The 52,488-nt window shown below is 51.2% G+C and carries 73 protein-coding genes (1 of these 73 only partly in view); 49 read left to right on the forward strand and 24 right to left on the reverse strand.

Going from position 1 to position 52,488, the window contains the following annotated elements:
* Positions 1-360 (reverse strand): hypothetical protein (locus tag ACYVH9_RS29715; protein ID WP_460640090.1); only part of this gene is annotated, 360 nt, incomplete at its 3' end.
* Between the two features lie 117 nt (positions 361-477).
* Between ACYVH9_RS29715 and ACYVH9_RS29720 the strand changes: the two genes are divergently transcribed.
* From ACYVH9_RS29720 to ACYVH9_RS29915, 40 genes are all read left to right on the forward strand, one after another.
* The gene (locus tag ACYVH9_RS29720) at positions 478-636 is read left to right on the forward strand and encodes a superinfection immunity protein (protein WP_460640091.1); all 159 of its coding nucleotides are present in this window, start codon (positions 478-480) and stop codon (positions 634-636) included.
* Between the two features lie 379 nt (positions 637-1,015).
* Positions 1,016-1,288 (forward strand): hypothetical protein, encoded by a 273-nt coding sequence (locus ACYVH9_RS29725; protein ID WP_460640092.1) that lies wholly within the window; start codon positions 1,016-1,018, stop codon positions 1,286-1,288.
* Positions 1,288-1,587, forward strand: coding sequence for an HNH endonuclease (locus tag ACYVH9_RS29730; protein WP_460640093.1), 300 nt, complete (start codon positions 1,288-1,290; stop codon positions 1,585-1,587). Before ACYVH9_RS29725 ends, ACYVH9_RS29730 begins: the two co-directional genes overlap by 1 nt.
* 151 nt (positions 1,588-1,738) lie before the next feature.
* Positions 1,739-2,116, forward strand: coding sequence for a hypothetical protein (locus ACYVH9_RS29735; RefSeq protein WP_460640094.1), 378 nt, complete (start codon positions 1,739-1,741; stop codon positions 2,114-2,116).
* Positions 2,116-3,792, forward strand: coding sequence for a terminase large subunit (locus ACYVH9_RS29740; RefSeq protein ID WP_460640095.1), 1,677 nt, complete (start codon positions 2,116-2,118; stop codon positions 3,790-3,792). The genes ACYVH9_RS29735 and ACYVH9_RS29740 overlap by 1 nt, the downstream gene beginning before the upstream one ends.
* A 73-nt stretch (positions 3,793-3,865) precedes the next feature.
* The gene (locus tag ACYVH9_RS29745; protein WP_460640096.1) at positions 3,866-5,848 is read left to right on the forward strand and encodes a phage major capsid protein; all 1,983 of its coding nucleotides are present in this window, start codon (positions 3,866-3,868) and stop codon (positions 5,846-5,848) included.
* Positions 5,849-5,926: 78 nt separating this feature from the next.
* Entirely contained in the window at positions 5,927-6,337 is a 411-nt protein-coding gene (locus ACYVH9_RS29750; RefSeq protein ID WP_460640097.1) for a hypothetical protein, read from the forward strand.
* Complete coding sequence (locus ACYVH9_RS29755) at positions 6,334-6,495, forward strand: hypothetical protein (RefSeq protein ID WP_460640098.1); 162 nt, start codon at positions 6,334-6,336, stop codon at positions 6,493-6,495. Before ACYVH9_RS29750 ends, ACYVH9_RS29755 begins: the two co-directional genes overlap by 4 nt.
* Positions 6,488-7,852, forward strand: coding sequence for a phage portal protein (locus tag ACYVH9_RS29760; RefSeq protein ID WP_460640099.1), 1,365 nt, complete (start codon positions 6,488-6,490; stop codon positions 7,850-7,852). Before ACYVH9_RS29755 ends, ACYVH9_RS29760 begins: the two co-directional genes overlap by 8 nt.
* A complete protein-coding gene (locus ACYVH9_RS29765) occupies positions 7,839-9,098 on the forward strand; it encodes a collagen-like domain-containing protein (protein ID WP_460640100.1) in 1,260 nt (419 codons plus the stop codon). Before ACYVH9_RS29760 ends, ACYVH9_RS29765 begins: the two co-directional genes overlap by 14 nt.
* 5 nt (positions 9,099-9,103) lie before the next feature.
* Complete coding sequence (locus tag ACYVH9_RS29770) at positions 9,104-9,439, forward strand: head-tail connector protein (protein ID WP_460640101.1); 336 nt, start codon at positions 9,104-9,106, stop codon at positions 9,437-9,439.
* 4 nt (positions 9,440-9,443) lie between these two features.
* Positions 9,444-9,782, forward strand: coding sequence for a phage head closure protein (locus ACYVH9_RS29775; RefSeq protein WP_460640102.1), 339 nt, complete (start codon positions 9,444-9,446; stop codon positions 9,780-9,782).
* Complete coding sequence (locus ACYVH9_RS29780; RefSeq protein WP_460640103.1) at positions 9,775-12,645, forward strand: SGNH/GDSL hydrolase family protein; 2,871 nt, start codon at positions 9,775-9,777, stop codon at positions 12,643-12,645. Before ACYVH9_RS29775 ends, ACYVH9_RS29780 begins: the two co-directional genes overlap by 8 nt.
* Positions 12,642-12,848 (forward strand): hypothetical protein, encoded by a 207-nt coding sequence (locus ACYVH9_RS29785; RefSeq protein ID WP_460640104.1) that lies wholly within the window; start codon positions 12,642-12,644, stop codon positions 12,846-12,848. The genes ACYVH9_RS29780 and ACYVH9_RS29785 overlap by 4 nt, the downstream gene beginning before the upstream one ends.
* Positions 12,849-13,355, forward strand: coding sequence for a hypothetical protein (locus tag ACYVH9_RS29790; RefSeq protein WP_460640105.1), 507 nt, complete (start codon positions 12,849-12,851; stop codon positions 13,353-13,355).
* Entirely contained in the window at positions 13,352-13,942 is a 591-nt protein-coding gene (locus tag ACYVH9_RS29795; RefSeq protein WP_460640106.1) for a class I SAM-dependent methyltransferase, read from the forward strand. The genes ACYVH9_RS29790 and ACYVH9_RS29795 overlap by 4 nt, the downstream gene beginning before the upstream one ends.
* A gap of 44 nt (positions 13,943-13,986) precedes the next feature.
* Positions 13,987-14,730, forward strand: coding sequence for a hypothetical protein (locus tag ACYVH9_RS29800; RefSeq protein ID WP_460640107.1), 744 nt, complete (start codon positions 13,987-13,989; stop codon positions 14,728-14,730).
* Positions 14,731-14,736: 6 nt separating this feature from the next.
* On the forward strand, positions 14,737-15,180 hold the full coding sequence (locus ACYVH9_RS29805; protein ID WP_460640108.1) for an HK97-gp10 family putative phage morphogenesis protein: 444 nt from the start codon (positions 14,737-14,739) through the stop codon (positions 15,178-15,180).
* Positions 15,180-15,545: a DUF3168 domain-containing protein gene (locus ACYVH9_RS29810; RefSeq protein WP_460640109.1), complete on the forward strand. Its 366-nt coding sequence runs from the start codon at positions 15,180-15,182 to the stop codon at positions 15,543-15,545. The genes ACYVH9_RS29805 and ACYVH9_RS29810 overlap by 1 nt, the downstream gene beginning before the upstream one ends.
* Positions 15,546-15,607: 62 nt before the next feature.
* Positions 15,608-16,084 (forward strand): phage tail tube protein, encoded by a 477-nt coding sequence (locus tag ACYVH9_RS29815; RefSeq protein WP_460640110.1) that lies wholly within the window; start codon positions 15,608-15,610, stop codon positions 16,082-16,084.
* A 2-nt stretch (positions 16,085-16,086) separates the two neighbouring features.
* Entirely contained in the window at positions 16,087-16,395 is a 309-nt protein-coding gene (locus ACYVH9_RS29820) for a hypothetical protein (RefSeq protein WP_460640111.1), read from the forward strand.
* 77 nt (positions 16,396-16,472) lie between these two features.
* Positions 16,473-16,703 (forward strand): phage tail assembly protein T, encoded by a 231-nt coding sequence (locus ACYVH9_RS29825; RefSeq protein WP_460640112.1) that lies wholly within the window; start codon positions 16,473-16,475, stop codon positions 16,701-16,703.
* 154 nt (positions 16,704-16,857) lie between these two features.
* Complete coding sequence (locus tag ACYVH9_RS29830; RefSeq protein WP_460640113.1) at positions 16,858-18,558, forward strand: tape measure protein; 1,701 nt, start codon at positions 16,858-16,860, stop codon at positions 18,556-18,558.
* Positions 18,559-18,614: 56 nt separating this feature from the next.
* The gene (locus ACYVH9_RS29835; RefSeq protein WP_460640114.1) at positions 18,615-19,187 is read left to right on the forward strand and encodes a hypothetical protein; all 573 of its coding nucleotides are present in this window, start codon (positions 18,615-18,617) and stop codon (positions 19,185-19,187) included.
* The gene (locus ACYVH9_RS29840; RefSeq protein ID WP_460640115.1) at positions 19,180-19,797 is read left to right on the forward strand and encodes a hypothetical protein; all 618 of its coding nucleotides are present in this window, start codon (positions 19,180-19,182) and stop codon (positions 19,795-19,797) included. Before ACYVH9_RS29835 ends, ACYVH9_RS29840 begins: the two co-directional genes overlap by 8 nt.
* Entirely contained in the window at positions 19,791-20,195 is a 405-nt protein-coding gene (locus tag ACYVH9_RS29845; RefSeq protein WP_460640116.1) for a DUF6950 family protein, read from the forward strand. The genes ACYVH9_RS29840 and ACYVH9_RS29845 overlap by 7 nt, the downstream gene beginning before the upstream one ends.
* Positions 20,196-20,283: 88 nt before the next feature.
* Positions 20,284-22,368 (forward strand): phage tail protein, encoded by a 2,085-nt coding sequence (locus ACYVH9_RS29850; RefSeq protein ID WP_460640117.1) that lies wholly within the window; start codon positions 20,284-20,286, stop codon positions 22,366-22,368.
* 9 nt (positions 22,369-22,377) lie between these two features.
* Positions 22,378-23,283 (forward strand): hyaluronate lyase N-terminal domain-containing protein, encoded by a 906-nt coding sequence (locus tag ACYVH9_RS29855; RefSeq protein WP_460640118.1) that lies wholly within the window; start codon positions 22,378-22,380, stop codon positions 23,281-23,283.
* 2 nt (positions 23,284-23,285) lie between these two features.
* On the forward strand, positions 23,286-24,518 hold the full coding sequence (locus ACYVH9_RS29860) for a hypothetical protein (protein WP_460640119.1): 1,233 nt from the start codon (positions 23,286-23,288) through the stop codon (positions 24,516-24,518).
* 23 nt (positions 24,519-24,541) lie between these two features.
* Positions 24,542-25,132 carry a hypothetical protein gene (locus ACYVH9_RS29865; protein WP_460640120.1) on the forward strand — a complete coding sequence of 197 codons (591 nt, stop codon included), beginning with the start codon at positions 24,542-24,544 and terminating at the stop codon, positions 25,130-25,132.
* Between the two features lie 11 nt (positions 25,133-25,143).
* Positions 25,144-25,683 carry a hypothetical protein gene (locus ACYVH9_RS29870; protein WP_460640121.1) on the forward strand — a complete coding sequence of 180 codons (540 nt, stop codon included), beginning with the start codon at positions 25,144-25,146 and terminating at the stop codon, positions 25,681-25,683.
* Entirely contained in the window at positions 25,680-25,883 is a 204-nt protein-coding gene (locus ACYVH9_RS29875) for a hypothetical protein (RefSeq protein WP_460640122.1), read from the forward strand. Before ACYVH9_RS29870 ends, ACYVH9_RS29875 begins: the two co-directional genes overlap by 4 nt.
* Positions 25,884-25,943: 60 nt before the next feature.
* Entirely contained in the window at positions 25,944-26,315 is a 372-nt protein-coding gene (locus ACYVH9_RS29880; protein ID WP_460640123.1) for a hypothetical protein, read from the forward strand.
* Positions 26,284-26,793, forward strand: coding sequence for a lysozyme (locus tag ACYVH9_RS29885; RefSeq protein ID WP_460640124.1), 510 nt, complete (start codon positions 26,284-26,286; stop codon positions 26,791-26,793). The genes ACYVH9_RS29880 and ACYVH9_RS29885 overlap by 32 nt, the downstream gene beginning before the upstream one ends.
* Entirely contained in the window at positions 26,772-27,164 is a 393-nt protein-coding gene (locus ACYVH9_RS29890) for a hypothetical protein (protein WP_460640125.1), read from the forward strand. Before ACYVH9_RS29885 ends, ACYVH9_RS29890 begins: the two co-directional genes overlap by 22 nt.
* Positions 27,154-27,300, forward strand: a complete 147-nt coding sequence (locus tag ACYVH9_RS29895) for a hypothetical protein (protein WP_460640126.1) — start codon at positions 27,154-27,156, stop codon at positions 27,298-27,300. The genes ACYVH9_RS29890 and ACYVH9_RS29895 overlap by 11 nt, the downstream gene beginning before the upstream one ends.
* A 652-nt stretch (positions 27,301-27,952) precedes the next feature.
* Entirely contained in the window at positions 27,953-28,099 is a 147-nt protein-coding gene (locus ACYVH9_RS29900; RefSeq protein ID WP_460640127.1) for a hypothetical protein, read from the forward strand.
* Positions 28,100-28,753: 654 nt separating this feature from the next.
* Entirely contained in the window at positions 28,754-28,930 is a 177-nt protein-coding gene (locus tag ACYVH9_RS29905) for a hypothetical protein (protein ID WP_460640128.1), read from the forward strand.
* 93 nt (positions 28,931-29,023) lie between these two features.
* Entirely contained in the window at positions 29,024-29,557 is a 534-nt protein-coding gene (locus ACYVH9_RS29910; protein ID WP_460640129.1) for a hypothetical protein, read from the forward strand.
* Between the two features lie 79 nt (positions 29,558-29,636).
* Entirely contained in the window at positions 29,637-31,379 is a 1,743-nt protein-coding gene (locus ACYVH9_RS29915) for a type IV secretory system conjugative DNA transfer family protein (RefSeq protein WP_460640130.1), read from the forward strand.
* Here ACYVH9_RS29915 and ACYVH9_RS29920 read toward each other — a convergent pair.
* From ACYVH9_RS29920 to ACYVH9_RS29975, 12 genes are all read right to left on the reverse strand, one after another.
* A complete protein-coding gene (locus tag ACYVH9_RS29920; RefSeq protein ID WP_460640131.1) occupies positions 31,367-32,392 on the reverse strand; it encodes a hypothetical protein in 1,026 nt (341 codons plus the stop codon). The genes ACYVH9_RS29915 and ACYVH9_RS29920 overlap by 13 nt on opposite strands.
* Positions 32,393-32,404: 12 nt before the next feature.
* Positions 32,405-33,094, reverse strand: coding sequence for a relaxase/mobilization nuclease domain-containing protein (locus ACYVH9_RS29925; protein ID WP_460640132.1), 690 nt, complete (start codon positions 33,092-33,094; stop codon positions 32,405-32,407).
* Positions 33,084-33,446: a plasmid mobilization protein gene (locus ACYVH9_RS29930; RefSeq protein WP_460640133.1), complete on the reverse strand. Its 363-nt coding sequence runs from the start codon at positions 33,444-33,446 to the stop codon at positions 33,084-33,086. The genes ACYVH9_RS29925 and ACYVH9_RS29930 overlap by 11 nt, the downstream gene beginning before the upstream one ends.
* 81 nt (positions 33,447-33,527) lie before the next feature.
* Positions 33,528-34,184: a hypothetical protein gene (locus ACYVH9_RS29935; protein ID WP_460640134.1), complete on the reverse strand. Its 657-nt coding sequence runs from the start codon at positions 34,182-34,184 to the stop codon at positions 33,528-33,530.
* 127 nt (positions 34,185-34,311) lie between these two features.
* Positions 34,312-34,494, reverse strand: a complete 183-nt coding sequence (locus ACYVH9_RS29940; protein ID WP_460640135.1) for a helix-turn-helix domain-containing protein — start codon at positions 34,492-34,494, stop codon at positions 34,312-34,314.
* The gene (locus ACYVH9_RS29945) at positions 34,491-34,742 is read right to left on the reverse strand and encodes a hypothetical protein (protein ID WP_460640136.1); all 252 of its coding nucleotides are present in this window, start codon (positions 34,740-34,742) and stop codon (positions 34,491-34,493) included. The genes ACYVH9_RS29940 and ACYVH9_RS29945 overlap by 4 nt, the downstream gene beginning before the upstream one ends.
* A gap of 498 nt (positions 34,743-35,240) precedes the next feature.
* A complete protein-coding gene (locus ACYVH9_RS29950) occupies positions 35,241-36,170 on the reverse strand; it encodes a replication protein RepA (protein WP_460640137.1) in 930 nt (309 codons plus the stop codon).
* 64 nt (positions 36,171-36,234) lie between these two features.
* Positions 36,235-36,498 (reverse strand): hypothetical protein, encoded by a 264-nt coding sequence (locus tag ACYVH9_RS29955; protein WP_460640138.1) that lies wholly within the window; start codon positions 36,496-36,498, stop codon positions 36,235-36,237.
* 116 nt (positions 36,499-36,614) lie between these two features.
* Complete coding sequence (locus ACYVH9_RS29960) at positions 36,615-36,905, reverse strand: hypothetical protein (RefSeq protein ID WP_460640196.1); 291 nt, start codon at positions 36,903-36,905, stop codon at positions 36,615-36,617.
* A complete protein-coding gene (locus ACYVH9_RS29965; protein ID WP_460640139.1) occupies positions 36,850-37,542 on the reverse strand; it encodes an AAA family ATPase in 693 nt (230 codons plus the stop codon). Before ACYVH9_RS29965 ends, ACYVH9_RS29960 begins: the two co-directional genes overlap by 56 nt.
* Before the next feature lie 152 nt (positions 37,543-37,694).
* Positions 37,695-38,159 carry a DUF2958 domain-containing protein gene (locus tag ACYVH9_RS29970; RefSeq protein WP_460640140.1) on the reverse strand — a complete coding sequence of 155 codons (465 nt, stop codon included), beginning with the start codon at positions 38,157-38,159 and terminating at the stop codon, positions 37,695-37,697.
* Positions 38,156-38,545: a DUF2958 domain-containing protein gene (locus ACYVH9_RS29975; RefSeq protein ID WP_460640141.1), complete on the reverse strand. Its 390-nt coding sequence runs from the start codon at positions 38,543-38,545 to the stop codon at positions 38,156-38,158. The genes ACYVH9_RS29970 and ACYVH9_RS29975 overlap by 4 nt, the downstream gene beginning before the upstream one ends.
* A gap of 62 nt (positions 38,546-38,607) precedes the next feature.
* Here ACYVH9_RS29975 and ACYVH9_RS29980 point away from each other — a divergent pair, with 62 nt between their 5' ends.
* The 4 genes from ACYVH9_RS29980 (at position 38,608) to ACYVH9_RS29995 (ending at position 40,676) form a co-directional block, all read left to right on the forward strand.
* The gene (locus ACYVH9_RS29980) at positions 38,608-38,874 is read left to right on the forward strand and encodes a DUF6378 domain-containing protein (RefSeq protein ID WP_460640142.1); all 267 of its coding nucleotides are present in this window, start codon (positions 38,608-38,610) and stop codon (positions 38,872-38,874) included.
* Positions 38,871-39,338 carry a hypothetical protein gene (locus ACYVH9_RS29985; RefSeq protein WP_460640143.1) on the forward strand — a complete coding sequence of 156 codons (468 nt, stop codon included), beginning with the start codon at positions 38,871-38,873 and terminating at the stop codon, positions 39,336-39,338. The genes ACYVH9_RS29980 and ACYVH9_RS29985 overlap by 4 nt, the downstream gene beginning before the upstream one ends.
* 192 nt (positions 39,339-39,530) lie before the next feature.
* Positions 39,531-40,163 (forward strand): hypothetical protein, encoded by a 633-nt coding sequence (locus ACYVH9_RS29990; protein ID WP_460640144.1) that lies wholly within the window; start codon positions 39,531-39,533, stop codon positions 40,161-40,163.
* 57 nt (positions 40,164-40,220) lie between these two features.
* On the forward strand, positions 40,221-40,676 hold the full coding sequence (locus ACYVH9_RS29995) for a hypothetical protein (RefSeq protein ID WP_460640145.1): 456 nt from the start codon (positions 40,221-40,223) through the stop codon (positions 40,674-40,676).
* Between the two features lie 34 nt (positions 40,677-40,710).
* Here ACYVH9_RS29995 and ACYVH9_RS30000 read toward each other — a convergent pair whose 3' ends face one another.
* The 5 genes from ACYVH9_RS30000 to ACYVH9_RS30020 all read right to left on the reverse strand — a co-directional run bounded on the left by ACYVH9_RS30000 (position 40,711) and on the right by ACYVH9_RS30020 (position 45,390).
* Positions 40,711-41,592, reverse strand: a complete 882-nt coding sequence (locus ACYVH9_RS30000) for a DNA adenine methylase (protein ID WP_460640146.1) — start codon at positions 41,590-41,592, stop codon at positions 40,711-40,713.
* A 1-nt stretch (position 41,593) separates the two neighbouring features.
* A complete protein-coding gene (locus tag ACYVH9_RS30005) occupies positions 41,594-42,508 on the reverse strand; it encodes a NotI family restriction endonuclease (RefSeq protein WP_460640147.1) in 915 nt (304 codons plus the stop codon).
* A 215-nt stretch (positions 42,509-42,723) separates the two neighbouring features.
* Positions 42,724-44,013 (reverse strand): TROVE domain-containing protein, encoded by a 1,290-nt coding sequence (locus ACYVH9_RS30010; protein WP_460640148.1) that lies wholly within the window; start codon positions 44,011-44,013, stop codon positions 42,724-42,726.
* 436 nt (positions 44,014-44,449) lie between these two features.
* Entirely contained in the window at positions 44,450-45,091 is a 642-nt protein-coding gene (locus tag ACYVH9_RS30015) for a recombinase family protein (protein ID WP_460640149.1), read from the reverse strand.
* Positions 45,088-45,390, reverse strand: coding sequence for a hypothetical protein (locus ACYVH9_RS30020; RefSeq protein WP_460640150.1), 303 nt, complete (start codon positions 45,388-45,390; stop codon positions 45,088-45,090). The genes ACYVH9_RS30015 and ACYVH9_RS30020 overlap by 4 nt, the downstream gene beginning before the upstream one ends.
* A 220-nt stretch (positions 45,391-45,610) precedes the next feature.
* Between ACYVH9_RS30020 and ACYVH9_RS30025 the strand changes: the two genes are divergently transcribed.
* The gene (locus tag ACYVH9_RS30025) at positions 45,611-46,570 is read left to right on the forward strand and encodes a hypothetical protein (protein WP_460640151.1); all 960 of its coding nucleotides are present in this window, start codon (positions 45,611-45,613) and stop codon (positions 46,568-46,570) included.
* Between the two features lie 21 nt (positions 46,571-46,591).
* Here the strand turns inward: ACYVH9_RS30025 and ACYVH9_RS30030 are convergent, their stop codons facing one another.
* The 4 genes from ACYVH9_RS30030 to ACYVH9_RS30045 all read right to left on the reverse strand — a co-directional run bounded on the left by ACYVH9_RS30030 (position 46,592) and on the right by ACYVH9_RS30045 (position 48,998).
* Entirely contained in the window at positions 46,592-47,116 is a 525-nt protein-coding gene (locus tag ACYVH9_RS30030) for a metallophosphoesterase family protein (RefSeq protein WP_460640152.1), read from the reverse strand.
* A complete protein-coding gene (locus tag ACYVH9_RS30035; RefSeq protein ID WP_460640153.1) occupies positions 47,116-47,778 on the reverse strand; it encodes a nucleotidyltransferase domain-containing protein in 663 nt (220 codons plus the stop codon). Before ACYVH9_RS30035 ends, ACYVH9_RS30030 begins: the two co-directional genes overlap by 1 nt.
* Before the next feature lie 86 nt (positions 47,779-47,864).
* Positions 47,865-48,818 (reverse strand): hypothetical protein, encoded by a 954-nt coding sequence (locus ACYVH9_RS30040; protein ID WP_460640154.1) that lies wholly within the window; start codon positions 48,816-48,818, stop codon positions 47,865-47,867.
* Between the two features lie 33 nt (positions 48,819-48,851).
* Positions 48,852-48,998 carry a hypothetical protein gene (locus tag ACYVH9_RS30045; protein WP_460640155.1) on the reverse strand — a complete coding sequence of 49 codons (147 nt, stop codon included), beginning with the start codon at positions 48,996-48,998 and terminating at the stop codon, positions 48,852-48,854.
* 118 nt (positions 48,999-49,116) lie between these two features.
* On the opposite strand from ACYVH9_RS30045, the gene ACYVH9_RS30050 reads away from it, so the two are divergent.
* Positions 49,117-49,323 carry a hypothetical protein gene (locus tag ACYVH9_RS30050; RefSeq protein WP_460640156.1) on the forward strand — a complete coding sequence of 69 codons (207 nt, stop codon included), beginning with the start codon at positions 49,117-49,119 and terminating at the stop codon, positions 49,321-49,323.
* An 8-nt stretch (positions 49,324-49,331) separates the two neighbouring features.
* Positions 49,332-49,868 (forward strand): hypothetical protein, encoded by a 537-nt coding sequence (locus ACYVH9_RS30055; protein ID WP_460640157.1) that lies wholly within the window; start codon positions 49,332-49,334, stop codon positions 49,866-49,868.
* Between the two features lie 11 nt (positions 49,869-49,879).
* On the opposite strand, the gene ACYVH9_RS30060 is transcribed toward ACYVH9_RS30055, so the two are convergent.
* A complete protein-coding gene (locus ACYVH9_RS30060) occupies positions 49,880-50,212 on the reverse strand; it encodes a hypothetical protein (protein WP_460640158.1) in 333 nt (110 codons plus the stop codon).
* Positions 50,213-50,445: 233 nt separating this feature from the next.
* Between ACYVH9_RS30060 and ACYVH9_RS30065 the strand changes: the two genes are divergently transcribed.
* The gene (locus ACYVH9_RS30065; protein ID WP_460640159.1) at positions 50,446-50,790 is read left to right on the forward strand and encodes a hypothetical protein; all 345 of its coding nucleotides are present in this window, start codon (positions 50,446-50,448) and stop codon (positions 50,788-50,790) included.
* Positions 50,791-51,418: 628 nt separating this feature from the next.
* Complete coding sequence (locus ACYVH9_RS30070) at positions 51,419-51,613, forward strand: hypothetical protein (protein WP_460640160.1); 195 nt, start codon at positions 51,419-51,421, stop codon at positions 51,611-51,613.
* A 14-nt stretch (positions 51,614-51,627) separates the two neighbouring features.
* On the opposite strand, the gene ACYVH9_RS30075 is transcribed toward ACYVH9_RS30070, so the two are convergent.
* A protein-coding gene (locus ACYVH9_RS30075; protein WP_460640161.1) for a hypothetical protein crosses the window boundary here: on the reverse strand, positions 51,628-52,488 show its 3' portion. The gene runs 123 nt beyond the window's last position; only the last 861 of its 984 coding nucleotides appear in the window; its start codon lies beyond the right edge, outside the window; its stop codon occupies positions 51,628-51,630.

Here is a 52,488-nt window from a genome sequence, read left to right on the forward strand (position 1 = left end):
GCTTTTCTTACACGAATAAAACTCAAATTCTAACTGGTACACTACAACCGACATAACCGCTTGCCATGGTGGCGTCGTTTGTTGTAAGATGATTCGGCTTGCATGGTCATCACGCCAAGTTCCTACAGCGGCCGCGCCATCCGACCGGGCAAACCAAGTCTCCCTGCGCTCCGCTTTGGCGTGGCTCATGAAGTTCGGAAAGGGAGGCGAGATGGCATTGTTGAATGAACCTAACGGCTTACTATGTAAATGATTGGGGCTGAAAAGGTTAAAGAGTAATATTATTACAAGATATGGGGGGGTATGGGTAATAAAATTACTGTACCCCTTTCTAGAACGCGCCCCTAGCCTTTCTTTCATTTCCACAGAATTCCGTTGTTATAAAATTTCATGGCACCCTTGAAATAAGGCTTGAAATCAAGGTGAATTTGGGTCATTATTCACCACATGGAATCGTTTATCATCCTCGTCCTGGTTATGTTTTTTTACTTTTTGCCCGCGCTGAACGCCTGGCAACGTAAACACCGTAACCAAAACGCCATTTTATTGTCCAATATCCTGTTTGGGTGGACGATATTGGGGTGGCTGATCTGCCTGATCTGGTCCGTGACCGACAATGTCAGATCAATTAATTGATAAAAAAATGGGTGGCCCCAGGAAAGGGGCCGGCCGTAAGAAATCGTTTGACGAGCCCTGTAGACGGGTTCGTCTGCCGGAAAGACTGCTGGAGCGATTTAACGCCTGGCTGAAAATGGAGATTGAAAACCAATGCCCTGTAGTGGATGCCAGCAACGAAGAGAGAAAATCAGACAATGGATCGAAAAAATCAAACAAAAACGGCTCCAGAAAGCCCAATTGGAGACGATTGCGGAATCAGCGCCGACGCAGCCTATATCGGGAGCTGCATCCTCGACCTCGCCGGCGCCATCCGAGAGTTAGCATTGACCCAACAGGGTGATTCCCTGGATGGCCCAGCGGAAAATCCGCAGTACGATATGGCGGGGAACAGGATCTCATGAAAAGCGCGCGCGTTAAAATCGTTAATGTCAAATACAAGCAGGTCGTCCGCCCCCGCAAGTTTGATCATAACCAGGTTTTTTCCGACGCGAAAAAGGACTTGGATGCGTTGCTCAATGAGACGGATAAAAAGCCTGTGGCTTATTTCCTGTGCGTTTTTGGCGAGCAGCGGGGCGAAATTTACCGGGCCTGGCACATTCCACCGAAAAACAATGTCATTTCCTACGCGGAACTGCCTGACATCCTCTACAACATTGCGTTGAGGGGCTGATGCCTGACTTACCCAAGACCCACGGGAAATTAGCCCATTCGGCCCGGCGCCATGTCGATCCCAAACAAGTCCGCAACAGTAATGAAATGGGATACACCTACCGCTGGCAGAAATTCCGGCTGGCTTTCCTGCGCAAACATCCGCTTTGCATAGCGTGCCAAAAAAAGGGTATAGTAACCGCAGCCACCGATGTGGACCATGTGGTACCGCACCGGGGCGATCCGATTAAATTCTGGGCCGGGCCGTTTCAGGCCCTTTGCAAGCCCTGTCACAGTGCCAAAACAGCAAGAGGTGGGTAATGAACGGCGCAATATTGTACTTGATGGTTGGCCTGGTCTTGGCCCTCTATACCAGTTGGCTGGATAACGAGAAGAAAATTCGCTTTATGGAATTCGGTGTAATTATATTCCTGTGGCCGTACTTGATGTATCTGTGTGTTAAGGATAAATAATGGCCCGCCATCCGCAGACCAGAGAACTGGCCAAATTCAAAGGCGCCGATCGGAAGAATCCGCAGCGGTATAAAAAGGATGTGCCCGTCAACCCTGAGCCGATTGGCGTTCCCGCTCATTTGTCAGAAAAAGCCCGCGCCGTTTTTGCGGAACTCAAGTCCATGGCGCTGCCGGGCGTGCTGACGGCCTCGGATGGCCCTATCTTCGAGATCACCGCCAATCTACTGGCCGAATACCGGGCCGATCCCGAAGCATTTCCGGTCGGAAAATACACGCATTTGATCGGATGTCTGGCCCGTTTGGGTATGTCGCCGGCCGACCGTCAGAAGTTGGGAACGGAAAAACCCAAAAAAGATAATGACTTTGATGACTTTTAATGACCCCATCCGAACGAGCCCTCCAGTACGCTAAGGATGTTGTGTCCGGGAAGATCCCGAACTGCAAGTGGGTCAAGCTTGCCTGTCAACGGTTTCTGGATGACCTTAAAAAGCAGAAAAAGAAAGACTGGCCGTATCACTATGATGCGGTGCTGGCCGACCGTGCGGTCAATTTCATGGAGAGAATGCCCCATACCAAGGGCAAATGGAGCGCGGCGCGGCAAAACCTGGTCTTGGAACCCTGGCAATGCTTCATTGAATGCAACATTTTCGGCTGGGTCAGCAAGAAAACGGGCAAGCGACGGTTCCGGGTTGTTTATGAAAAAATCCCACGAAAGAACGGGAAATCCGCCAAAATCGCCGCACGGGGTATTTACCTGTTCTGCGCCGATGGGGAGGCTGGGTCCGAGGTGTTTTCCGGGGCGACCAGCGAGAAACAGGCCCATGAAGTGTTTCGTCCTGCATGGATGATGGTCAATAAGCTCGAAAAGCTGCAACAGCGGTTTGGAATCAGCCAGGCCGGCAACAGCAAAAACCCCGGCACCATGTTCGTCATGGACGACATGTCCAAGTTTGAAACCCTGATCGGTAAGCCCGGTGACGGTTCTAGTCCCCATGCCGCCCTGATCGACGAATACCATGAACACGACACCGATCACATGGTCGATACGATGCAGACTGGTATGGGCGCCCGCGAACAGCCCCTGCTTTGCATCGTTACCACGGCCGGCAGCAACCTGGGCGGCCCCTGCTACGAAATGGAGCAGGACATGCAGCGTATACTACAGGGCGTTAGCGAGGATGAGACGGTGTTTGCCATCATGTATGGTATTGATGAGACCGACTCCTGGGACGATCCAGCCAGCCTAATCAAGGCCAATCCGAACTACAACATCTCGGTATTTGGCGACTTCCTGCTGGCGCAGCTCGAACAGGCCCGCCGCTCCGCCAGCAAACAGAACGCGTTCCGGACTAAGCACCTCAACGAATGGGTGGGTGCCAAGACGGCCTGGATGAACATGGTGGCCTGGCAGAACCAGCGCAAAGACATGGTCATGGAGGATTTTAAGGACTGTTTTTGCCATGTTTCGGTCGATTTGGCCTCCAAGAAGGACGTGGCGGCCGTCGATGTGACCTTTGAGAAGAGCGGCCACTATTATTCGTTTAAAAAGTTCTTCGCTCCGGAGCAGGCGGCGGAAGAAAACGAGAAATATATGGAATTTGTCTCCGATGGCTGCCTGGAGCTGACCGATGGCGCCATGATCGACCAGGAAGCGATCGAAGACTATCTGGAATACTTACGTAAAAATTTCAAGGTCAAGGATTTTGCCTTTGACGAGTGGCAGGCGGATTACATGATGACCCGTTTGATGAGCAAGAAATTCGAGGTGGTCAAATACCCGTTCAATACCCGGCATGTTTCGGAGCCGATGAAAAATCTGGAAGCCCTGGTGATCGACGGTAAATACTGGCACGACGGCAATAAGATGATGAACTGGATGATGAGCAACGTGGCCGCCAAGCTGGATGTGCGGGGCAACATTTTCCCTAATAAAGCGCGTCCCAATGACCCGCGATGCAAAATTGATGGGGTGGCCGTGGCCATCATGTCGATCGGTCGCTGGATCACCGAGGACGAACCGGAAAAGCAATTCAGTATGTTTTTTGTCGGTTGATTTATTTTCCAATTGTTGCTAGAATCCGGTCGTCAGGGATGTAGGACCCCCAGGTATCACCACGGAGCATTGGATGCAAAACCGGGCCTACAGTCTATTGACGGTCAAAAAAGTTGACGAAGAACTGCGGATTATTCGCGGTATAGCTACGACACCCCAGACCGATCGCGTTGGTGATGTTGTCGATCCGTTGGGCGCTGAATTTAAAAATCCCTCCCCGCTGTTGTGGATGCACCGGCATGATCTGCCGGTGGGAACGGTCAATTTCGGCCAGCCCACCAAAGACGGCATTCCCTTTGAAGCCCGTATTCCGAAGGTAGAAGAGCCCAGCGGGTTGAAAGCCCGCATTGATGAGGCCTGGGCCTCGGTCAAATCAGGTCTGGTGCGCGCGGTTTCTATCGGCTTTCGCGCATTAACCGATCCCCAGTATATTCAGGAAACTGGGGGATTTTTGTTCTCCAGCACTGAAATTTTAGAGCTTTCTCTGGTAACCGTGCCCGCCAATAGCGAAGCGACTATCCAGATGATCAAGAGCATAGATACCAAAGCCAGGACCGCGTCCGGTCAGACGGCTTTGGATCACATCGTTGCACCCTCGTCCGGCGCCCCGGAGAAAAAAACCGTCAAAATTACCCTAACGCCCAAGGAGGGCCGAATGAATATTAAAGATCAGATCAAGTCCTACCAGAACGAGCGTGCCGCCAAAGCCGCCCGCATGGAAGAGATCATGAAAAAATCCGCCGAAAGCGGTGAGACGCTGGATGTTGCCCAGGAAGAAGAATACGATGGCCTGGAAAAAGAAATCGAAGCCATTGACAAGCACCTGAATCGCCTGGCCACCCTCGAAAAAACGCAAATGGCGAAAGCGGTGCCCGTCAATGCCGATGAAATCGACAGCACGGACAAAGCCAACCTGGCTCGTCTGCCCCACGCTCAGGTCACGCTGAAATCGAAGCTGGAACCCGGTGTGGCCATGGCCCGCGTCGTCAAATCCATCGGTATTGCCAAAGGCAACCTGATGGCCGCCGCCGAGATCGCCGCTGCCAATTACAAGGAAGACAACCGCATTCAAAACGTCCTGAAAGCGGCTGTTGCGGCCGGTAGCACGACCAATGCGACCTGGGCCGGCAACCTGGTGAGTGAGGAAGGCGGCGTTTACGCTGATTTCGTCGAATTCCTGCGTCCACAAACCATTCTGGGCAAATTCGGTGCGGGTAGTATTCCGCCACTGCGCCGTGTCCCGTTCCGCGTGCCGCTGCTGGGCCAAACGTCCGGTGGTCAGGGCTACTGGGTGGGTGAAGGCAAAGGCAAGCCGGTCACCAGCTTTGACTTTGCCCGCACCACGCTTGAGCCGACCAAAGTCGCTAATATCGCGGTGGTAACCGAAGAATTGCTGCGTGACAGCAGCCCTTCGGCCGACATCCTGATCCGTGACTCGCTGGTTGCCGCCCTGCGTGAACGCCTGGACATCGATTTTATCAATCCGGCGAAAGCGGCTGTCGCGGGTGTTTCCCCAGCTTCGATCACCAACGGTGTCACCGCCATTCCATCGACTGGCACGACTGCCGACGACATCCGTTGCGATATCGCCGCGCTGATGGCCAGTTACATCGCGGCTAACAACACACCGACCACCGGCGTGTTGATCATGAACTCCACCACGGCCCTGGCGTTGTCGCTGCTGCGCAATCCGCTGGGTCAGAAAGAATTTGGCGGTATCACCATGATGGGTGGCGATCTGGACGGTATTCCGGTGATTGTCTCCGAATACGTGCCTTCCGACACGACCGGCTCCATTGTGGTCATGGTCAATGCTCAGGATATTTACCTGGGTGATGAGGGTGGATTCCAGGTCGATATGAGCCGCGAAGCGTCCCTGCAAATGGATAACGCCCCAACGCAAAGCTCGGTGGCGACCGTGACGCCTACGACCGTTGTCAGCCTGTGGCAGACCAATAGCGTTGGTTTCCGCGCGGAACGCACCATCAGCTGGGCCAAACGCCGTCAATCGGCCGTTGCCGTTCTGGAAGGCGTCAACTGGGGCGCTTGCGCTTAATCGTTCGATCATGTAAAGTGTTTCAGGGCTGGCTTACCCCTTTGGCCAGCCCTGATTTTTATTAGATGGGAGTTTTCTATGAGTAAAAAGATCACCTTTACCCGAAATTTCCGCTCTTATCGCAAAGATTCCACCGCCGTCGTCGATGACAACACCGCCAAAGTGATTATCGCTCTGGGCGCAGCAAAACTGACCTCGGTGAAAGGCGATAGTGCATTTACTAAACCGGAACCGATCACCGTTGAAAAGATGCCACCGGCTATTGAGACGGCCCCAGTGCTGGCGGAAACCCCACCGGAGGCCCCCGCTGAATTGGATCAAAAGGAAGAAAGCGCAGCGGATTCCCCTGTTGAAGATACGGCACCAGTGACTGAGCAGACGCCTAAAAAACGCGGCCGGCCGCCGGCAGAGAAAGCTGAAAAGACGGAATCGGGCAAAAAATACAAAAATCGTATGCTGACCAGTGAATCCGCTAAAGGCAATGAATGAAACCGTTGTTGATCTGCATTGCGTTGGCGCTGACGGGTGTTATTAGCATTACGTTGGCCGCCTATCTCTTGCTGGGTCTGCCGGCCGCTTTGGGGTCACTCGGTCTTTTCTGTTTGAAGGGTAGCCAATTGCTTTCTCGGGGATTAATCAATGGCTGAAAAAGGGTTGCTGAGTGTCATTGAGCGTTCTCTGGCATCCCCGCACGGGAAATCCCCTGCTTACGTCGATAATCGCGGGTGGTCTTCGCTTATTCGGGAATCCTTTCCCGGCGCCTGGCAACATAACATCGAGGTGCGCCGGGACAGTGTGCTGGCCTTTCATTCCGTTTTTGCGTGTATAACCCTGATTTCGTCCGACATCGCCAAAATGCGGCTTAAGTTGGTCCAGGAAGCCAACGGTATCTGGCAGGAAATTCCCAAAACGAATTATCAGGTCCTGGACCGGCCTAATGGCTATCAGAACCGCATGCAGTTTTTTGAAAGTTGGTTAATTTCCAAACTGTCGCGCGGCAACACGTATGCGCTCAAAGGCCGTGACCGAACCGGGAAAGTTACCTCTCTTTACATTCTTTCGCCAGACCGGGTTATGCCGTTGGTTACGCCCAGTGGCGATGTTTATTATCAGGTGTCGGCCGATAACCTTACCGGGATCGAAGATCAGGTGACGGTCCCCGCCAGCGAAATTATTCATGATCGTTGGAATTGTCTTTTTCACCCGCTGGTTGGCCTGAGTGCCATTTTTGCCTGTGGTTTGGCAGCTGTGCATGGCCTGAAAATTCAGGCAAACAGCACCAAGTTCTTCCAGAATATGAGCCGCCCCAGCGGCGTCTTGACCGCACCAGGCGCTATTGGAGATGACACGGCGCGCCGGCTCAAAGAACACTGGGAGGAAAATTTTAGCGGTGATAATATTGGCCGGGTTGCGGTTCTTGGGGATAACCTGAAATACGAGCACATGTCCGTGTCGGCGGCTGAGGCGCAACTGGTTGAACAGTTGAAAATAACCTCTGAAATCGTCTGCTCCACCTTTCACGTGCCCAAGCACAAAGTTATTGGCGATCCACCCTCCTACAACAACATCGAAGCGTTGGACCAGCAATACTACAGCCAGTGCCTGCAAGTGCTTATCGAAGCGGTGGAGTTGTGTCTGGACGAGGGTCTGGACATGCCAGCTCATATCGGTATTGAATTTGATCTGGACGGGCTGATCCGAATGGACACCAAAACGCAGATTGAAGCGCTTTCAACGGCGGTTAAAAGCGGTATTTATACGCCCAATGCGGCCATGCGCAAGCTTAACCAGAAGCCGGTTACAGGCGGGGATACCGTTTACCTGCAACAGCAGATGTATAGCCTGGAAGCCTTATCCAAGCGCGATGCCAAAGACGATCCTTTTTCCAAGTCGAACAGCCGGGCGCCTGCATCCGATCCAGATACGATCCAGGAGCGCGATTTGACCCGGCTTGCCGATTTAATCAATAAAGAATTTGAAGGGGTTCGGTATGGATCTTCCTAGTGTTGCCAAGGCGATCGTGACGTCGGTAAAAACCTATGTCGATGAGCGAATCGCAGACATTGTGACCCGTTTGGATAATTTTCCGCACCCCGAAAAAGGGGAAAAGGGCGATCCAGGCCAATCCGTAGACATGGATACCGTGGTTAAAATGGTTTCCGATGCTGTTGAACAAATTCCGAAGCCCGAAAATGGCAAGGATGGCCGGGATGGTATAGATGGAAAAGATGCCGATCCCGAGCTGCTTAAACAGATGGTCCACGAAGCGGTAACAGCTTTGCCCGTGGCTCAAGATGGCCGTGATGGGGTGGATGGCAAGGATGGTCAAGATGGCCGCGACGGCGTGGATGGCAAGGATGCTGACCCCGAGTTGATTAAGCAATTGGTTAGTGAAGCTGTTGCTGACATTCCGCCGGCCCAGAGCGGTCGGGATGGCCGCGATGGGGTAGATGGCAAGGACGCCGATCCGGAACTAATCAAAACGATGGTTAGCGAAGCGGTAGCGGCGATGCCTCCCGCCAAAGACGGCCGCGATGGGGTGGACGGCAAGGATGGTCAGGATGGCCGCGACGGTGTGGATGGGAAAGATGCCAACCCCGAGCTGATTAAGCAATTGGTTAGTGAAGCTGTTGCCAATATTCCCTTACCGAAAGACGGACAGGATGGGAAAGACGGTCAAGATGGGCGCGATGGCCGGGATGGCAAAGACGCCGATCTAGATCATATCAAAAAACTCGTTTCTGATGTGGTTGGAGCGCTGCCGCCCCCCCGTGACGGGAAAGATGGTCGGGATGGTGTTCCGGGGCAACCGGGTCGGGATGGGTTGCCGGGCGAAAAAGGCGCTGATGGCAAGGACGGTCAAAATGGCCGCGACGGCGTGGACGGAAAAGATGGGCTGGGATTTGATGATCTATCCCTGGATTTCGACGGCGAGCGGACCATCACCTTTAAATTCTCCCGCGGAGAACAGACCAAATCGTTTGCCGTGTCGCTGCCTGTTGTCATTGACCGGGGCATCTATAAAGAAAGCCAATCCTATGTTCGTGGCGACGGGGTGACCTTTGGGGGCTCCTTCTGGATTGCCCAAAAAGAAACGGCCGGAAAACCCCAAATGGGCAGCGATGACTGGCGCCTGGTCGTTAAAAAGGGCCGGGATGGGCGCCATGGTGAGAAAGGCGATCGAGGTGAAAAGGGTGAAAAAGGCGAAAGCTACCGTGATCAAAGCAAAATGGCCTTGGGGATTGTCTAATGGTCATGCTGGTTTCCCTTCAACAGGCTTCGGATCATTTACGGCGTGATACGACCGATGATGACAGCGATTTGGAATTGAAAATCCATGCCGCATCGGCGGCGGTGATCAATTACCTGAAAGCGGGAGCCACCTTTCTGGACACCAGCGGCGGCGTTCCGTTGGATACGAGCGGGAACCCTGTGGGCGTGCCCTATGAAGTCCAGGCGGCGGTGTTGTTGATGCTGGGGGTGCTGTACCGTGACCGGGATGGCCAGGAGATGAGCCAGTGGGAACTGGGCTATTTGCCGCGCCCGGTGATGGCGCTTTTATATCCGTTACGCGATCCCGCCATGAGTTAAGCCCATGTTAGCAGCCGGCCGACTCAGACACCGCATCACCATTCAAAGACCTGTTTATGAACAGGATTTGAACACCGGCGCCATGAACCCGGTGATCTGGCAGGAGGTGGCCAAAGTGTATGCGGCGATTGAGCCCTTATCGACGCGTGATTTTATCGCGGCCCAGGCCGAACAGTCGAAAATTATTGCCCGGATCATCATTCGATACCGGGAAGGCATTACCGCCGATATGCGCGCGCTGCATAACGGAAAAATCTACGTTTTTTCGGCTCCCCTGGCCGATAAAGACAGTGGTCTGGAGTATTTGACCATACCAGTGAGCGAAGGAGTTCGGGATGTCTAATGTGTTGTTGCCAGCTCCGCGCAAAAAGAAAAAGAAGCTCCAGGACATGGGTGACAGCACCCATGCCCCCGTTTTTTACATTGAAACCGTATCGACCGCCAACGCTTCCGGCGATGTGATTCTGCCGGGTCCCCATGGCACGTATAAACGGCTGCGTGATATGGGGGATGGCACGCACGCCGAAGTCGTTTTCCTGTCCACCGGGCGCGACGAGGGCGCCGATATTCTGTTGCCATCCGAGCGGGGCACCTATCGCCGTCTTGAGAGCATGGCTGGCGGAACCCATGCCCGTGTTTTGAGCGACATCGATGCCAACCCGCCTGGCGGCGATACGGTGTTACTGCCGACGGCACGGAAAACGTTCAAGAAGCTGAAAGATACGGGCACCGGTTTTAGCGCCGAGGTCCTGTTTGGTGTGTCCAATTCCTCGGCCAGCCCAGCCGGGGATGTGCTCATTCCCTCGGAGCGGGGTTCGTTTCGACGCCTGCGCGATATGGGCGATGGGACCCATGCCGAGGTGGTGTATTCGCCCGCTTCGCTGCCTTCGCTTTCCTTTGATTGGTCAACGACTACCTCGCTGACCAGTCCACAGGGAATTACCCTATTGTTCAGCCGCGCCAGCGGGGCGACGATATTCGATGCGAACAGCAAGATCATTTTCGGTCCGGAGAACCTGATTGCCAACTCGGGTTTTACAGAAGGCGTAACCGGTGCCACTCCAACGGGATGGATCGACCGGGGTTCAACGTCGAGCGTTAAGACGCCGGATGGTTCCGGTGGATTCGTTGATCGCATTACGGTGGCGGCACCGGGCAGCGTCGGCTCGACAAACGATACGCGGTATGGTTTCACGAACCTGCTGGCTGGCATAAGGCATACGATTTCGTTTGACATCAGCCTGGCACCAGGCAGCGTCTCGGGTTCGATTATCTTGCTGATGGCTGGTCTTTCGCAAAGCATCAACCTGACTTCGACGACCAAACAGCGCGTATCTTTTCAGATCACGCCGACGCTGGCCACGCATTCGCTGTTCTTCGGGTCGAACACCACACCCGGCATCGTATTTGAGATTGCCCGCATTCAGTTCGAGAGAGGCACTGTTGCGCGCGCGTACAATCCGACGACCTCCGGGCCGTACTTTGGTCCCCGCTGGGACACCCATCCGCTTACAAAAACGCCTCGTGGCGTTCTGATCGAGCCGCAATCGACGAACATCCTGCTGTGGTCGCAGGACCTGACAAACCAGTCCGTCTGGGGTCGCATCAATATCACGCCGTCACAGGTTGCCATCGCCAATCCGCTCGACTTGCCGACTGTGACGAAACAGGTGGAGACCACGGCCAGCGCGCAACATCAGTTCAGTTATGGCGTTGCAGCAATCACCGCCAATACGACATACACAGGGTGGGTTATTGCTAAGGCCGCCGAACGCAGCCGGATGTTTCTGCAATTTTCGAGTGTGGGCGCATCCTGGGGCGGTGATTCTAAATCCGCCATCTTCGATCTGAGCACAGGAGCCATCGTCAATACGGTGGGCGCGTCGGTTATTGCACGCATGGAGCCGATCGGTGATGACTGGTATCTGTGTGCGATCACGGCCACCACGCCCGGATCGGTCACCGTATCGGGCGTGAACGTCGGGAACGTTCAAGATGGCACCACTATTTCCTATACCGGCGATGGCGTGTCCGGCCTGTATGTGCTTTGCGCGCAGATGGAAGCGCACCAGTGGCCCACCTCCTACATCCCAACGGCGGGATCGACGGTCACGCGCGCCATTGATCGTCTTTACACAGCGATCAATCCACTGTGGTACAATCAGGGAGAGGGAACGGCTTACGTATCGTTTGTCCCGCGCTCCAGACTGTTCAACCGTGGCATTTTTTCTTTCAGTGACGGCACAGCCAACAACCGGGTCGATGTCCGGTCGATCGACGCACAAACGTTCATCACGGTTGGTGGCGCGGGTCAGTCGGCCCCGGCAACCACTACCCTGACCGAAGGTATGCTGGCAAAGGTGGCCCTTGCATTCAAGGCTGGCGATACGGCGCGTGCGGCCAATGGCGTAGTGGCCAAGGCGGCGCCCGCGCAGATACCCACCAATATCTCCCTGTTTCAGCTGGGCAACGTTGATAATCTCAGCACAACGCAGGCGCTGTTCGGCTGGATCAGAGAATTCGCATACTACCCCACGCGTCTTTCCGACGCACAGATCGCTGAGATGACCAACATCCCTGTGGCGACGTTTTTCGGGGATTCTATCGTGGCCGGTACGGGCGCCGCACCCGCCACGGTCTGCCGCTGGACGCGCCTGCTTTGCGATGCGATGGGCTGGGTGGAAAACAACAAGGGCTTGGGCGGCTCAACGCTATCGAAACGCACTCCCGTTAACCCGCTGGGCACAACCAACATGGTGGACCGGATTTCGGAAATCCCGGCTTTCACAAACAAGGGCGACAAGCTGGTTATGGCGTTTGGCATGAATGATTGGGGTGTGGCCGCAGCGGCTTACACGCCCACCGCGTTTGTCCAGGATTATCGCACCGTCCTCAACCATGCCATCACCGTCAAAGGCTGGCCACGGTCCAGCATCTACCTGGTTACGCCATCCTATCCGGCCGACGCGGCATTTGCGTTCTATGCCGGCATCAACGGGGGCAACACGCCGACGCGCGCCAATATCCAGCTGTTCACCCAGGCGACGCTGAATGTGGCATCCGAGTACAGCGTAAAGAGCATCAATATGTATAACCCAATGGCCGTGACACCGAGCATTGCGACGTATCTGCGCACGGACGGCGTTCATCCGATTAATAAGGGCCACGCATTGATGTATTCCATCGCAAAGGCGGCTATGCAATGAGAGACTTTTACCTGAAATTCAGCGATCAAAGCGAGTTTATGGCAGTTTATGGCAGTTTAGAGCTGCCCAACATCGTCCTGATCGGCAAAATTCCGGGCAAAACGGGTTTTCACGTCAATGTCCGTTCGCCGGAATTGCCCCCGCAGCTGGTCCCCTTTGTGCTGGAACCGGCTCCCGAGACTCCTTTCAGCGTGTGGCTGTAAATGACCACGTATGTGATTTTGGCTACCGGCCAATCGCTGACGGAGGCGGATGTCGAGCATGTGCGAGGAAAGTCCACCGTGATTGCCGTATCGGATGCGTACCGGTTAGCCCCCTGGGCCGACATGCTGGTGTCCAGGGATACGGCCTGGTGGACGCAACATCCCGAGGCAAAGGCTTTCAAGGGTCGTAAAATCAGCTACCACGACGATCATCGGGACATTGAACAGATCCGGCCCATCGGCGCGCCGGTAAGCTGCAACAGCGGTCTGTATGCCATGTTCATTGCCCGCGACCTGGGCGCATCGAAGATCATTCTGTTGGGCTTTGACCTGCACGGCACGCATTTCTTTGGGCCGCACCCAGCCCCGCTGAATAACACGTCGAAAGAGCGGTTTGCTCATTTCATTCGGCAATTCCGGTACTGGCGCGGGCCGGAGGTAATCAACTGCACCCCCAACAGTGCACTGACGCAATTCCCTTACCAACCCTTACGAGAGGTCCTATGAAAACGTTTTCCGGCCGGCGCGCTTCCCAGAACGAAGCGGAGCTAAACAGCTTTATCGGCTATTTGCAGCGCGCCAACGTGAAATCCTACCTGGAAATCGGCGCCAGACACGGTGATACGTTCCACGAGGTCATGAGCCGGTTGCCGGTGGGCAGTTATGGCCTGGCGGTGGATATGCCCGGCTATCTGTGGGGTAATTTCAAGTCCCGCGAATCGCTGCGCGCCGCCGTCAAAGACTTGCGGGACAAAGGGTATGATTGCCATTACCTGTTTGCCGACAGCCAGCAGCTGGATACCGTCGAAAAAATCCGCGAGATCGCCGCTTCGTTACCGGGTGGAACGGGGTTTGACGCCCTGTTGATTGACGGTGACCACACCCTGGCGGGCGTTACCGCCGACTGGAAGAATTACGGCGGCCTGGCGCCGATTGTGGCTTTCCATGACATCGTCGGCACGGGCCAGTATGAGAAAGTGCACCACAATCCGGTCGAGGTGCCCATTCTCTGGGAGACGATCAAGCGGAATCACAAAACCCTCGAATTTGTGGATAAGGACAGCAAAATGGGGATTGGCGTATGTTCACGGTAATTTCCTCGCCCCGTGCAACACACCAGCTGATCCATCAGCAAGCGATGCTGGACGGCTTGAAAACGCTCGGAATTGCGGCTGTGGGATCGTACAGCGAAACCCACGTCAAGACCGAGCATGTGGCGTGCTGGGGCTGGCGCACCGGGAAGATCCTGCGGGAAAAGGGCCATCATGTGCTGGTCATGGAACGCGGCTACCTGGGCGACCGGTTTCGGTACACCTCCCTGGGCTGGAATGGGCTAAACGGCCGTGCGGTGTTCCCTCTGTATGCAGACGATGGCGGCGAACGTTTTCGGTCCATGGCAGAGATGAAGGAATGGGCGCCACCGGGGCATGGCAAATACATCCTGTTGATGGGACAGGTTCCCCATGACCAAAGCCTGGCTGGCCGCGATCTGATGCCGTGGTACGTGGAAACAGCCCAGCGAGCCGCCGAATTTTATCAGTTACCTGTTGTTTTTCGGCAACACCCGGATCTAACGAAAAAGGGCCTGAACCAACAACCGTTGCATGTTCAGACCTCGCACCGAAGCATGGAAGAGGATTTGGCCGGTGCCGCCCTGGTGATTGCTTACAACAGCAATTCGGCGGTCGATGCGGTGCTGCACGGCATTCCGACGCTGACGTTTGACGAGGGCGCCATGGCCTGGCCGGTAACCGGTCACGCGATTGGGGAGGAGTTTTGTCCGGATCGCCGGCCATGGGCGCACGCGCTGGCTTGGAAACAATGGGACATCGACGAAATTCGCAGCGGAAAGGCTTTGTCGGGCCTGCTGAGTATGGTATGATCGGGTATGGAATTTAAAGCATCCGATGCCAATAACAAAGCCCTTTTAAAGGCGATGCAAAAGCTGCCCCGCACGATCCGAAACCGGGCCTTGCGCAAGGGCTTACGCGCCGGTGCCGAAGTGGTCAAAAAACGGGCGTCGGACAATGTCCGGTCGGTGACCTCGGACGAAGCCACCGGTTTGCTGGCCTCGAAACTGGTCATTCGCGCCCGAAAACAAACCCGAACCGCTTTGGGCGTGCGCGTGGCCATTGGCCGGGGGACGGCTAAAAACGGTGCCCGGATCGGCTTATATGGATCGGTGCTGGAATTTGGAAAAGAAAACCAGCCACCCCGGCCCTGGCTGCGCCCGGCGGCCGATCAAAGCGCCTCGCAGGTCTTGTCGGTTTTGGTCCAGGAATCGTCGCGTTACCTGGATGATGCGGTGGAAGATGCCAAGAGAGGTACATGATGATCCCTAAATTATTTCCCGTTCTGCTGGCCAGCCCGCCGGTCACGGCCTTGTTGGGGTTAAATCCGCTGCGCGTTTTTCCCTGGGGCGAAGCGCCGCAAAACGTCGCCTATCCCTACGCTACCTATGGCGTTTTCAATGGCGTTCCTGAAAATTACATGGACCAGGTGCCGGACCTGGATCGCCTGGGCACGCAGGTCGATGTGTGGGCTAAAACCTCGGAAAGCTGCCAGCAATCGGCCGTTGCGATCCGCAATGCCCTCGAACCGATCGGTCACATGACATCCATTTCCAATATGGAAAGAGACCCGCAAACCAAGTCGTACCGGCTTCGTTTGGAGTTCGATTTTTACACAACGCGTTGACAGTGATTTCGGTTGGCGGTATGCTGTAGCCGCATTTGACCTTGAAAGGAAAGGGCGGCTACATGGCACTGAAAACACAGGGAACCCATCTCTATCTTATTGACCCGGATGCCGTTGGCGGCCCCGACGTGCTGACCATCGGTTGTGTAACGGCCGTCAATGGAATTGAAGCCACCCGCGAACAGTTGGAAACGACCTGTCTGGATAGCCCCGCCCGCACGTATGAAGCCGGTCTGGCAACGCCGGGTCAGATGACCTTCACGATCAATTTTGACCCCGCTGACGAAAGCCACGTCCGGATTTATGAACTGTGGAAAGCCGGCACGAAATTCGAGATGGCCCTGGGGTACAGCGACGGTACGGCGGTTCCAACCGTTGATACCAACGGGATGTTCGATCTACCACCGACGCGCAGCTACCTGGTGTTTCACGATACCTACATTGCCAACGTGCCGCAGGATCTGGCGCTGAATGCCCTGGTGACGGCGAACGTAGCGGTTCAGCTGTCTGGTTTCCCTGATTTGTTTAAGAAAGCCTAAACATGTCGATCAAAGAACTGGCAAAAGATTCTTACGTATCCGGCCAAAAACAGGTGGTGGTAAAATCCGGCGAAAAAGAGTTGACGTTATATGTCAACGAGCTTGGCTTTATGCAGGTTCACAGCATCTATGCCGCTGCGAGGGCTAAAAACGAAGAACCCCTGGTTCATATGGTCGTGCAGTCTGTTACCGACAAAGATGGCAATCGCTTTACCTACCCGGAAGTGCTGCGGCTGAAAAAAGAAGTTGCTGAGCCGATTTTTGAAGCGGTGATTGAGGTCCAATCGCTGGGCGGTGAGCGAAAAAACTAACGGCCGCCGACGAATTCTGGTGCGAACTGGCGCTATCGCTCGGCGGAACAATTTCGGAACTCCAGGCGCGTATGCCGATGACTGAATATGCGGTATGGTGTGCCTATCGTGACAAATACGGCCCCATGCACGATGTTCGGAAATTTGACCGTCCGGCTGCTTTGATCGCGATGATCCTTAACCGGGTGCATGGCGGAAAGGCAACCATGAAGGATTATATGCCCTGGGGCCAAGAGGAAAAAGAAGCGACGATCGAAGACCTGATCGCGGAATTTGGTGGAGTGAACATTGGCAAGCAGTCTGGGTAGCATTTTTGTTGATCTGCTTGTCGGCACCAGCAAATTTGATGCGGGTTTGCGCGGCGCCTCGCGTTCCGTTCAGAATGCCACTGGAAGCTGGAACAGGTCACTAAATAGTGTCGCCACCAACTCCTTAAACCAAAGCTTTCAGCGTCTGGCCGGTTTGGCTGCGGCCGCGTTCTCCACGCAAAAAATCATTCAATACTCTGACAGTTATCGGCAGCTCGAAAGCCGGCTCAGCCTAGTGGTCGATTCCTCGGCTCAATTGGAGCAAAGCCAGCGTGAGCTGTTTGCAATTTCCCAGCAAAACCGGCAGCCGTTGGAAGACACGATTGATGCCTATGCACGCTTAAACACCAGTCTCACAGATAGTCAAAAAGCGCATACAGACCTGATTCGATTTACGGATCTGCTTTCGAAAACCCTGTTAATATCTAAAACCAATGCGGCTGGCGCGGCAACGTTTTTGCAACAGTTCGGTCAAGCAGCATCCAGTGATTTTAAAGCGATTGGGCAGGAACTACAGACATTCTCTGATCAGAACCCCAGGTTCTATGAAATTTTACGAGACGAAGCCGCACGCTACGGAAAAAGCCTGAGGCAAATGGCGAAAGATGGAGAGCTTTCTTTCCAATTTGTATCCGACGCTATTTTTAAGGCATCTGATTCCATTGAAGCCGATGCAAGCCGGGTCAGCACCACGGTCGGAAAATCGTTTACGCAATTAAACAACTCCCTGTTGTCGTTCATTGGAAACAGTGAAGATATTACACGGGCTACCGGCTTGATCGCTTCCGGACTGGAAGGTATGTCGGAGGCCATCGACCGGGCGAATGAGAACGGCTTATCGCTCAAAACTACCGTTGTCGGTTTAACGGTAGCACTTTTAGAATTTTACCAGAATGCCGTTTCCAAATATGCCAGTGGTTTTGAATTGCTGGGCTTTGATACGTCGAAATACAAAGAGCGCGCGAAGGACATCCAGGATCAGATTGACCGGATTGGAATGTTGCTGGACGAAGAACAGCAACTGAATAAGGCGCAAAATGCACCCAAGCCGACGCCAAGACCTAAACGTCCCGACCTCCCTCCGGCAGTGGATGACAAAGCCGTAAAAGCGGCACTTAAGGCACAGAAAGAACTCGATGGCCTTTATCAGCGCAATGAGACGTATATCACAGGTCTGACGCAGGAAACACTTCGTTACAACGAAGCGATGGGCGAACTGGCCACCCTGGTCGATAAAGGGCGTATTTCACAGGAACAGTATTACACCGCTTTGTCCAACCTGGATGCGGAATACGATAAAGCGACCGAAAAAGCGAACATCTGGGCGTTCGATGTCGAAGCGGCCACCAAACGGGCGGCCGAAAACGCTCAGGATACGCTGGCCGATTTCCTGTTTGAGCCGTTCGAAAAAGGACTGGATGGGATGGTGCTGGGCTTTGTTAACGTCCTGCGCCGGATGGCCGCCGAAGCCGCCGCTTCCAAAATCCTGAGCACATTATTCGGGAAAGCGGAGAATCCGCTGGGCAACCTTTTCGGAAAAGTGTCGAGCAGCTTGCCTAGCCTGAGCCTGGGTAGCCTTTCGCTACCAAAATTCGCCGAGGGTGGGTTTTTACAGCCGGGCCAGTGGGGCATTGCCGGCGAGCGCGAAGCCGAACTGATTTATGGAGGTCGCAACGGCATGACCATCGTGCCCCCCGGAAAAATGCAGGGATCGGGCGGTAACACGTATTACATTGATGCACGCGGCGCCGATCAGGGGGCGGTGCGCCGGATTGAGCAGGCCTTGCTGCTTTCGGCGGGGCCGGGTAGAGTCGAACAGCGCGTATCCGAGGCCCAGATGAGAGGTGAACTGTGACCACACCGCCGCTAGTGACCCTGCCCGATGGCTGCGCCGCCAGCGTGGTGATGACGATGACAACGGCCGTATCAAGCACGCAAAGCCCGTTTACGTTCGAAACCCAGGATTTTCTGTGGCCGGGGGAGATGTGGTCGATCGAGTTTCGGTTGCCTTCAATCATGAGCCGGGCACTCGCCTCCGAGTGGATCGCGTTCAACCTGGCGTTGCGGGGCAGCTTTGGCCGCTTTCTGATGGGTGATCCGTCGGCCAAGCTGCCCCAGGGGTCTGTTTCCGGCCCCGGCGCCGTGGATGGCAATTACCAGCAGGGCCGCGTTTTGAACGTCAAAAACCTGACGCCCAACGTCTCGGGGATTCTCAAAAAAGGCGATTACCTGCAAGTGGGCGCCGGTTTTACGGCCCGCCTGCACATGGTGCTCGAAGATGCCGACACCGACAGCGCGGGCCGCACCTCTTTGATCATTGCACCGGAACTGCGGTATGCCCCGGCGGACAACAGCGCCGTGATCTTTCACAACCCCGTAGGCCTCTTTATGAAGACCGATAATTCCTTTTCCTGGGCCGTCGATACCGGAAAGGTATACCGCCTGGGGTTCACTGCCGTGGAGGTCGTCGGTTCCAATGCGTAACATCACCCAGGACATGATTGATGAGTTTTCGGGGCCGACCGTCGCGCCGGCCCTGTTGGGTGAGTTTTACTTTGATTCCGGTTTTATCGGCATGTGGACCGGGATCGGAACGCTCACCTGGGGTGACAGGCAATTTCTGGGCGGCGGCAACTTCATCGGCATTTCCCCCGTCAACGAAACCCAGGATCTACAGGCCAAAGGCATTACCCTGTCGCTCAACGGCATTCCCTCCAGCCTGATTTCGCTGTCGCTGAACGAGCGCAGCCGGGGCCGGCCATTTCGGCTGTTCCTGGCTTCTGTTTCCAGCACACGGCGCGTGGCCACCGAACAGGAACCTGGGGTGGTGCTGACCGAGGATGGCGGCGTGGTGCTGTTGGAAAACCAGTTGATTGACTCGCCGTACCGCATCTTCTCCGGTTTAATGGATGTCATTGAGTTCACCGACAACGGCCAAACCGCTGATATCCGGATGTCGGTTGAAAATGCCCTGATCATCGGCCAGCGCGCCAAAGTGGGCCGTTACACGCCCGAAGATCAGAAAAAGCGTTTTCCCGGTGATAAAGGACTTGATTTCATTAACCAGTTGCAGGACAAATCAATCGTATGGTGAGACGCGATAACTGGCCGATGCTCTACAGCCAATACCTCAGGGAACGGATGAAAATGCCGTTCCAGTGGGGCGTGAACGATTGCATGAACTTTGTCGCCAAAGGCGTGGAAGCCATCACCGGCGAAGATTTTTTCACCCCCTTCATCGGTTACGACACGGAAGAAACCGCCCAGGAGAAACTGGATGTCCACGGTGGCGTTATTGGCATCATCAGCGCGGTGCTGGGACCGGGCCACCGGCAATCCATGCAGGCGCGCCGGGGCGATGTAGTCATTGTCAAGATGCCGGACATCACCGGGGGGTTGGTGGACGACAGCGGAAACCGGATTGCCCTGGTCACCAAAAATGGCCTGATCCGGGTTCCATTGAGCGCCGCCTGGCGCATATGGAGTTATTGAGATGCCACCTGTCATCGCTGGCGCCGCCTTATCTGCTGTTGTTGCCGGCACGACCCTGGTCGGGGGTGTTTTATCGGTTGGATTCAGTTTGGCGACCTTTGCCGGCTCGATGGTGCTGGGTGGCCTGTCCTACGCACTGACGCCCAAGCCCAAGAAGCAAAACGTCTCCTACGGGGTGCAAACCCAGAACGTCGCGGTCCGCCAGTCCGACCTGACCCGCATCCGGGTGTATGGCCACATGCGCGTGGCGCGCGGTTTTGCGCACATGGAAGCCACCGATGTCAACGGCAACCTGCACCAGATCCTGATCCTGTGCGATGGCCCGATCCGGTCGATCAATGAGATCTGGATGGATGATTACGCCATTCCGTCCGACTGGCTGGATGCGGACGGCAAAGTGACGCAAGGGCGCTACAAGGACTTTCTGACCATTCGCAAGCACACCGGCAGCGTGTCCCAGACGGCGGATGCGCTGGCCGTGACCAATATTCCGGGCTGGACCAGCGATCACCGTTTGCAGGGGATTGCCTATCTGTATCTGATCCTGAAAAAAAGCCAGGACGTGTACCCCAATGGCGTGCCCAACGTCACGGCCCTAGTCGAAGGGCAGGAGCTGTACGATCCCCGGATTGGCGGCAACCGGTTTACCACCAACGTGGCCCTGATGGCGACCGATTACCTGCGGGACGGGGAGTATGGCTACGGGGTGCTCGACGATGATATTGATATGGTCAATGTCGCCGCCCAGGCCAGCATCTGTGACGAAATTGTCACCACCCAGGCCGAAGATGCGCCGATCAAAAGCATTGATGCCGTCACGAACCGCATCACGTTGAACGGCGATTTGCTGCGTTTTCAGTTCGGGGACCGCGTCGAATTACTGGTCAGCGGCGGAACGGCGCCCGGCGGCCTGGCAACCGGTGTTTCCTATTACGTGATCCCGTATCAGATCAAGGATACGCCCCGGATTTTGCTGGCCACGTCACTGGAAAACGCCCTGGACAAAACCGCCATTGACATCACCTCAGCCGGCAGCGGGACGCTCACGATCCGCAAGACCGGTGAACCGCGTTACCACGGTTCCGGGGTGATCGACACGGAAACCGTCCTGGCCGAAAACACCAACAACCTGGTCAATTCGATGGCCGGCCGCGCGGTCAATGTCGGCGGGTTCTGGACGCTGCTGGCGGGGGCTTACCGGGCGCCGTTCATGAGCCTGGGCATCGGCGACATCCGGGGATCGGGCATGGCTTTCAAGAATGCCCTGAGCATGTCGGAGTCCTTTAACGTGGTGAAAGGGCTGTTTATCAGCTCGCTGAACAATTTCCAGCCGTCCGACTATCCGGCGACGGTGTATGGGGAATTTGTCACGCAGGATAATGGCCTGGAAGCCCCCAAAGACATTAACCTGCCGTTTACCAACCGTCCGACCACGGCCCAGCGCATTGCCAAGATTGAGCTGTTTCGGGGCCGGCAGGACATTGTGTTCAGTGCCGACTTTTCCATGAAAGCCATCCAGCTCCAGCCGGGGGATACGGTCGAACTGGACATTGCCCGGCTGGGATGGGCGGGGAAGGAATTTGAGATCACGCAGTTCGGCTTTGATACCAACAATGGCGGCTTGATTTGCCGCTTATCGCTGCGGGAGACGGCCGAAGCCATTTATAACTGGGAAAGCGGCGAGGCCATCACGTATGACCCGGCACCCAACAGCAACCTGCCCAATCCCTTTTTGGTCGGGGGCGTCACCGGTCTCAGCTATTCCAGCCGCCAGGCGGGTACCGTCGAGGGGGATATAGTTTATTCGATGGTCATCAGCTGGAATCAGCATCCCGATGCCTTTGTTCGGGAGCATGGGAGTATCGAAATCCAGTTCAAGAAATCGGCTGACACCGACTGGCTTCCTTCGTTTTTGGTGCAGGGGCGCCTGACCTCGACGGACGCCTTTACATCGACCGTCAACGTGCCCTACGACATTCGGGTGCGGGCCATGAATAACCTGGGCGTTCGATCGGCCTGGAATTACCTCTATGGCGCCGTTGTGGGATCGTCGGGCGGGGTAACGGAAACGCTGGATTACGGTCTGGTGAGCGAAACAGCATCCGTTTTTGTAGACCGGGGATCGGTCGATGATACGGTTTCTGCTTTCGAGGACTGGGGATATGTGGTATAGGGAGTTATCATGGTAGCGACACAAACGAAAATCCGCCGCGGCACGGCCGCCCAAATCGACAGCATGACGCCCGCCGATGGCGAGGTGGTCTACGACCAGACCAATGACCGGCTGCGGGTGGGCGATGGCGTCAAACAGGGGGGCTGGCATCAGGCGTCCGCCACCGATATTCAGCATGGCCGCTTGAACACCGGGGTCGCAGTCGGTGCCGCCAATGCCTTAACGCTTACCTTAAGTCCGGCCTTATCCGAACTGAACGATGGAACGACGGTCCGCATTAAAGCCTCTGCGGATAACACCGGGTCAGCCAGCCTCGATGTGAATGGATTGGGAGCGGAAACCATCCAAAAATTCACCGGTACCAGCCTGGCCAACCTCAGCGGCGGGGAGATCGTTACCGGCAATTATTATACGCTGATTTTCAATGGCTCGGTCTGGGTGATGCAGGGCGGTGTCGGCGGCGGCGCCAGTGGCGTGGTCACGACGGTCTTCACCAGCAACGGCACCTGGACTAAACCGGCAAACCTGGTCAGTCTGGTCGTTGAGGTTCAGGCTCCAGGACAAAATGCAAATCGTGTGCAACTTGTCAATCAAGGCAGTGGTGGAGGGTATGCAAAAAAGACCTATCAGGCTTCCGATTTATCGGCAAGTGAAAATGTTGTGTTGCCTCTTCCGAATTGGACATCTGTTACCGCATCCTTTAAGGGAATATCTTGCAAAAATGATGGCACTGCGACGGGAGGGGATATAAATATCCCCGCTCGGGGCGGAAATTCATTCATGGGTTGGTCGGGGGATAACGCCATCAACATCAATGCCACTGGATACGGGGGCGGTGGGGCGTCGAATTCCCAAACTTTCCAAAATGGCGTGGGTTCAAACGGAATCATCATTCTTACGGAATACCGGAGCTGATCATGGCTGGTGATTTAAAAATCTCTCAGTTTACGCCGGGTGGCGCGGTTCAAACCACGGACCAGCTTGCTGCCAACCGGGCGGGAAATAATACCATTGTTTTTGTGGGATCGGCCGCTGCACTTGATGTGGGGCTGGGGCCCGATGACATCCCCACCAATACGATGGTGCCATCGACCATTGCCAACACCTTGCAGGGCACATCCGCAACCAGCAACACGATTGGACTGGGCGCCAAGTCTTTCGTGACCCAGGCCGGAAAATCGTTTGAAACCGGCCGGTCGCTGTTGATCGTGTCAGATGCCAACCCCACCGGCCGACGTATGACGGGGATCGTAACCGATTACGATACGGAGACGGGGGATCTGGATATTACGATCCAGGGGATTACCGGTTCGGGCACATTCACCGACTGGATTATCCGGGTTGCGGGGGATAAAGGCGAAAAAGGGGATAAGGGCGATCAAGGGGATCAGGGACCACCGGGGACCGGCGCGGTTAACAGCGTCAATGGTGAGACGGGGAACGTTGTCCTGGATGCCGGCGATATTGGCTTTACACCCGGCGGAACGATTTCGGCCACGACTGTTCAGGCCGCAATCGCCGAAGTGGGGAGCGAAAAAGCCCCTTTGAGTGGCGGTGGGTTGACTTCCACCACCGTCAATGGGGTAAACCTTCAGTCGGGTGGAAGTGCCGCCAAATTCCTCAATGAAGCGGGCGCTTATGCCGATGTGAACCAAAACCCGCTGGGCAAGTTTCTGGGTTCTTTCTCTGCAACGAACCAGTCGGTGCTTAATATTACCGGGGTCATTACTAACGCATACACCAAGTACATGCTGGAGTTTGTCTCGGTTGTTCCTATCACCAATAATGTTAACCTGCTTGCCAAAATATCCATTAACAACGGGACGAATTGGCTGGCGGGAACGGGCTATTACAGTGCCCAGGGTTCTTCGTCGCCAACGGCTTCCACCCAGGGCGGCGCCGATGCCGCCGCAAACTTTTTCCTGCTGGGGGCCATGGCTAACAACAGTGGTTTCCATGGCCGGATTTATTTTTCAGCTTACAACAACCTTTGCACGTTCTTCGGCAGGGGGTTCAAAATGGCCAATGGAACCGTATCAGCCTCGGTGCATTTGGCGGGTTACAACTTTACCGGCAATGTAAACGCATTGCAGATTTATGCGTCCAGCGGTAATATCTCTGGTGTCGTCCGCGTGTACGGGTTGGAATAACAGATAGGCAAAAGGAGTGAATAATGACGGGTTATGCGATTGGTGATCTGGATGTGGAATGGGCGGTGTGGCTGAATGAAAACCAGACCTTAATTGAGCTTTATACGACTGATTCACAGTCATACACCATGTTTGAGGATAGCCCGGACTGGGGCGACATCGCTACCAGTGGCATTACCGTTAGACCGATGCGTCAATCAGAATTTCATACGATCTGGAACGCAACATCGAATCAATGGGAAGTGAATCAGCTATCATTTACCGCGTTTTTGAAAGACCAGCTGGTCCAATACAGAAACACCAAAATTGCCAGCACAGTGTCGTACAACGGCATTCAAGCCAACAATACCACCCACGAACACGCATTGATCGTTTCCCTGATCAGCTTCCTGCAATCACATAATCAAGACATCGAGCTGGACTGGAAGCAGCCCGATGGCACCTTTGCCAAAGCAAAACTGGCCGATTTTCAGGGGTTGGTGAATCTGGGAGGGATTGAAACCCAGAAGGTTTTTTCGAGTGAAAGTTATGTCTTGCAACTGCATGCTTCCAGCCCGTATGAAAGTATTGCTGACGCTTTTGACGATTTCGATACGTACCTCAACAGCTTGTAAGGAGATTGGAAATGACTGTTCAAAACATGCCAGGATCGTATTTCGCTTCGCTGGAAGATCGGATTATTAATCTGGAGACCAATCCTGCTGCGCCCGCAGCCCTGCAAGCGCAAGTCAACGGAAAAGCGGATAAGACGTATGTGGACCAGCGTTTCACGGATCTGTTGAATGCGGCGCCGGCCACGCTTGATACGTTGAAAGAGCTTTCTGATGCCCTGGGCAATGACGCCAACTTTGCTGCCACCATGACCGCCAGCCTGGCGCAAAAAGCCAACCTGTCGGTGACGTCTTCCCTGGCAAACCGGATCACGAATACGGAAAACCGCATCACCGGAACAGAGGGACGATTGACCGAGCTTGAATCCTGGCGCGCCAACAAGCGCCCTTACATGGGGCGTCTGACAGGTTCCATGACAGGCCTTTCGTTAACCGTGCTCGGATTGTCGGTGGCTGGCAGCGGGTTGATTGATCGTGTATCGGAGATCATCACCTACATCAACACCAAAGTCGCGCCAGCGCTTGAAGCCCGCGAGATTACGGCAGTCGCATGACGATCATTCAAACCATTTGGCTGACGAGCTTTCTGAATCTGTTCGGGGCTATTGCGTTGCATTACCTGATGCCATGGATCGACAAAAAACGCGAAGAAAACCGCTTGTACAGGCAGCAGCTTCTGGAAATCAGTCAACGCGGCTTGCAGGATCACGAGGAACTGGGCAAGATGCTTCTATCGAATAAGGATAGGAATTAAGTTGTGGCACCGGAAAAAGCAAATTCAGCGGAAATCAATGTAGGTCAGCAACTCTTCGAGATGAATCGCACCATGGGTGGCGTTCTTCAACTGGCCGCTGATACCAGCAACGATGTGAAGGAAATCCGGGCCCACCAAAAGACCGCAGAAAGAGCGCTGGCAAACGTTGAATTTAAGATTGACGATCTGAGCAAAGATGTAAGCAACCTCAAATCGGATCATTCAGCAGCCGTAGCACGAATTGCGGCCATTGAGAAGAAAGACACAGAGCGAACCAGCTTTTTCAAGGGCAGTATTATGACCTGGTCGTTTATTTTTTCCGGTATCATGGCCCTGGTTCTCAATTTTAACACCATTATCGAATTCTACAAGTTTGTGATCGGCAAGGAAGAGAAACGCTATGAACAATCCATCTCCCCACCCGACCCGTAAGGTAGTGATGGGCGGTGGCGTGTTGGGCGTCATCGCGCTGTCCATGGCATTTATCGCACCCTGGGAGGGATATTCGGCAAAGGCCTACCAGGATGGGGCGAAGGTCTGGACGATCTGTCGCGGGCATACAAACGGAGTAAAGCCCGGCATGCTGGCTACCCCACAACAATGCGAAGATTTTTTTAAAAGCGATGTCGGACAAGCGGTGCGCCAGGCAGCAGGGGCAATAACGGTACCGGTCTCCGATGCTGAGCTGGCGGCTTACACTTCTTTTGTTTTCAATGTTGGGATTGGCAAGTTTCGCAGTTCGACGATGCTCCGTAAAATCAACGCGGGAGACCGGCGCGGCGCCTGCAACGAATTTATGCGCTGGGTCTACGTGGGGGGTAAAGACTGCCGTATCCGTTCCAGCAGTTGCTATGGTATCGTTAAACGACGCGTTGCCGAGAGGGATCTATGTCTGTTCGAATTAAATTGATAATAGCCCTGGCTATAGGGATTACGATTTTTCTCCTCTACCGCATCTACGACATCGGCGGCGATCGACGGGAAAAAGCGGTGCGTATAGAATGGGCGTTGGCGGATGCTGCGAAAGATAAGGCAGCTGAAACCCAGCGCCTTGCCGAACAGGCTGCCTCGGATGAAATCCACACCCGAAAAATGGCCGAACGGGAAGAAATAATCCGACGAAACATGGATGCTGATTTTAAAAAGAGGTTACGCGATGAACGGGCTAAAGCTGCTTATGCTGCTGTCATTCCTGCTGACGGGGTGCAGCTCTACAATGAAGCCATCCGTGGTGCAGCGAGCGCCAGCAAAAGCTCCCCCAATCGTGCGGATGCGCGCTGAGCCGGCTATGCCGCTGTACGAGGGGCAGAAAATGGCCGATCTGCATGAGGCCGCCACGCACAACGGCGTCAATCTGACGATTTGCTTAAAATCGCAGGATGCAGCGATCGAATACCTGGACAAAACCGGTCAGTGATCAGGGTATCATTCTGGGTTCCAAGCGCTTACCATGGGTATCTGTGGTCCCCTCGAACTCAAAGCCGCTGGTTCCTTGAACAGCCTGTAAATTAGATAGTTATGAAGATAAAATAATGTGGTAATTATGTATTAATTGTGCATAAATACTGCATTTATTTTGCATTTAATAATAATTATTATTGCAATTTATTTGAATAACAAAGAAGAAATCAAAACAGGAATTATCCAGTATAACCTGATTCACAAAGATTTCATCACGATTTCAACACGATTTCAACACGGTTGACACACAGCCTAAATGCTTGCAAACATTATTAATAATTACACATCAATTTTTACAATACTTTGCAAATCAACAATTTACACGCTTCAATTTAAATATAAACTTTGAATTTAAATTGAAACTTTTTCAATTTAAACATTTTGACAAAACGGAAACCGGATACTTGACAGATATTTCGTTTTGATACCAACGATAGTATTTTGCTTCCTGCCATCCTCTCAATTTATTTTCGGCGATAATTTTTGGCTAAACTGATATAAAGCTACGGAAAAAATCATACTTTTGTTTCAGCCCCAGGATTTCCGGGGTAAAACGAAAAACGGCCCCAGGATTCCGGAAGCCGTTTAAAATTAATTGTGTAAAAAAAATGTCAAAGAAAATCAAAAAATGGCTTCGGCGACTAGGTCGTCTGCCCGATGCTGCTAAAGTGCAGCTCATCAGTTCGTTCGTCAATGCCATCCGTTTTGGATGGGACATTATCCGCTTCACTGGAACAGCCAGGTATAGCCTATAAGCGGCTATGTAACTGATAGTGAGTCATCTAATGCCAGTTAGGTGGCTCACTTCTTTTTTACAAAGATGCACCTTTTTTTCAAATAATAGATATTTTTTGCGGCGCAGGAGGGATATTTTTCTGGTTTTATACAAGCTAAGATGCTCACGTCCAACCCGTTTTAAAAAACATCGCAAAGCTTCAAAAAACTCAAAAGTACTGAGCCGTGGCATGAACTTCCACTTCATGCGGTATTAATGCTCATTCTTAAGCTGTGACTTACCAAAAAAATTTCACGAAAAACTTGACTGATATTTAAAATTTTTATTTCCTTTCGGTCTCAATTCACTCAGCGCAAATATGCTTCTATTCAAAGGACATATGAGACAAGGGCTTGAAATTGACGGTGTAAGCACCGCCGGTCTCCTTGTTGGCGCTCCATGCCTCGCATTCTCCTGAGGTCTTTCTTTCCCGCGATCCTGCAAAAATAATTTCCTTTTTTTCTAGCGATAGCCTAGGGTGTCATTCGTAGATTTTTATCTGCGTTTTCCCGCACGATGTTGGACCCTATTTGATCAGATTTTCCGCAAGCGAATCCTGTCAAAAGGCGTGCCTTCCCCTCCCGCACCTTCATCTCATCATATCTAAAGCTAAACATCCCAAAACTCCAAAGCCATGAGTGAGTACGAAAAAATGTTAGAAGACGGCCGCAAACCATCCTACAACGACAAGGACGTCTACAAGAAAGACGACACGCAGGACCTCTTGGTCCATAAGGAGGATCCAAATTTCGTCAAACCGGTGGGTGGCGGCGATTGGAAGCGCTACGACAAGGACGAGCACGATAAGTAACCTCAATGAAAAACCGGTAAAAAGGGAGTGCCAGTCAAGCTGGCGCCCCTTTTTCCAATAAACAATTGTTAGCTCCAATTTGCCCTTTTTCTTATGAAACCTGTCCCAAAAAAAGAGCTATCTATCGCTCGGTATGTGATTATTTGCATCGTTCTAATCCCTGTCTGTTGGTTTGCTGCACTATTTTTTCTGGTGATATTGGGGCTTAATAAAGGTCCAAACGGACCGGATTGGAAATGGGCTATTGCCATTTTCATCGTCTTATTTATGTCGTCGGCGAACTTGCTGAACAGCATCGGGAAAAAGGATAAAAACGAAGAAACACTAAAGGGAAAGATGCGCGTTTTCTTCAAATTCATGTCAACCGGTGCTCTGATCTACTGCGTGTCGTTTTTTGTCACATCGCTTGTTTATGAAAGCTATTTTCTTCCTGGACGTGAACATAAATCAGACCCCGTTGCTTTCGGATGGGCGGCCACCATCACAGGCATATGGTTTTTCTACAAGGTGTATCGCTCCATGGGCACGTCCAGAATCAAAGCCATGAACATACCCACGAAGAACATCCCGAAAAAACCCTCGCCAGAAGGGGATGTGTTTATATCGTCAAACCAGTCTAAAAAATAAGAGTATGCTTGGGATATTTCTACTGTGCGTGCCGCTTCTCTTTATACTGCTTTATGTATTTGAAGCCGATAGAAAAAACATGGTTCCTGAATGGTTAAGCACCTTAATCATTAAGGCCCGGAATGATGATGATTCTGTCGAGCCGGGCAAGGAATCGTTTTTTGACTTATTTGGCGCAAAAGGGAAAGTTTATTTATTCTTTTTAGGTCTGGCGGGTGGTATCTTCACCTTATTTTATTTCGCCGCGTATTTTTACGGTCATTACAGAAATGCCCAGGAAGCGGAAAAAGCCTACGATCCCAATTCCACAGGCTATTATCGCCACATAGACCCCAGTGTTTATCTGTTTAAAAGCCCGTGGTTCTCTACTATTGCGGTCCTGGCAACAATTTATATTTTTTGGTATTTCATCGTTCGCATTGGCAAAGGCCACCATATAAGCGGAGCATTTGACGATACAGCGCGAAGATCGGAACAAATCTCGCGGCAATTGGGCGGAAAGCAACGGTCCACAATAGACGATTTAAACAAAGTATCCAGCCAGAACGGTTTCTATATCGCTGCCATGGATTGTCACTGGTGGGGCGATGGCCATATCCTGACGGTCGGCGAATCTGGTTCGGGAAAAAACGCTGCCCTGATTATTCCGAATTTCATCTCCCCACGCTTTCTGGCCACCGGAACCAGCGTTTTTTGCCTGGACCCGAAGGGAGAGAACTTTGCCGTCTGCAACCGCGCCATGGAGCAAGCCGGGTATCAGACCTATTTACTCAACCCCACCAACATGCACGGGGTCGGTACGTTTCATTTCAACCTGTTCGACATGACGCGGTGGGACAGTCCGGACGTGTTTGCGTTCTGCCAGACCGTGGCGCGCGCCCTGTCTCCCTCTACTGATCGGAGTGATGTGGGTGCTCACTTTTCCAAGCGATCCCAGCGGCTTTTAAACCTGTACATGCTGTATAATCTATACGTGTACGATTCGGATATGAATTTCGTAAAGCTGTACGATTCGATCATGCTGGAAGGAAGCAAGCGGACAGAATTGCTCGATCAGATGATGAAATCCAATGCTTACAATGGAATTGTGGCATCCGAAGCGGCGGCTTTCCGGACGGCCTTTGATATGGGCGGTGAAAAGGAATTGTCTGGCGTCTATGCCGAGGCCGAGAAAGCCCTCCAGGCGTTTGTCAACCCGCAAATGCGGGCCATCGTCCAGGATTCCGATTTCAGCCTGCATGATTTGCTGGAAAAACCCACAGCTATATTCTTGAACGTTCCGTTTACTGAACTGGAAGATTATGCCGGATGGATACGGGCGATCAATTCGGTCATGTACCGCATGGTGGAGGCCCGGAAAAACCGGGACCGGCGCATTCTGGTTATGCTTGATGAATTTGTCCAGTTGGGATATGTGAAAGAGGTGGAAAACGGGATCGTCACCATGCGCTCATTCGGTATCACCTATCACATCTCCATTCAGGGATTGCAACAGCTCAAGAAAATATATCCCGGCTCCAATAAAAGCTTTTTCGGATCGGCGGCCATTATCAACGCGCTGGAAGTAAAAGACCCCGAAGCGGCCAAGATGTTATCGGATATGACCGGCACCGAATACAAGGTGGTGGAGGTCGGCAAAAACAAAAACGAGCAGGTTTTCAACAAGCCAGTGGTCGCGCCGAATGAGTTCCAGAACAATTACGACCATCATTACCTATTTGTCCGGGGTGTGCCTAACGTGATGAAAATGAAAAAAGTTTATTATTTCAATAACCAGTTTTTCAAGGGCCGTTACGACCGGAACCCGGCTCACCATTCGTGACCATTGTTGCGGTCTTTGTATTTCTGGATAAGCTGATTATAGCGATCCTCGGTCGTTTCAACCGGGGAAGGGTTGCGGCCCAGAAGCTGCTCAAGGAATTGCCGCTGTTGCTCACGCTCAGCGGCCTCTTTTTCCCGCTGCTGTTTACGCCGCTGCCCCTCCTCGAAGATGCGATCATACTTCTGTTTATGCAGGATACGTTGCCGCTCCTGCTCATCGAGAATTTGTTGCTGCATCTTCTCATAGGACTGATCGACGGGATTGATCTTCTTTTGCTTAAGGCGCTCAATCTCGTCGCGTTCCATCTTTCGCCGCACGTCGTCGTAACGCTGCTCATGCGATTTGTGCCGGTCTTGCCAGTCGGTATTTTCAATCTGCTCGGCGTTCCATCCAAACCGGCGTTTTCGGGACTGGGTTTTTTCCTTTTTTTGCCGCTCCAGTCGTTCGGCTTCTTCACGTTCTTTTTGAATCTTTAGTTCGGCCTGTTTTTTTTGATAATCCGCATATCTTACTGATCGTTCCTGATCTAGTTGCTGCTCCCTTTTTTCGCGATCTTCGATGCCCTTCCTGGTATCCTCGACAAGCTGCTGATAAATCTCGGGGCCGTATTCTTTCTTCATCTCAGCGAGAATGCCCTTACTCGGGGGTTCACCGGTCCTCTCAAGGGCATCTTGCACCACATGATCCCAAACCTTCTTGGCCTTCACGTATCGTTTTTCCTGATCGGCCTCAATCCAGACTTTCGTTGTTTTTTCGTCAATAATGTCTTGGTCGATCTGCCGGTGACGCGCTTCATCGGCTATCTTTTTTTCCTCGCGCTGCCTTTCGATGTCTGACAGTTTCTGCCGATAAAGCTCCTGATAACCGATCCCGCGCGACATTAAATCATGTTTGTCGCGCTCGATTTCACTCTTTAGATCATCGACGGCCTTAACATACCAGGCATTTCGCTTAGCCTGATCGCGGGCCTTTCGAGACTCTAAATCATGAATTAAACGCTCAAAGTCATCCATATCCCCTGAAATTTAATAGCTGATACCGCGATCTTTTTCCTGCGCATATTTCTGCTTTAAACGCTCATAGGATTCGCTCGTGGTTACATCCTTGGAATTTAATAAAAATTCCAAGGCGGCACGTTCTTGCTGCTGTTTTTCCAAAGCTTTCTGTTGTTCGATCTGCCGCTGCTGCTTTAACTCCCGTTCTTTGATCTCCTCCAGGGTCCAGCGCTGAAACGTCCGCTGGTGGCCCAGGGTAATCTCGATCTCGGCCCGCGCATCAGCGTTTCGGCGTCTGTCAAATTCATCGCCTATCATTTTTCCAGTATCCGGGTCGAACCGTTGATAGATGACATGACGATGAACGCGCATGTCGCCGGTGCGCGCTCGTTTGTGATGCTCCACCCAGGTGAAGGGCTGATTTTCCAAGCCAAGATGCCGGGCCTGGATTAAACGCATCTGTTCCCACTCGTCGGCGGTGAGTGTTTTATCAACCGTCAGATCGGGACTAAGTATGCCGAAATAAAGCGGCTTTTCGCTTTTGCTGTCCTCGCCGGCCAGCATCATCTGGGCCACCGAACGCTCCAGATCATCCGGGAAAGCAGTACCCTGCGCCCCTAGATAAATGGCTTTTTCGTTCTTGGTATTATGCAATAAATAGCGCGTGACCGCACCGGGGGTGTCCGGCGTCGCCCGGATAGATCGGCCTTTAACGTTCATGGTGCTGGTCATTTACCGGTTCCGGGTTCGCGGGATACAGGGCCTGCCATAAAATCTCAGCCTGGGCCGTCAGAGCCTCCAGGATTTGGGTGGGCGTCTGTTTAGTGTATTCGCCTTTCTGCGCCTTCCTGACCATCACCTGGGCGGCTGTGTTGAGCGCCAGGCATTGCCGCAGATCCGGGCGGCTCATACCCTTGCCGGTGGTCAGCGGGGCATCAGAGAGCAGCCTGTGGCGGTAATATGTGCTTTTGTCGAGACCCGCCTCGGCGGCGTCTGCATCCAGGCGCGCCTGCTCATCCGGGTTAACCCGAAAGCGTTCGGTGAGAGATCGGTGGTTGGTGGGTCGGGCCATGGTTCTGTTTTGTAGCTACAAAATATATCTTGCATCGCGGTTCTGCAAAATACAATGTAGCTACAAAACCTGCAAACAGAATTATGGTTTATATCCGGGAACCGGCTTGGCCATCTGCCCCAGCGCCGCGCCCGGTTGTCTTAACTGCGCCGCCCGCCATTCGATCAGGCTGCCATACCCGTGATAAGCGTGTTCCATCGTTCCGACCTCCGCCCCCGGCAACTGGTCGGCCAACGCGTCGATCAGGTCCATGCTGGCGGCATAGCCCGGCGTCCAGACCTGTACGCTTCGCACATCGTGCCGCTGAGCCACCTCAATGGCGCGGCCGGTCAAGTGGTCATGGTTCAGGACCAGGTAATGTTGGCGCGTCGGGTCGGCCTCGGGCAGGCATGATAAGTACGTTAGTAATTCTGGAAAATGTGCAAAAATCAATAGCTGGCCGCTGGGGTCTTTGGCTGGCAGCAACGACACGTCACGCGCGCCTGCCACGCCCTGCCATTCGTCGTCACCGGCTTTGCGGCGCAGCTCCCAGCCACCGGCTTCGTTGCGAAAGCCCAGGGCGCTCGGCTTTGCTTTCCCATGGATATAGCGCACCGTCCGAACGTATGGGATGCACCGGTCAATATTCAGGCCCCGCCAATCCAGATAGCGAGCTTCCTCGGTAAATTCCAGAATGCCATTCCGGCGCTGATACACCCGGATGTCGTCATAACTGTGAAGGGGGAAAGTGTCGGCCATGTCTGATAATAGCCGCGTCCGGGTTGCTTGAACAGGCCCGGCGGCCAGCCGCTGAGCCGGGGTTCCGGGTCGGCCACAGACCCGGTCGGCTGCGAATTTCCGCGAGAGGGAAATTCTTTAGGCTTGGTCAATCTTCGCGAAGAATGCCGTCCCGGATCAGCTCAATCAGTTTTGACACCGGCCCGGATATTTCGCGGGTGCCATCCTCGTATCGGCGGATGCTGCGCGGATCGACACGGATGATCTGAGAAAGCTGGCCTAATGAAAGGCCAGCCTGTTTTCGGATTTTAATGAATTGGGCAGGGGTCATGAAAGTGCCTCTTGTTCTGCTACTTGATCATTTGACATGAAATCATCAAAAACTAAAAAGCATCCTTTCAGTTTATGCCAAGCCCAACGCTCACCGCCATTAGCCCAATCTTTGTGCAAAGCTGCGATCTGAACATTAGCACCCTTACTAACAAAATCGCCACCAACCATCCAGTGACGGCCAGCTTTACGAGCTGTTGTTTTGTGACCGTTCAAGTAAGCTAATCTCAACATTTTTATCTCCATCATAGGCGGGCATCATTGCCCTATGCCCTAATCATATCAGGAATGTGACCAATGGTCAACTAGAAAAATAGTTCGCCGCGCAAATTTTCTTTTGCTAAAAAATTCCAGATGATGAAAATAAATTTAGTTATATTTATAGGATCATAATTTCATATTAAGCATTTCCGTCGTTTTGCTAAAATCCCCCGCTTATTACTATTGAAATTAGAATCACTTATGCACAAAAACCGCTTATTTTTATCGGTTCTTTTTTTAATTAATAGTTATTAACACTAACTGGTTTATGTGACAAAATCGCAGCCCCATTTACGACAAAATCGCAGTTCATAGAGGTGACAAAATCGCAGTGGATAACCCTTGAAATCCAGCTTTTTACTAGGAAGTTTGTGGATAACTGCGTGTATGTAGCTGCGATTTTGTCACAGTTTCAATTTTAATACATCTGATAATCAATTACTTATGGAGTCATTTTCAGGAAAAACCACCTAAACTGCGAGTTTGTCACACTTTATTATCTAGACCGCTGGTTATTAGACGTTTAGGTATAGGGGTTTGACTAAAATGCAATAATAAACCGCGCGTTCCCTTTTCCTCAATGCGTGCATCCGTGTACAAGCTTTTGACTAAACGGTGCACCTTTTTAAAATTGGCCCGAAAATCAACCATACGGCTATAATCACCGCCAAATTGGTCTTTAATAGTTTGCCAGGCAAGAAATTGCGGTTTGTTGGGCTGAATGCGGTGCAGACGGTGCGCAAGGAATGTGTACCAGTCGATAGCCGTGGCGTTGTTGGAAAGGGCTGTCAGGTGGCTTTTAGCCAGCGGCACGGCATGTTCCATCAGATTGTGGAAATAGGCCTCCGATAGTTCGATCTGGCTGGGCCATAAAAGCAGTTGATCCGGGTGGCGCTCCGGAAATAGCGTAAAACCGCTAACCAGCGGTAAGTTAATGTTATGCTGGCCCTCTGCGCCATCATAGGTCATCCGAACGACACAAGACGCCAGGCGGCTGATTTGATCGCGGACGGCAGCGACCTGGCTCCCACTTTCACTAAAGCCCATGTAATTATTAAAATCCGTCACACTGCTGGCCGGCATATCGATGACACGATTCTTGGTTTTAAGTGCAATCGTGTTCAGCGTGGACAGAATGATTCGGGCCTTTACACCATACGGCAGGCCCAGATATTGCAGCTCATGGGTTACCGGATTGCGTACCGGCATTGGCATAACATATAGCGAGAATTTACCACTTTCCGCCTGCCAGATTTCGTTGGGTTTTAGGTCTGGTTCACGCCGGGGCAGATAGCAATGTGCCATAACCGATGATTGGAACAGGATGTCCCGGTCGTCCGGCTCCTCCTGAAAAGCTTCGTAGACTAGTTTGCCGCGCCGCTTGGCGATTGGAGAAAGTTCTTGCTTTTTGGCCATAATTATAGATGGCAATATTGAAGCTAAGCCCAGATAGACCTGGGCTTAGCTTCTTTAATTTTTATTAATCACCGTGTGTAAATTCAAAAATTGAGGTGCCGTCACAATGTTTTACAAATCTGCTTCTTCTTACACTACTTCTTCTAATACGCCGATAGTGCATAAACTGACATGCGTAATCAGGAGTTGCAGCCCAATTTGCGTAAAGGAAGTCTCCGTCTGCGTATAAAAAATCTTGTCTACAATAATTTTTATACAAATACGGTTCAACATTTTCCGGAGCTTCTTTTACAGGAATCGAGTTTAAATCCAATTCATTTTCTTCCATTTTTTTAAAAATTAGAGGGTTTTGGTTTCCCTCAAATCTAATAAAAATATGATCCTAATTGCCCTGACCATTCAATCAGACTTATTTTTTGGTAAATCATTGGATATTAAAAATAGCTATTCCTTATATTTCCGCTTTTCCCGCTCGATCTTTTCCAGCACGGCCTCTATCATCCATTCATGGGTCGAAATACCCGGTTTCCGGCTCCCCAGGCGACGCGGACGCTTCGTTCGTAACCCTTCAATGGTTTTGAGCGTTCCGGCCGTCAGACGCACGTTAAAATGCTTTACAGCGTCGTCCGTATCGGGCGCCGCTTCCTGGATCGTGCTCCCTCCTTTCAGGATCACACTTTCAATTTCCGCTTCGGTCGGTTGCCGCTTGCGCTGCGGCGGGAGTGTTGTCGCCATTTCCAATGATATGGTTAAATAATGCTTCGATTTCGGCCACGGCCTTTTTGTCGGGTTCTTCGGCTTCAAAGACAGCCAGACCCACCCCTGCCGCGTTGCTGAACGCCTTGCGGTTGCTGATTGGATACGGCAGATAGGTTACCGCATCCATGCCCGCCAGGGCCTCGGCCACGTCGCGGTTGTCGGCGCTGCGGATGTCGGCCCGGCTCAGGAACGTGTACACGGCCAGCGGGTTCGCCCGGATCGCCTGGATTTCCTCGATCAGCGGAATGACCTTGTTGATCGTCCACAGATCAAAGCTGCGCGGCACGAACGGGATCATGGCCACGTCGGCGACCGTCAGGGCCGCGCGCTGGCTGGTGGTGTCCCTCCCTCCTACGTCGATGATGATGTGGTCGTATTTGGGCCGCATGGCTTCGACCTGTTTCCGCAGATTGATCCCTGTGAGGTTGACCAGCGTGTAACCGGTCTCGCCGCGCGTCTGTTCGCGCCAGGCCGTGAAGTCCGATAGCGTCTCCTGATCGTCGCCGTCGATCAGCAGCGTGTCGAACCCTTTGCTGTGCAGCCAGCACGCCAGGTTGGCGGCCACCGTCGATTTCCCGACGCCGCCTTTAATCGAATTAAAAGAGATGATCATTTCGATCTGGTTTTTAATCGGCTAAAGGTATGAAAAGCCAATTGATAAATGGAACCGTTTGCTCATTTATTTATCGATCGGTTTTTACATCGAAAAGTGATGCAAAAATGCACCACAAATAGAATGAAAAACCGATCTAAAAATAGGTGTATTTATACGAACTGCATCCCACGCAAACTGTTCAGAATCAGCCGTTCATCCCGCGAATAGGCGGCCCGAACCAGCCGGTCGGCGTCCGTAACGATCTTTCCGGCGCGCAAAGCGGCTTCTTCGTAAATGGTGATGGGATACTGCCCGATGAATTCAGGATCGCGCTCGACCAGTGGGCACCGGTCTTTCAGGAAACGCAGCAAAGCCAATTCGTCCAGGTTGATGTCGTCCATGTAAACATTGCCTTTGCCGTCGTCGTACAGGCCGTAGGCCATGTGCGGCTTATTCGGGTTGATCTCGGTTAAAAGCCACTGGCCGTTGTGCATTTCCTTGCCCCGGTGGTTGTAGCCAAGGGTGGTGAAAAGCCGACAGACCGGCGTGTGGATGATCGTGCGGTTCTGGCCGTTTTCGGTCAGGCGGGCAATATCGTCCGGTGTCAGCAGGGGGTGTGGGGGTCGCTTTTTCATTGGGGGCCTTTCAGCCGGCGCGCGGCCTTGTCCAGGTCGTCGGGGTTGGTGGTGATAAATCCGGCCACGCGCGCCGCTTCGGCGTACACGCTGATCGGGTAGGAGGGATCAAACAGCGGGTCGGTCACTACGGGCTTGCCCAGGGCACGCGCCACGGCTTCCATGGTCGAAAGCGAAACGTGCCCCATGCGCGGCTGGCCGTCCGCCAGGTCGCACAGGCCGTAGCCCAAATCGGGATCGGACGGGTCTAGCTCGGTGAGCATCCAGCAGAGGTCACAGCCGTTTTCCGCAAAGATGTCGAACATGTATACCGGGATGTGGTCCTGGCCATGGTGGCGGCCGTTCTGGATCAGCTGTTGGGTCTGGCGGGGCGTCAGTTCGGACATGCCGGAAGGATAACCGGACGGATCGGCGTTGACAAGCCATAATGCCGGGGTAGGATAGGGGCATGAACCGCGCCGACCTCCTTGACCTCGCCAAGCAAACCGTCACCACCGAACGCACCGGCCATTACGGTGAGCCGGAAGATACGTTCGGTCTGATTGCTGGTTTCTGGTCGGTTTATCTGGGCGTGACGATCACAACAGATCAGGTCGCCATGATGATGGCCCTGCTGAAAATCGCCCGGCAGAAAGCGTGTCCGTCAAAACTGGATACGTATGTAGATTTAGCCGGATATGCGGCCTGTGGCGCTGAATGCGCGGAGGCGAAGTGAGAACCGATGCCCAGCTGATTAAACAGTGGTACAAAGCCTTCAAGGAAAACGCCGAATGCGCGACCTGTAAACACGAGGGATTGGTGCCGCAGCCCGGCAAGGTCGAATTTCACCACATCGACGCAACCAGCAAACGCGACTGTCTGAGCAACATGGCGTATAAGCCCACCTGGGACTGGCTGGAAATGAACCGCCAGCCGGTGACGGCCATCAGCTTTGCCATCGAGACGATGAAGGTCATGCCGCTCTGCCCGCGCCATCACCGCGATCTGCACCGTGCCGAGGAAATGGGCGAGGTCGAATACCTGGCGCGCAAGTACGATCTGTTGGGCGATCCCTTCTATCAGCGGGAGTTGTCGGCGTTCCGGGGTAATGTCCTGGACACGGTGCCGGGTGCCTTGATGCCTCAGATCAGCGAGGGGATGCTGGCGCTCATGGAATTTCAGCAACCGGCGTTTGTGTAAGTAAGTTCGTTGGATTTTCCGACGCTGACAGAATGTCTTATTCTTGGAAAATACGAATAACATAACATGCGTTATCAAACACATATTTGCAGAGTGCAGCCCCTCTTAGTTGGTGGAGTTGCACTTTTCTCATTTGCGGGGAAATTTTTGTATCTTCGTCCTCTCGTCCTAAATATCAAACTTTAATCATATATGTTAGATCGCTCCCGGTTCCAACAGGTCAATTATCAACAGACCGGGGATTTCTGTATCCTGGCGAGTTATGGCGTCGCGGTTAGTCCTTTTACAGGTATCGATCAGATCATCCTTTATTTTAAGGACTATTGTAATCTGTTCTCTTATTTAGAACGGGAAGCGAAAGAATATAACGATTATTTAAACACGAAACGGCAATCTCCCGTACCCTTTGATCCGGTTCAACTGCCGGAATGGGCATATATTGCTTATATGGGCGTGTACTTCTATAACCTAAATAAAATGAGCGGTTATAAAGGAATTCAATTTCTCCATGATAACAGCCTAACTAGACTTTTTGCTATGGCAAAACAAAAAGTAACGATCGATTTTTTGGGCCACATTGTCGGTCGTGAAAGCGAGTTCGAGCAAAGCTTGAAGGATAATAGTGATAACGTTGCTAATATTTGCTTGAATTATAATGACAAGAGACGAGGGGTTCACTCCGTTACTGTCGGATATGATCAGCAAGGCTTTTATTCGTATGACGTTAATGTGGGCACAATCCAACAAATCACTAAAAGCTTTCCAGAGTGGGCGAAGGATCAGGCTGCAACGCTAGGCGACGTGATGTTTTTTCAGCCGATCTAATACTCACCAACTTTCTGGTTGAGAAAATCGTTACCCAAAAACAAACCATTACACATCATGGAAGATCAAAATGGCGGAAACCTGAAAAAATCTGCCGATAAATTCCTAGGCCACTTTATCAATTCATACGCCACTGCAAAGGAGGGCGACATTGTAACGGAGAGTTTTGATCCTGAAAAAATCAGATCACAAGCACTAGATGATCTGGAAGATCTCCGGTTCCAGGTCGATGAAGCCAGCGGAAAAAGTGATGATGAAACCAACGAAAAATTGTCTCAAATCGAACTGCTCATCCAAGCCGGCTCGAACATAGATAATTTTCTGAACGCATCGCAAAGCGACATGGTCCAGGAAGAAATCGAGGACACTCTCATCGAGGATGACGGTGAACCAGAAACCCGGAACCGCCTGGATCAAGATAGCGTTGATAATGCCGGTTACAAATACGATCAATTAAGATCACTGTTTGACGAGGACATTATTAAGTTATACGATTTAATGCAAGATTATTAATAAAAAAAGCCCCTTAGCGGGGCTTTCGAGTTTCTTACCATTTCAAATTATCAGTAACTAAAATCTCCTGTTTTTCAAGGTGATGTGTTGTCTTCATAGGAATTGTCTTAAACAGCAAGCCGAATTTATCAGCCAGCCCGCGCACCTCTGGCGTATCATCATAGGTCAACATAAATTTGCCCTTTAATTGAGAGGTGTATTCAAACAGTTTGGCGTGATCTAACTCAAAAAAACTGTATAACCGCTTGCCGGCGACCGTGTAAGGTGGATCAATAAAGAAATAACAGTCCGTCCGATCGCGGTACTCTTCCAAAATTCGAAAGGCGTCATCCGTCCTAAATGTCATCTTGTCACGGATTTGCTGAATAGCCGTAATCCGGTCATACAATGTTTGAGGATACCAGCGGGATGCAATGCCCCTGCCATTTTCCCCTTTTTTCAATGGACCTGATCCCTTAGCAATAATACCGCCGTGATAAATCCGATTTTTTAAGATGGTGCTGAAGGCAATGTCACGGACCCGCTTGTCCAGTTTCTCAATATCTGCCTTAGCGTTATCCAGTGTTAAATCATAATTCAGAATCTGGTCCGCCAGCCATTGATTCTCATCGCTGAAAATCGTTTGCCAAACTGCCGCAATTTCAGGATCAAGTTCCGTCATCAATACCTGTTGCGCCAGGTCTTCAAAAGCAGCCGTGAGGCTGACAATTCCACCACCTGCGAACGGTTCGATCAATAACGGCACAGCTTTGCCATCCTGTTTAAGCCATTGGCGCACAGTAGGGATCAGCCAGGTCTTACCGCCTGGATAACGAAATGGGCTGCGTTGCGGCACGCTGGCCACATTGACCAAATGGCTTTTCGGCTTTTTAGGGTCTTTTTTTGGTTTTACAACCGAAACTTCATCATCGAACATGTTATACTGTATCATCGTCTTCACTATCCTCTGCTTCTGTGTCTTCGGCCAAAAGTGGAATTTCAGCTATGCTTTTTCCCTTTAACTTGGCATCCAGCGCCTTTTGCAGCTCGGTTGTAAATTTGTTTAGATCATCCGCTTCTGGAAAAATGAATTTCTCAAGCGATTGCTGGTAACTGGTATAGGCAGTTTGAACAAGATTCAATTCGTATCGTAATCCATCAGAAGATAACGATAAATCATAAATAAACCAAGTCAGATCCGCCCCATCAGGCGCAACAGTTTTCAGGTTTGGTAATGTGTCAAAGAAGGCTTTCTGAACGGCGACCGCCTGCTTTTTACCCCACTGCTTGAAGATACCTCCCTTTACAAGCATCTGTGGGATGAGGCGTTTAGTGGAGGATGACAGATAATCGGGGTTCGGATAATTCTTGGCGCCAGACCAGTCGAAATTTGGATTTTGATCCTCCATGTAGGTGTCAAAAGCACCGCTAATGGTCCCGGAGATATAAACGGCCTGCACTTCCAATGACCCAAAGTCTAGGATGCGGCCTCTATCATCGTGGCTGACCAAAACATAATCGATATTGCCAGCCTTTCGACCCTGCCTGTCTTTTAACCGGACCTCTGGCAGCGCTGTGTAGCGGACACCTCTACCGAAAAAGAACTCGGCCGCATCGGCAATCATTTTCCAACCTTCCCGGAAACGAACCGGGCAGGTGATAACGGGTGCAGACCTATGAAAAACACTACAAACTCCGATGGGATGCGTCACGCTAACCTTTGTGCAGTTGGGCGTGATGTTGTGAAATGGGCAAAGATTATTGTCACGGTGGCGTCTGACCTCTGGGGTATCATTGCTGATAGGGAAACCAAATACTTCTGCGAGTGGATTTTTCGGACGGCCTGGTGTCATCAATTCTATAAGAATATATTAAAGCCCAATAATACGAAAAGCCGGCCACTTTACCTGATCCGCATTTTGTAACGTTTTCACAACGTTCCTTGTAAAAATGTTATGGCTTTTCGCCCTTCCTCATCTCACGGGCAATGACCGCAGCACCTTATCTAGGCACACGCATGGGCTTTGTTTCAACCCCATACCGGCCTGTCCCTTTTGGTCGTCCGCGTTTAGTCTTGGTTTTCGTATTCATGAATAAAGCGGATCACGTTTTCAGAAAAGCCGTCGATATGAACCCATCGGCCATAACCAATGCCGTTTTTATTGGAAGCGACATTAATCAGATAGCCCTTGGCCGTTGGTAGCGGGTCACAGGCTCCATCATGGCTCTGCTCGTCGGTGATGACGATTAGGCGGTCATAATCAGGCATGACTTCTCCCAAAACCTGAATGGCTTTTTTCAGATAGGTTCCGAGATGAGATTGGCTCTTAATAATCGCATCAACCCCAGCCATACCGCGACGTGGCGGCACTTCGACCACACTTTCCGAAAAGCTGAACACACGCAAGGTGTCCGATTGAACGATGGCGCCTAAACCAGCAGCGGCATCTAACCGCGTCATATCGGATTTGGCTGATAGTTGCGCATCCATCGAACCCGATACGTCGATCAGGACAGCCGTCTTACCTTTCAGCGTCGGCAGCGCCTTGATGGCATCCATCATGGCCGTATCAATTTCCGGCTCGTACTGGGGCGCATGGCGGTCAGCCGCAATGAAACGGAATGGCAGCACTTTGTCAGCGCCCTTACGGGCCAGCAAGGCAGATCGGACCAGATCGCTATTCACATTCGACTGGATCATGTTGCGCAGATTTCGCAGCAAAGCCAGGTAACCAAGCTTTTCCTCACGCAACAGGCGTTCAAAGGTTTCCCTCTTATCGGCACCACCAGACAGAGCAACTTCCCATGTATCAGGTGCGACCAGGGTGCCATCGACCAGTTTTTTCCAAACCTGATCCTGTTCGGCATCCTTCGGTTTGGCGTGCACCATGAACAACACGTCGCGCAGTTTGATAGCGCCATCGCGGTTGTATTTAGCCAGTTGATATTCGGAAAACTTGGTAAAGGCTTTGGCTAGGCCCTTTTTCATCTGGGCCGGGATGGACTTGCGGCCATTACGCCAGTAAACCGCCAGCAATTCAGCCAGTTCATCCGCCCGGTTGATCGTATTATAGATCGCCTGAGCGTTTGGCTTAGTGGCCAGCAACAGTAAAGGGACATGCCGCAAGTTGTATTTGGTGCGGGCCTCGGTAGCCAAAGCATGGACTTTAGCTTCTGGAACATTTTGGGCCTCTGAAACGATGCGATCCGCAATGGTCTGGCCGTCTTCGTAGAATCCGTTTTCCCACAACAAGCAGGAAAGAACCGAACGGCGCAATTGTTGTTCAGGGTTGATAGTGGCGGCTTTCCCGCCTTCGTGTGTTTTGTTGGTATTATTGGTCTTAACATTCAGCCGCATTTTTGCCTCCTAAGCGGTTACAAGGCGCGGATGCTGGCGGACAGGAGAACAAGCGATAACAGTAACATACGTGCTCTGCCAACTGAGCTAACAATCTTTCGATTGTGAAGGACTCGAACCTCCGACCACGTCTTGAGCAAAGAAGTAACTGTTATCTACACTACCTAATCCATAAGCATCCAGGAACAAGCGAAAGCGGTCTTTTTCAAGCCAGAGAAGTAACCGTCTTCTTCACCTTGGATAAGATCACTTTATCGTACAATAAATAGGCTGTCAACAGAAAAAATGGTTAACATCTCATTTTTTCACCGTCGATAAAGACCAGACCGAAATCACCGACCGGTCTAAATCCTCGGCGATCTCCGTATGCGTCTCCATGTGATCGCGCACATAATCAAGCCTGTATTATGTTCAAAATGTTATGGCCAGAAAACCCTCAACCGATCCGCTTTAAAAGTGCGTGAACTGTTGTATGATGCCAGGCCGTACCATACCGCAGCGTCGGCACCTGGCGCCGGTTCAATTCATCGCGTATAGCCCGGATCGTGGTTATTCCCTGCCGGCGGATTTCCTCTATGGTAGGCCTGAGTTCTTCGGCAAACCGGTCGGAGTCGCTACTATTTTTCTCTCCTAGAACCGAACCGTTCTTGCCCAGCTTCACCCCCCGTCGTTTGGCAGCCTGGAGGGCGTCTTTCGTGCGGATGCTGATCTGCTCCCGTTCGTGCTCGGCAAAAGCCGCCAGCAGGTGCACCATTAATTTATTAGCGTAGGGGTTATCCACCGCCTTAAAATCAACCCGGCTTTCCATCAGGTTGGAGATGAACGCCACGTTGCGTCCAAGCCGGTCCAGCTTGGCAATGATCAGCGTGGCTTTCTCCTTCCGGCATTTGGCCAGGGCGACCATTAGCTGGGGCCGGTTATTTTTCTTGCCGCTTTCGATTTCGGTAAAGTGGGCCGTGATCTGGAATCCCTCGCGTTCAGCGAACAGGCGAACGGCCTCCTGCTGAGCTTCCAGACCTAGGCCACTTTTGCCCTGGCGATCGGTGGAGACGCGGTAATACGCCAGAGCTGGTTTCATGCCGGAGTGCGGTTGCTGAATGCGTTGGCTAAGGCTTGCCGGGTATCGTTTCTTTTAATTATCAGTTGCCTCAGTTGTTCTCTTTCCGCTTCGGATAACTCCGGACGCTTGGACACGCTCCACCATTCCTCATAGGCCGTATAGGCATCTATCAGTAGACTGCCAATGGCAGGGTCTTTTTGGGTGATTTGATTGATCAGGTCCGGGGTAGGTCCTAGTTCCGGCAGGTCGAGTAAGTAGGCGACGAATACCACCGAGCCGCGCAACGTTTCCTGTGCTTCTTGTTCAGTCATTGCCATTTTTAATGGTCGTTAGTTTCTGACAAAGATCGGCATTTTTTTCATATTTGTCACATTATAAACGTCCGTTTATAGTGTGACAAAGTAGTAGATGACATCCTCATCCTTCGATTTTTCAGGTTCGTACATCTCTTTGACCTACAATCAAATTTCATGGTGTCGCCTTTTTGGCCTTTTATCATCTTTGCAGCAGGGTATTACTAAACAGCCGTAGTTAACAATGGATATTATTTTTCAGTCAGGAGAGTTTATATCCGATGATAGCATGTGGGGCGATTTATTTGTAACCATTACAGGAACGACGCTGGCAGGTATTGTCACTGTTTGGGTATACTTCAATGGTCTTGATCAGAACAAACTAAACGAAGACCAGAAAAAGCAGCGATTTGAGACTGACCGGCTGGTTTATTTCACGGCAGTGTTGGACAAGATTATGGACATAATTGGAAAACAAATCGAGCAGCTAGATATTTTCACCAATGAAATTGATGAAAAGCCGTTCGAATTAGCCATGCTAAACACCTTCCCAACACACGATATTGAGAGGTTATCGAGCAGAAGTGACCACGCAGAATTTTATCATGCGTTTTCCAACAGGGATGGATCTGGTCCCGATTCCCTGAAAAGCTTTTCAATTATCTACTCGAAGATTGATTACTTCGATGCTCAAATCAAGGTCATGAATGATCACTGGAAACTGGCAATGAAACAAGAGTACGACCGAAGAACTAATTATCGGGATAGCATTATGGCTGTTAAAAACGCCTATGATGATTTGATAAAGAAATTAATAAATGACGATAGGCAAAAGGGGATTGCTAGGGAATTAGCGCAATTGTCTATACTGTATACCGCAGTCTATGAAAAAGACCCTGCTAATTTAACTACTGAACATACACAACTTATCCTACCACTTATCGGTTTGATTAAAGATTTCCGAGGTGAACCGGATTTCTATTTGTTATACTCAAAAGCCGTTCAGGCGAAGTTTAATTACGAGGCTTTAATTTATAACAATCAGAAGGTTGTTTCGTATTTTAAATCATACCGAAGTGAACTTGCCGAACACTTGCAAGATCTGAAAAAGCATACTCCGATTTTAGAGAAATATAGAAATCCAGTTAAAGAAGAGCCGTTACATAATGTACCTATGTGGCGGCGTCTGTTTCAGTCAATTTAAGAATAACTTAGTATCAGTCCTTTACTTAATATTCTTCGCCTCCGTATTTTTCAGTAAGTCTTCAATCAAAACGGGCCGGAATCCAATCTGCTCCACGCAGACATTGATATACCGGGGGTCATTGATCTTCATGGCGTGCGTATGGCCATGGATGTTAAAGCCAAAGCGGTCAACACACTCCGGATGAATGGGGATATGGGTCATAATAGCCCGGTTATCGACCAGTGCCAGTGACCGGATATCCTCAAAATATGGTGTGTAGTCCGACAGCTTAAACAGATCATGATTTCCCTTAACTAGCACTTTACGCCCACGCAGCTGTGCAAAAAGCTTGATGGCCTGGCGGGGCATGGCTATATCGCCCAGGACATATACCTTATCGTGATCCGTTACCGTCTCGTTCCACTGTGAAATGATGCGGTTGTGCATTTCCTCAAGGTTAGAGAAGGGGCGGATAGGTCGGCTATCCCCGTCAATAAAGCTCAGGATGTTTTGGTGTCCAAAGTGTAGGTCACTGATTACAAACCGTCGAATTGTCTTGGCCATTACCAGTTTTCCTTTCGAACTTTCAACAGGAAGTCATTGACGCGATCCAGATCCTGCCGGTTCTCCACTTGCGGCAATAATAACCGGGCTTGGTTGATAATCTGCTCGGCCAGATCAATGATCTCACCATCCCGATAAAGACCGGTCCGAATGTTCATTAGGATCTGTCGGCGCGCTTCATCCTCCACACGCAGGGAAAAACAGCCCTTTTCAAACAGGTCTAACAGGTTATATGCCGTACGGACGTAGGCAACGCCAAACTTTTCCCGACGGTTCAGGTGATTTTCCAGAAGCTTTTTCTGCTGGTTCTTGGAATAGCCCGCGAACGCATTGAAGGCATTCTTTGGATCGTACATGTACGGGAGCAGGCGGCGCATTTCCTGGGCGTAGGGGGTATCTATCTGCACGTCTGTTGAGACCAGCACTTCCAGCACGGACGGGTTCGCTTTGGTGCACAATTGCAGGAAATGGCCGATTTCATAACTGGTTTCGTCGATATCGCCTTCCAGCCAACTGGTGCCGCTGTATTTGAAGCCGATGGCCACGATTTCACGGGTCGGGGTAATGTGCACGCCGCGATAATCGTAATCACTCTGTTCGGTATGCAGGTTATGGGCCCGACTTCCTACCAAGGACTTAAGGATAATGGTTTTGTTGGTCAAGCATATCTCCTACAGGTTGTTGTGGTTTATAGTTACGCAGCAGTTTCTTCCCGATGACGGGTAGACCGTTTTCATGCTACTGCCTATCAAATATGGCAATCAACAATCGTTATCCACTTTTCAGAAGGGATTGTCTCAAGAATCTTGGTAAACTGTTCCTGCCAATCGTCTTTCTCATTAGTTACGGTTCCCCACCAGCCCATTTCGCCGCTCTCATACCATTTGCCGTCCATCAAAACAGCAAAAGTCCAAAAGTGGGATTTATTGGCGATAAACTGCTCCTCGGTCATGCCTGGCTTAATGCCATAGCGCCACTCCCGAATTTGAACATCTTCGCAAAGCTGAGCTTTGTCCCACGTTTCTTTCGCGGATTTACGGTATTCTTTGCGCATGGCTTCATAATCAAGATTTGATATTTGAGCCTGATCGTAGCCGGTCATGGGTTCGCCCATATTTGTCCAGCTTTTCTCGCCCTGCACGCCTTTGGACGAATCTTTTAATTTCAGCATCCCCTGCCACCGGCCGCCGATGGTCCACCAATCCCATTTTTTATTAGGGTTTGTCCATCGCCCGATTCCTGGCTGGCCATCTTCACGTTCAGCACCACCCCAGTCTTTGGCCCATTCTTCAAATGTCACGCCTTCGATTTGGGCCTCCTCTTCATAGGTCATTTCGACAATGCTGGCACCTTCCGGCCATACGGTTTTGGTATAAACAGCCGGCTCGTTGCCACTTTTGGACATGCTCGTCGGAAAATAACCAGCGTCATTCGGCTTCAAAAGTTGAATGGCTTTGTATTCCTGTTCGGAAATTTCAATCTGAAAATCTTTGTCATTATAAGGCTGGAGATAGCTTCCATCTGGCATTAAACGCATAGTTGTTTTGCCTTCTTTGAATTGCTTAGTCAGCTCTTCGGACATATCGAACCAGATAACATATTTGTCCTTTTTTCCTGTGCATTCATATTCATGGAAAGGCTGCAAGGCGGATTTAACATCGTCCGGGCTATCGGTGACGACCATTACGGTAAAATGCGACATTCATATTCTCCTTCAGGTTGTTGTAGTGTGGGATTAACTAGTCTGTTTTGCCTTCTTGACCTCGCGGGCGATGTACTTCCGGACTTTATCCCAAAGGATCACCGGCACACGCATCGGCTTGGTTTCAACCCCGTAACGTCCGCTTCCTTTGGGGCGGCCGGGTTTGTTCTTGGATTGCATTTTCACTTTCCTTTTTCGTGACCATCGTATATTATCGTACACTAAATAGGATGTCAACCGGAAAAGTGTGGGACCAAAACCCCTCATTTTTCGTTATTATTGCATAAAGGATTTCAGCATGACGACCGACGTTCAATTCAAAACAGGCCGGATGACCAAAGAGCCGCGCGACATGACACCAGCCGAGCGCGCGACCTGGCAACAGCAAATGGCCGAAAATGCCCGCGATTACCTGTTTTCCATCGGGCAACCGCTGGTCTATAAACGCGCCGATGGCCGTGTGGTGGCCGAACACAAAGACGGCCGCGTATTGGTGATCCAATGACCATTTACGTGATTGCTGGGCCGCCCGGCGTCGGCAAGAGTACCAACGGCGAGGAACTGATCCCAGCCGGCGTGCCCATCGTCGATCAGGACCTGGCCGCCTACCAGTACAAAAAGCAGGGGTTTGCCGATTATCAGGACATCGCCTCGATGGCCATCAACCAGCGGATTCGGGAATTCCTGTTCAACAAGCAGGATTTCGCGCTGGAACTGAATCTGGGCTTTCCCTCTCACTATCAATATTTCCGAACGATTGCCAATTTTGACCGGTCGAACCGTGTGGAACTGTTAATGTTCTACACCGATGATCTGGATTTGTGCCTGAACCGTGCCCGCGTGCGGCATGAGAGCGGTGGACATGAGGTGAAGCCTGAGGTAATTGAAGAAATGTACGGCGCCACGTTCCCGCTATTCGAGCAGAACAAGACGCTGTTTCACCGCGTCCGACTGGTGGATGTGACGTATGAAGCGACCGCGGAGGTCACGGCGGACACCAATCCGTTGCCGGATTGGGTGGTCAGGAATGGATTGCGGCCTTATTTGTAAAATTTACGGCTTCACGGTGTCGGTAGGCGCACTTTAAAAGTGTCAGCAGATGCACTTTGAACGTTTTTCTTTTTACCGGGAAGTTCCTGCCCATCAAATAACACCTCGCCATTATTTTTCACATAGGCCGCTCGGATAGAGTCGTCATCCATACGGGTCGTATCAATACCCATGCTGTCCAATTTCATTTTCAACAGATGGGGCATGGATTTCATGAACAGCGCTTGACCTTCTTTCTCTCCCTCTGCACGGCCAACGAGCCGGCCAATTATTCCACCACCAACAATCCCTACAGGAATTGCTATCAAGATCATTTTCCAAAAACCGAATTTCTTCTTTTCCATATCTGTAATATAGTGATCCTAATTGAATTAGCTTGGTTCATCTATCCATAATTAATAAAAACAGAATCAAGGTTGCAGGGTTAATGATAAAGCAGATTCAAGATGATACTATATACCTCATTTTCAGCAATTTAATCACTTATAACACAAATATTCCCGGCTGTTTTTTTGAAATTTAAGATTTTTCTTGCAGCTTTAAAATATCCTTCATTCATCTGCTAAGGGGTAGCCTGATGACGATTTTTCAAAAGAATAAATCCGTCATTGCTATGGCTGCCTCACAAAAAGCTCCAGCAGTTTATAACGAAAAGCCTGTACGCTCTAAACAAGCGAAGAACCTCGTCATCAAAAATAATGATTGGGTAAAAAGGCACGAAGAAATTACCCACGTAGGAGGTCTTTATGCAGACATGCTAAAGAAGTATGAGTGGCTGATCCGCCTATTCTTCGCTTTCACGCTTTTTGTAGTCGCGCTTCTGAGCTTCATGTACTTTGGGGCAGAACGAACTATAAAGTTCTTTTCATCTTCAATATTGGGAATAATTATTGATCGGATACTTAGATGGAAAAGCGGATAAATTGCCAGAATAGCGTATTTTAGATATACAATCTCAAATTCAAACTATCCGCAATTATGTTTAAACTAGTTTCTATTTTAGAAGACCACTTAACGAAAGAAACCTTTACAACGCGCGGCTATTTCTTCTCGGATCTCAATCTACAATCAGGCTCTTGTCGAATTACACTTACTTCTTCTAACAGTAGAATCAAACCAGATTATATTTATTTAACAATAACTGATGCGCCTCGAAAAAAGATAATGGTCGATTTTGTGACAAGCAGTGGTAATTCTTTCAGTAAGACCTTTAAAGATTCAGATGCGGCTGAACAGTTTATAATGGATAATTACTGACATTCGATCCGGTGGGAAGATTTGAACCATGAAAATAAATTGATACAAAGCATTAAATATCAGTTATTTATAAAAGATGCCATCATTTTTTTGTTGATTTGATGCTTGTGACCAAAAATTATTTGCATCTTTAAATACTGCTACTTCGACTACCGGACTGTCTATCGTAACAGGCTTCTATCGCTAATGCGATAAATCCGCCTTTACCAAGACAGGTCCGAGCTAATCACAGGAAACAGTACAGCACTCGCACGTCTCAGGTAATGGCACCAAATTTTAAAAATTGGTGTATCATGGCCGCACGCAAATCAAAATCACAAAAAATCAAGCAATTGGGGCTTGCCTTTAAAGAGGGTTGGTCTTGGATTATCTATCCTATAATTGTCATCTTCTGTTTTTCTTATTTTGAAATAGATAAAGCGACAGTTGGTACTGTGCTAACGGGTCTATCCAATTTAGCTGCGAAATATTTGCTTAAACCGAAATAGGGTGATGTACGTCATTACTGCAACTTCAATTTATAAGGCCGGCGCTTATACTCGTTATAGGCAGCCTCAAGGCTTTTGTAATCGTATAAATCAATATTTTTTCCTGTTAAGCTATTGAATAATGTCCATGCAAGTACTTGATCTTCTATATTGATATTTTCAATTGAAGGGGCAACAATTCTGTCATGAACTATACTCAAAAACTTTGGTTCATTCTCAGTATTCAACGCAGAACCATAGCTTTCACGGAATTGATCGATTTGTTTTGAAATATCCAATGCCTTGTATGTGATTAGAATATTTGCGGCTGAAGCCCTTAATTCTCTTGTTATTTTATCTATAGATGATTTGGCCTGCTCTCTAATTCTAGAATGTTGCGAGAATCTTTGGAGGCTATCTAACCACTGATAACTAAGGGGAAATGGATTAATGGCCGCCTTGTTGAGTAAGCCTAAATCATCAGCGTAAGACCTTACATTTGCAAGTTGACCATCAACAATTTTTGTAATCTCTGGAGTAAGTTTTTCCTTCGCTACAGCCTCGATAAAGCTTTCAATATTTCTTTCTCGGAATACTTGTGAAACACGATTAGCTGCTTCGTTTCTAGCCGCTGCACCAGCTTCTCTTTTAACGTTTTCGACAGCTACAAGAGCATCAGTTTTTGCACCGCCAATTTCACGCATCACTTTATCCTGCATTATAGATACTCGCTGATCCATTGCCGCTTCTTTGGCCATCAACTCCTTTTGTTGGTCTTTAACATCGTCCTTCATCTCCTTTATGGCGGATTTCATTTCTTGTCGTTCCGCTTGTAAAGCCGCCCGCATTTCCTGACCATTTGAAAAGAAAAACCAACTCCCCAAACCGGTGAGAAT

This window comes from Larkinella harenae, assembly GCF_054780515.1.

Bases quoted from the DNA above. Each gene is read 5' to 3' on its own strand.
- ACYVH9_RS29720 (WP_460640091.1), top strand. From the start codon at position 478: ATGTTTTTTTACTTTTTGCCCGCGCTGAACGCCTGGCAACGTAAACAC.
- ACYVH9_RS29725 (WP_460640092.1), top strand. From the start codon at position 1,016: ATGAAAAGCGCGCGCGTTAAAATCGTTAATGTCAAATACAAGCAGGTC.
- ACYVH9_RS29730 (WP_460640093.1), top strand. From the start codon at position 1,288: ATGCCTGACTTACCCAAGACCCACGGGAAATTAGCCCATTCGGCCCGG.
- ACYVH9_RS29735 (WP_460640094.1), top strand. From the start codon at position 1,739: ATGGCCCGCCATCCGCAGACCAGAGAACTGGCCAAATTCAAAGGCGCC.
- ACYVH9_RS29740 (WP_460640095.1), top strand. From the start codon at position 2,116: ATGACCCCATCCGAACGAGCCCTCCAGTACGCTAAGGATGTTGTGTCC.
- ACYVH9_RS29745 (WP_460640096.1), top strand. From the start codon at position 3,866: ATGCAAAACCGGGCCTACAGTCTATTGACGGTCAAAAAAGTTGACGAA.
- ACYVH9_RS29750 (WP_460640097.1), top strand. From the start codon at position 5,927: ATGAGTAAAAAGATCACCTTTACCCGAAATTTCCGCTCTTATCGCAAA.
- ACYVH9_RS29755 (WP_460640098.1), top strand. From the start codon at position 6,334: ATGAAACCGTTGTTGATCTGCATTGCGTTGGCGCTGACGGGTGTTATT.
- ACYVH9_RS29760 (WP_460640099.1), top strand. From the start codon at position 6,488: ATGGCTGAAAAAGGGTTGCTGAGTGTCATTGAGCGTTCTCTGGCATCC.
- ACYVH9_RS29765 (WP_460640100.1), top strand. From the start codon at position 7,839: ATGGATCTTCCTAGTGTTGCCAAGGCGATCGTGACGTCGGTAAAAACC.
- ACYVH9_RS29770 (WP_460640101.1), top strand. From the start codon at position 9,104: ATGCTGGTTTCCCTTCAACAGGCTTCGGATCATTTACGGCGTGATACG.
- ACYVH9_RS29775 (WP_460640102.1), top strand. From the start codon at position 9,444: ATGTTAGCAGCCGGCCGACTCAGACACCGCATCACCATTCAAAGACCT.
- ACYVH9_RS29780 (WP_460640103.1), top strand. From the start codon at position 9,775: ATGTCTAATGTGTTGTTGCCAGCTCCGCGCAAAAAGAAAAAGAAGCTC.
- ACYVH9_RS29785 (WP_460640104.1), top strand. From the start codon at position 12,642: ATGAGAGACTTTTACCTGAAATTCAGCGATCAAAGCGAGTTTATGGCA.
- ACYVH9_RS29790 (WP_460640105.1), top strand. From the start codon at position 12,849: ATGACCACGTATGTGATTTTGGCTACCGGCCAATCGCTGACGGAGGCG.
- ACYVH9_RS29795 (WP_460640106.1), top strand. From the start codon at position 13,352: ATGAAAACGTTTTCCGGCCGGCGCGCTTCCCAGAACGAAGCGGAGCTA.
- ACYVH9_RS29800 (WP_460640107.1), top strand. From the start codon at position 13,987: ATGCTGGACGGCTTGAAAACGCTCGGAATTGCGGCTGTGGGATCGTAC.
- ACYVH9_RS29805 (WP_460640108.1), top strand. From the start codon at position 14,737: ATGGAATTTAAAGCATCCGATGCCAATAACAAAGCCCTTTTAAAGGCG.
- ACYVH9_RS29810 (WP_460640109.1), top strand. From the start codon at position 15,180: ATGATCCCTAAATTATTTCCCGTTCTGCTGGCCAGCCCGCCGGTCACG.
- ACYVH9_RS29815 (WP_460640110.1), top strand. From the start codon at position 15,608: ATGGCACTGAAAACACAGGGAACCCATCTCTATCTTATTGACCCGGAT.
- ACYVH9_RS29820 (WP_460640111.1), top strand. From the start codon at position 16,087: ATGTCGATCAAAGAACTGGCAAAAGATTCTTACGTATCCGGCCAAAAA.
- ACYVH9_RS29825 (WP_460640112.1), top strand. From the start codon at position 16,473: ATGACTGAATATGCGGTATGGTGTGCCTATCGTGACAAATACGGCCCC.
- ACYVH9_RS29835 (WP_460640114.1), top strand. From the start codon at position 18,615: ATGACAACGGCCGTATCAAGCACGCAAAGCCCGTTTACGTTCGAAACC.
- ACYVH9_RS29840 (WP_460640115.1), top strand. From the start codon at position 19,180: ATGCGTAACATCACCCAGGACATGATTGATGAGTTTTCGGGGCCGACC.
- ACYVH9_RS29845 (WP_460640116.1), top strand. From the start codon at position 19,791: ATGGTGAGACGCGATAACTGGCCGATGCTCTACAGCCAATACCTCAGG.
- ACYVH9_RS29855 (WP_460640118.1), top strand. From the start codon at position 22,378: ATGGTAGCGACACAAACGAAAATCCGCCGCGGCACGGCCGCCCAAATC.
- ACYVH9_RS29860 (WP_460640119.1), top strand. From the start codon at position 23,286: ATGGCTGGTGATTTAAAAATCTCTCAGTTTACGCCGGGTGGCGCGGTT.
- ACYVH9_RS29865 (WP_460640120.1), top strand. From the start codon at position 24,542: ATGACGGGTTATGCGATTGGTGATCTGGATGTGGAATGGGCGGTGTGG.
- ACYVH9_RS29870 (WP_460640121.1), top strand. From the start codon at position 25,144: ATGACTGTTCAAAACATGCCAGGATCGTATTTCGCTTCGCTGGAAGAT.
- ACYVH9_RS29875 (WP_460640122.1), top strand. From the start codon at position 25,680: ATGACGATCATTCAAACCATTTGGCTGACGAGCTTTCTGAATCTGTTC.
- ACYVH9_RS29880 (WP_460640123.1), top strand. From the start codon at position 25,944: ATGAATCGCACCATGGGTGGCGTTCTTCAACTGGCCGCTGATACCAGC.
- ACYVH9_RS29885 (WP_460640124.1), top strand. From the start codon at position 26,284: ATGAACAATCCATCTCCCCACCCGACCCGTAAGGTAGTGATGGGCGGT.
- ACYVH9_RS29890 (WP_460640125.1), top strand. From the start codon at position 26,772: ATGTCTGTTCGAATTAAATTGATAATAGCCCTGGCTATAGGGATTACG.
- ACYVH9_RS29895 (WP_460640126.1), top strand. From the start codon at position 27,154: ATGCGCGCTGAGCCGGCTATGCCGCTGTACGAGGGGCAGAAAATGGCC.
- ACYVH9_RS29900 (WP_460640127.1), top strand. From the start codon at position 27,953: ATGTCAAAGAAAATCAAAAAATGGCTTCGGCGACTAGGTCGTCTGCCC.
- ACYVH9_RS29905 (WP_460640128.1), top strand. From the start codon at position 28,754: ATGAGTGAGTACGAAAAAATGTTAGAAGACGGCCGCAAACCATCCTAC.
- ACYVH9_RS29910 (WP_460640129.1), top strand. From the start codon at position 29,024: ATGAAACCTGTCCCAAAAAAAGAGCTATCTATCGCTCGGTATGTGATT.
- ACYVH9_RS29915 (WP_460640130.1), top strand. From the start codon at position 29,637: ATGGTTCCTGAATGGTTAAGCACCTTAATCATTAAGGCCCGGAATGAT.
- ACYVH9_RS29920 (WP_460640131.1), bottom strand. From the start codon at position 32,392: ATGGATGACTTTGAGCGTTTAATTCATGATTTAGAGTCTCGAAAGGCC.
- ACYVH9_RS29925 (WP_460640132.1), bottom strand. From the start codon at position 33,094: ATGAACGTTAAAGGCCGATCTATCCGGGCGACGCCGGACACCCCCGGT.
- ACYVH9_RS29930 (WP_460640133.1), bottom strand. From the start codon at position 33,446: ATGGCCCGACCCACCAACCACCGATCTCTCACCGAACGCTTTCGGGTT.
- ACYVH9_RS29935 (WP_460640134.1), bottom strand. From the start codon at position 34,184: ATGGCCGACACTTTCCCCCTTCACAGTTATGACGACATCCGGGTGTAT.
- ACYVH9_RS29940 (WP_460640135.1), bottom strand. From the start codon at position 34,494: ATGACCCCTGCCCAATTCATTAAAATCCGAAAACAGGCTGGCCTTTCA.
- ACYVH9_RS29945 (WP_460640136.1), bottom strand. From the start codon at position 34,742: ATGATGGAGATAAAAATGTTGAGATTAGCTTACTTGAACGGTCACAAA.
- ACYVH9_RS29950 (WP_460640137.1), bottom strand. From the start codon at position 36,170: ATGGCCAAAAAGCAAGAACTTTCTCCAATCGCCAAGCGGCGCGGCAAA.
- ACYVH9_RS29955 (WP_460640138.1), bottom strand. From the start codon at position 36,498: ATGGAAGAAAATGAATTGGATTTAAACTCGATTCCTGTAAAAGAAGCT.
- ACYVH9_RS29960 (WP_460640196.1), bottom strand. From the start codon at position 36,905: ATGGCGACAACACTCCCGCCGCAGCGCAAGCGGCAACCGACCGAAGCG.
- ACYVH9_RS29965 (WP_460640139.1), bottom strand. From the start codon at position 37,542: ATGATCATCTCTTTTAATTCGATTAAAGGCGGCGTCGGGAAATCGACG.
- ACYVH9_RS29970 (WP_460640140.1), bottom strand. From the start codon at position 38,159: ATGAAAAAGCGACCCCCACACCCCCTGCTGACACCGGACGATATTGCC.
- ACYVH9_RS29975 (WP_460640141.1), bottom strand. From the start codon at position 38,545: ATGTCCGAACTGACGCCCCGCCAGACCCAACAGCTGATCCAGAACGGC.
- ACYVH9_RS29980 (WP_460640142.1), top strand. From the start codon at position 38,608: ATGAACCGCGCCGACCTCCTTGACCTCGCCAAGCAAACCGTCACCACC.
- ACYVH9_RS29990 (WP_460640144.1), top strand. From the start codon at position 39,531: ATGTTAGATCGCTCCCGGTTCCAACAGGTCAATTATCAACAGACCGGG.
- ACYVH9_RS29995 (WP_460640145.1), top strand. From the start codon at position 40,221: ATGGAAGATCAAAATGGCGGAAACCTGAAAAAATCTGCCGATAAATTC.
- ACYVH9_RS30000 (WP_460640146.1), bottom strand. From the start codon at position 41,592: ATGTTCGATGATGAAGTTTCGGTTGTAAAACCAAAAAAAGACCCTAAA.
- ACYVH9_RS30005 (WP_460640147.1), bottom strand. From the start codon at position 42,508: ATGACACCAGGCCGTCCGAAAAATCCACTCGCAGAAGTATTTGGTTTC.
- ACYVH9_RS30010 (WP_460640148.1), bottom strand. From the start codon at position 44,013: ATGCGGCTGAATGTTAAGACCAATAATACCAACAAAACACACGAAGGC.
- ACYVH9_RS30015 (WP_460640149.1), bottom strand. From the start codon at position 45,091: ATGAAACCAGCTCTGGCGTATTACCGCGTCTCCACCGATCGCCAGGGC.
- ACYVH9_RS30020 (WP_460640150.1), bottom strand. From the start codon at position 45,390: ATGGCAATGACTGAACAAGAAGCACAGGAAACGTTGCGCGGCTCGGTG.
- ACYVH9_RS30025 (WP_460640151.1), top strand. From the start codon at position 45,611: ATGGATATTATTTTTCAGTCAGGAGAGTTTATATCCGATGATAGCATG.
- ACYVH9_RS30030 (WP_460640152.1), bottom strand. From the start codon at position 47,116: ATGGCCAAGACAATTCGACGGTTTGTAATCAGTGACCTACACTTTGGA.
- ACYVH9_RS30040 (WP_460640154.1), bottom strand. From the start codon at position 48,818: ATGTCGCATTTTACCGTAATGGTCGTCACCGATAGCCCGGACGATGTT.
- ACYVH9_RS30045 (WP_460640155.1), bottom strand. From the start codon at position 48,998: ATGCAATCCAAGAACAAACCCGGCCGCCCCAAAGGAAGCGGACGTTAC.
- ACYVH9_RS30050 (WP_460640156.1), top strand. From the start codon at position 49,117: ATGACGACCGACGTTCAATTCAAAACAGGCCGGATGACCAAAGAGCCG.
- ACYVH9_RS30060 (WP_460640158.1), bottom strand. From the start codon at position 50,212: ATGGAAAAGAAGAAATTCGGTTTTTGGAAAATGATCTTGATAGCAATT.
- ACYVH9_RS30065 (WP_460640159.1), top strand. From the start codon at position 50,446: ATGACGATTTTTCAAAAGAATAAATCCGTCATTGCTATGGCTGCCTCA.
- ACYVH9_RS30070 (WP_460640160.1), top strand. From the start codon at position 51,419: ATGGCCGCACGCAAATCAAAATCACAAAAAATCAAGCAATTGGGGCTT.